The following is a 55788-nucleotide window of genomic DNA, read 5'->3' on the forward strand; positions in this document are numbered from 1 at the left end:
CACTGATCGGTGACGCTCAGGCGAGCAACTGATCGATCCACTGCACCTGCTGCACGATCTCCTGCATTTTCTGCTCGGGCACGGCCTGCCGCGCTTGTTCGAGGCTGGCCAATGTCTTGCGTTTCTCGCGCAATATACGTTGCCACTTCGCAAGGAATTCCGGGCGACGCGCCTGCATTTGCAACGGGCCGAAGTACAGCTGCTCGGCGGTATAGGTCATCGCCTCGGTGCGTTCGGCGACGATGATTTCGTAGTAGAAGCGGTTTTCCCGCAGCAACTCTTCATGGAGGATCTGGTAGCCGTTGTCCATCAACCATTGGCGCAGCGGCTGCTCGCCGCCGTTGGGTTGCAGGATCAGGCGTTCGCGGCCGTTCAGGTGCGCCTTGCCGCTGTCGAGGATGTCGCGGATGGTCTCGCCACCCATGCCGCACAGGCTGATGGCGGTGATCGCGTCGGCCGGCTCGATGGCCGTCAAGCCATCGGCCAGGCGCACCGTGATGTGCCGCGCCAGGCCGTTATCGTTCACGGTACGCTGGGCGGCGTGAAAGGGTGTAGCGGCCACTTCCCCCGCCACGGCCGCCGCAATGGCGCCACGACGCATCAAGGCCACCGGCAGGTAGGCGTGGTCCGAGCCGATATCGGCCAGGCGCGCGCCGGCTGGCACGTGGGCCGCCACGCGCTCCAGGCGCATGGACAAGGTGTGTTGATTCAATGAGGGTTCCTTAGGATTGCCCGGAAAATCGATCCCGGCTGTTGGTCAAGTGCAGCACCATGGCCGCCCGTGCGGCGTCCGGGTCCTGGCGCTTGATAGCGTTGTAGATGGCCTCGTGTTCCAGGTTCGCCAACTGCCCCAGTTGGGTAAAGTCCGCGCCGCCGCGCTCGACGGCATTCACCTGGGTGCGCGGAATCATCGCCGTGCCCAGGTGCTGCATGATGTCGGTGAAAAACGTATTGCCGGTGGCTTCGGCGATCAGTTGGTGAAAGCGCTTGTCCTCCTCCACACAGCTGTCGTTGTTGGCCAGGGAGGCTTGGTAGTCGTCCAGCGCCTGGCGCATGTGGGCCAGTTGTGCCTCGCTCCTGCGCAGCGCGGCCAAGGCCACCGCCTGCACTTCCAGGCCCAGGCGTAATTCGAGCATGTTGCGCACGCTGGCGACCGTGTCTACATGCAGGCGCAGCCCCGGCTGCGTGTGCTGCTCCAGCACAAAGGTGCCAATGCCGTGACGCGTCTCCACCAGCCCCGACGCCTGCAACTTGGACAAGGCTTCACGCACCACGGTGCGGCTCACCCCATGCTCAAGCACGATGGTGGATTCGGACGGCAGTTTTTCACCGGGTTTGAGTTGCCCGAGCAGGATGCGCTGGGTCAGCGCCTCGACCACGCCCTGGGCCAGGTTGGTTGAGCGTTTACGCACAGGCGTCGGGCTTTCAATGGGCATGGGCTGCGGGTCCAAGGGGTTGGGCACAAGCGAGCTTATCACTCTGCCTTGAAGCAGCGCCCGTTTACCGCAAAAAACCTTTAACTTGTATGACAACACATCAAAAAATCAAAAATTTTCTGATCACAACCTTGAAGCACTCCACCTGCCTCAGCTTCTCAACATCCAATAAAAACAGCCACATAACCGAAACAGCTGGTCGACAGCTGTCCTTATAAAAACAAATTCACCCATCAACACATTGCGATTCCCAGAAAACCACTTGTATGATGTCTGTCAACAAAACAGCTAAACCCACATAAAAACAATCAGGGGGAAGTTTTCACATGGTGAGCCATTCAAGCCCAGCATCTGCCGTACCCGAAAGTGATTCAGCGCTCGCCCGCGCCGTGAGCAAAGTGAAGGGCCATGTGCTCCCGCTGTTCGTGGTCATGTTCATCCTCAACTACATCGACCGGGTCAATATCGGCTTCGTGCGCACGCACATGGAGCATGACCTGGGTATTGGCGCAGCGGCCTACGGCTTCGGCGCCGGGCTGTTCTTCATTGGCTATGCGCTGTTCGAAGTGCCGTCCAACCTGCTGCTGCAAAAAGTCGGTGCGCGTATCTGGCTGACCCGCATCATGTTCACCTGGGGCATCGTCGCCACGCTGATGGCGTTTATCCAGAACGAAACCCACTTCTACATCCTGCGTTTCTTGCTGGGTGTGGCAGAGGCAGGGTTCTTCCCCGGCGTGATCTATTACTTCACGCGCTGGTTGCCCGGCGTGGAGCGTGGCAAGGCCATCGCGATCTTCCTCAGTGGTTCGGCGGTGGCGTCGTTGATCTCCGGGCCGTTGTCGGGCGCGTTGTTGCAGATCGAAGGCTTTGGTTTGCATGGCTGGCAATGGATGTTCGGCATCGAGGGCCTGGCCTCGGTGGCGCTGGGCTTCTTCGTGTGGTTCTGGCTGGACTCCAAGCCACATGACGCCAAGTGGCTGAGCCGCGAAGAACAGGATGCGCTGGTGGGCGCCATCGATCAGGAGCAACGTGATCGCGAAGCCCTGACCACGGTAAAACCCACCCTCGGCAAGCTGCTCAAGGACCGCCAGATCCTGCTGTTCTGCGCTCTGTATTTTTGCATCCAACTGACGATCTACGCCGCCACCTTCTGGCTGCCCAGCATCATCAAGAAGATGGGCGACCTGAGTGATGTGCAGGTGGGGTTCTTCAACTCGATCCCCTGGCTGATCTCGATCATTGCCATGTACGCCTTTGCGTCGCTGTCGGGCAAGTTCAAGTTCCAGCAGGCCTGGGTCGCGGCGGCCCTGCTGATCGCGGCGGCCGGCATGTTCATGTCCACCACCGGCGGGCCGATTTTCGCTTTCGTGGCGATTTGCTTTGCGGCCATCGGGTTCAAGTCCGCGTCGTCGCTGTTCTGGCCGATCCCCCAAGGCTACCTGGATGTGCGCATCGCCGCCGCGGTGATCGCGCTGATCAATTCCATCGGCAACCTGGGCGGCTTTGTGGCGCCGACTACCTTTGGCTTTCTCGAACAAACCACCGGGTCGATTCAGGGCGGGCTGTATGGCCTGGCCTGCACTTCGGTGCTCGCGGCCATCCTAGTGTTCTTTGCCAAGACCTCACCCTCTGCCGTACCGGCCGTGCCCAGCGGCGCCGCCATCAGCAAACCTCTTTGAACTCAGCCAGGAACGCGCCATGAATACCCCTGTCGTTACTCATTTCCAAGTCATCCCCGTCGCCGGCCACGACAGCATGTTGCTGAACCTCAGCGGCGCCCACGGGCCCTACTTCACGCGCAATATCGTCATCCTCAAGGACAGCAGTGGCAACACGGGCGTGGGCGAAGTACCCGGCGGCGAGCGCATCCGTCAAACCCTGGAGGATGCCCGCAGCCTGGTGATCGGCCAGCCGATTGGCCAGTACCAGCACGTCCTCAACCAGATGCGCAGCACCTTTGCGTCCCGAGACAGCGCGGGCCGCGGCCTGCAAACCTTCGATCTGCGCATCACCATCCACGCCGTCACCGCCATGGAAGCCGCGCTGCTCGACTTGCTGGGCCAGTTTCTTGAAGTGCCGGTGGCCGCCTTGCTTGGCGAAGGCCAGCAACGCGACGCGGTGAAGATGCTCGGCTACCTGTTCTATGTGGGGGATCGCAACGCCACCGACCTGGCCTACCGCAACGAGGCCGACGCCGATGACGAGTGGTTCCGCCTGCGTCATGAAACAGCCCTGACCGCCGACGCGGTGGTGCGCCTGGCCGAAGCGGCCAAGGCCAAATACGGGTTCAACGATTTCAAGCTCAAGGGCGGCGTATTGAGCGGCGACGCAGAAATCGAAGCCGTCACCGCGCTGGCAGAGCGCTTTCCCGATGCGCGCATCACCCTTGACCCCAACGGTGCATGGTCGTTGAAAGAAGCCATCCGCTTGTGCCGCGACCAGCATCATGTGCTGGCCTACGCCGAAGACCCCTGCGGCGCAGAAAACGGCTACTCGGGCCGCGAAGTCATGGCCGAATTCCGCCGCGCCACGGGCCTGAAAACCGCCACCAACATGATCGCCACCGACTGGCGTGAAATGGGCCACGCCATCCAGCTGCAATCAGTGGACATCCCCCTCGCCGATCCACACTTCTGGACCATGCAGGGCTCGGTGCGCGTCGCGCAGATGTGCAACGACTGGGGCCTGACCTGGGGCTCGCATTCCAACAATCACTTCGATATTTCCCTGGCGATGTTCACCCAGGTGGCGGCGGCCGCACCGGGCGAGATCACCGCCATCGATACCCACTGGATCTGGCAGGATGGCCAGCGCCTGACGCGCGAACCGTTGAAGATTGAAGGGGGTTACGTAAAGGTGCCGGCCAAGCCTGGCCTGGGTGTGGATATCGATATGGACGCCGTAGCCAAGGCCCATGAGCTGTACAAAGGCATGGGCCTTGGGGCGCGGGATGACAGTGTGGCGATGCAATTCTTGATTCCGGGTTGGAGCTTTGATAACAAGCGGCCTTGTCTGGTGCGGTAATCGGCTTTAAAAACGCTCAGCGCAATTTGAGCGTGACGCAAAAAATCCGATGCCCAAACAGGCATCGGATTTTAGTCAGATCAGAAGCTCGGCTGTTTGACCTCTGGCACGTCTGCCAGAGGCCCCCTTTGCGCTACTGCCGATTGGCGATCTCCAGATCCGCCGCATCCTGCTCCAGGCCAGAGAGATCAGTGCCATTGATCATCGGCCCATAACGGCGGCTGAATTCCCAGTTGTAGGGCACGTGGTCTTTGCTGATCCCGTTGTCCCAATTCACCGACCAGGTCATCAGGCCCTTGATCGACAATCCTTTGTCGTACAAACGCTTGAATGCATGGGTTACGGCTGTCGGGTTGATCACATAACCGGTGGCAGCCGCATCGACGTTGGCGGGCAGGCCAATGACGAACTTGTCTGCCGGGATTCTGGTAAACCCGCGCGTTCCGCTCACCAGACTTTCGGTGAGGTAAAACAGGAAGTCCTCCTTCATCGCGTCGTTGTTCTGGGCAATCCAGGCGCCATTGCCGTTGTTGACCTCCTGCACCCAGATGCCGTCGCCCCCCTGGTTGTAATACTGCGGGGCGATAAAGTCGTAATAGCCTTCCAGCGCCTGGATGTAACCGACGTATTTGCCGGCGCTGGTGAGGTACGGAAACTCCGGCGCCATGCTGATGATGAAGTGTTTGCCTTGACCTGCGTAGTGGTCCTTGACCAATTTCAAGGCGGCGGGCAGGACAGTCTTGTTGTCGGCGAAATCAATCGCGCTCTGTTCAAGGTCGATATCCAGGCCATCAAAGCCATAGGTTTCTACCAAACGGATAATCTCGTTAGCCAGTGGCTGTTCGTTGCCTTTATGCAGTTCGATGTGTGCATCGGCGCCACCAAGGGAAATCAGCACCGCCCTGCCCTGGCTGTTCAGCACGCCTACCTGACGACGGAACTCGGCGTCGGACAGGTTGTACGGCTTGAAGGTTGGGATACCGTTGCCCTTCATGAAGGCCACGGCCACCACGTTGTAATCCTTTGGCACATCCGCCAGGTTCATATTGGCGAACTGGCCACGCTGGTAGCCATCGCTCGGGCCGGCAGGCCAGTTGTGCCAGAAGCCCATGAGGATCTTTTTGCCGGCAATGCTCGGCATCAGCGAAGCGGCATCGTTGAGCGGCGATTGCAGTGAGGTAAAGTCAATCTTTGACATGTTCTAATCCTTGAGAACGTGTGGGTTTAACGGCGCGGGCTTATTTGAAGTCCACATCGAAGGCTTGATAGAAGGCGTTGCCGGTGTTGGCGACGATCCACATCAACACAATCACATGCTGGCCCTTTTTGTTGGCCGGCAGTTTCACTTCATGATTGACCTTGGCCTTCAGTTCACCTGCATGGCTGTAGTACGGCACCTGGGCATAGAAGTCTTCAGCAAACGGCTGGGTTTCCAGTTGTGCGCGGGTGATGCGCTGTTTCGGATCCCAGCCATCCTTGGTGATCAGCCAGCGATAGCCACGGGTGGTGTGCGCCGCGGTGTATTCCCAGGTGACCTTGAAGGTCTGACCCGGCTCGACATTGAGCAACGGCCAGGTGAAGGCGCGGCCGAGTTTCTTGGCCATTTCCTCATGGGTGAAGTTGACGCAGTCACGGGCATCGGTCTTGCCACCGCTGAGGATGAAGCCGTCGGCGGGTGGAGTGACGCTGTCACTGTCGGTTTGATAAGGCGCCGGGAACGGACCGGCCGTCAGTGCCGGGAAGTTCTTGCCGCCTTCCATTTCATTGACCTGCCAGGTTTCCAGCAGGCCAAGATCCACGGCAACTGCGCCACGGCTGGAAGGGGATGTGACACGACCATGGCGAAGAGGTGTCTGGGTTTGTGGTTTGTTCATGTTGTGACTCCATTCACTTGATTAAGAACTCTCCTTTCTTGAAGGAGAGGATCTCAACCTAACGGAGTTGCTTTTTTTTGCCACAGGCCCATTTTTCACTCATTTTCGTTTCGTGAGCGCGCCGCCCTGAAAATACTGGATATATAACCAGTTCAATGGAGGAAACCTTACGCTGCCAGAGGTCGATTTCCTACAAGATCAGGCGCACATCAACACGCCTTCTCTCGTAAATGGCTTATCCCGTTCGTAACGGATGGGCGCTATGTCGACAAAAAGGGACGTATCTATTTTCAATCAAATAAACCGTCCTGTTTTTGGTTCATCACGTTTTGCCAATGACGACCGTTTTTTTAATTGCGGTCGCGGTAATCGGTTGCACCGTCAATTCCACCCCCAATGCCAGCATCAGCTTCTGGACCGTCTCATAACGCGTCTTTGAGCCGCCTTTCAGGGTTTTATACAGACTCTCCCGATTCACCCCCGCCGCTTCGGCAACCTTGTTCACTCCCTGGGCCTTGGCAACCTCGGCCAGCGCCTTCATAAGGACTTGCGGGTCATGGCACGCCATACTTTGCGCAAGATAGGCACTGATGGTTTGCGGGCTATCAAGGAAACGTGAAGCCTCATAGGCGCTGGTGCCGGATGTATCCAGCTCGAGGATCGGCATGTCCTCTGGTTTGAATGTCGACTTACTCATGTCATTGACCTCTCAGGGCATTGAGAATCTCTTTCGCCCGCATGTAGCCTACTGGCTACATTCTGCATAAGCCAATATTTTTTCTGATGCCAGCGGGAGCGGCAGGAACAGTCTCAACAAACATCCAATGTGGGAGGGGGCTTGCTCCCGATTGCGATGTATCTGCCACTGAAAGGTTGGCTGACCTACCGCTATCGGGCGCAAGTCGAATCGTCGCACAGCGCCTCCCACATTTTGACCTGCGCCTGGCGTCAGAAGGCCAACGAAGCGCCGTCTTCTGGAATATCCACACGCCCCTCGATGCCGTGCTGCTTGACGTAGCTGCGCAACGCCTCGCGGGTCAGGGACATGTGATTAATGGCGTCCATATGGACGGCCACGATTTTCGCGTTTTTCGCCACCTGTGCAGCGCGCAGCACGTCTTCCTCGCCCATGATGATCGAGCCTTCATACCCCGTCATCATGGCTTTCCCGGCATTAAGCACGATCACCTCGGGGTTGAATTTCTCGATGGCTTGGTCGACCTCTTTACGCCATACCGTGTCACCCGCCAGGTACAGGGTCTTGTAGCCGGGTGCTTGAAAAACCACGCCCATGGCTTCGCCTAACGGCTTTGCCAGCGCCGGCACGGCATACATCTCATCGGTGCCATGCTGGCCGCCGGTCTTGGTGATTTTAACGCCACCAAATTCCGCTTCGTCGGTCAACACACGCACATTCTTGAAACCCTGGGAACGGATCAACTGCGCGTCTTCTTCATGCTGGGCAAACAACGGGATGTCTTTGGGCAGCGCTTTTTGTGCCGCGTCGTCCCAGTGATCAAGGTGCGTGTGGGTGACGATCACAGCATCGACACCGGCAATGACCTGTGCCGGCGACTCGGTCAAATCCACCAGTGGGTTGCGCAGCTCGCTACGGTAGGTATGTTCAAACCCTGGATAGGTGCCCTTTTTGGCCAGCATCGGGTCAATCAGGAAGGTGGTACCGCCATAGGTGATCTTCACCGTCGCGTTACGCACTTGCTGAAGGTCCACTTTATGGGCGGCGTCAGGGGTGGCCGAGCCTGCCAGTGCGGGTGTGGCAGCCGCACCGCAAGCGATGCTGAAAACCAGGGGGAGCGTTGTAAGTTTCATGAATTGAGCCCTGTTGATGGATCGAGGCGTTTATTCTTGCCGAACCCCGCGAGGGCCAACAGTGGCCTGAATGACAGATAACGATATAATCGGGCCATTCGACTCCACACCAGAGGTGGCCTGATGCTCCCTATCCGCGTAGCCGTTCTCGCCTTCGATGGCGTAAGCCTGTTCCATCTTTCCGTGCCGGGGATGGTGCTGGGAACCGCCCAATCCACACCCGATGAGCCCTATTACCAGATCAATTACTGCGCAGAAGTGCCTGGCATGGTCAGCAGTGACCAGGGCCTGGGCCTTTCGGTAAGCAGTGGCCTGGAACTGATGCACACCGCCGATGTGATCATCATCCCCGCCTGGGGCGATCAATCGGTCGTGGCCTCCCCCACGCTCATCAACGCGCTACAGGTGGCCAATGCACAGGGCAAGCTGATCGTCGGCTTGTGCCTGGGCGCATTCGTGCTGGGCGATGCTGGCCTGCTGGACGAAAAGGAAGCCACCACCCACTGGGCCGCCCGCGACGAGTTTGCGCGACGCTTTCCCAGCGCGCGATTCAGGCCGGAGGTTCTTTACGTGTGTGCCGACAACATCATCACCTCCGCGGGCACCGTCGCGGCCATCGACTGCTGCCTGCACTTGATACGCCAGCGACTCGGCGCCGATGTGGCGAACCGCACTGCAAAAATGCTGGTGACCCCGCCACATCGCCAGGGTGGCCAGGCCCAATACGTTGAACACCCCGTGCCGCAACTCTTAAGCGAGACACACCTGTCGGAGGTGCTGGCATGGGCGCGCACCCATCTGGCCAGCGACCTGTCGCTCGATGTGCTGGCCGACCGGGCGAAGATGAGCCGGCGCACCTTTACCCGCCGCTTCAAGGAAGCCACCGGCACCACCGTGTCCAAATGGCTGAACGCTGAGCGCGTGGCCAGGGCGCAGGCGCTGCTGGAAACCACGGAACTGCCGGTTGAATGCATTGCAGGCGAAGTGGGGTTTGGCACCGCGCTGTCATTGAGGCAGCATTTTGCCGCGCAACTGGGCACGTCGCCTTCGGAGTATCGGAAGATGTTTTGCCTGGGGATGGGCGAGTCGGCGGCTTTCCTCGGGGTGACGCAGATCGGTGGCAGCCCATTGTAAGATGTGGCCTGAGCCCACTGCCCTACCCTCAACAGCGCGGCTCTATCTTCCCTCCCCGACATCGGAAGCGCTCTGCATGAAGCTACCTGAGATCAGTACATTCATTGCTCAATGGCCCTCCCTTGGCCTGACGCAGCCTGCCGCCTGGCGGGTGTCTCAAGACTGCGAAAACCAGGTTCTGGCCTTACTGTCACGCCTGGGCACGGGCTACCGACGCCACGGAAATTGTGCCATCCACGAAAGCGCCATTGTCGAAGAAGGCGCTGTGCTGAAGGGGCCAATCATCATCGGTGAAGGCTCATTCGTAGCAGCGGGAGCGTACCTGCGTGGGGGCGTTTATTTGGGCAGCCATTGCATTGTGGGCCCAAGCTGCGAACTGAAAAGCACCTTCATGCTTGCCGCGAGCAAGCTGGCGCACTTCAACTTTGTCGGCGACTCGTTGATAGGCGAAGGCGTCAATATTGAAGCCGGGGCGATCATCGCCAATTACCGTAACGAACTGGATGGGGCGGCTATCAAGATTCGCTATGCAGACACTGTGATCGAGACTGGTGTGAACAAATTCGGCGCCTTGATAGGCGACGGCTGCAAAATTGGCGCGAATGCAGTGATTGCTCCAGGCGCGTTACTAAAGCCAAACAGCCATGTTCCGCGTTTGGGGTTGATTGACCAGTTCGCCTACGAGTAGCGACACCCGGTAGACATGTCCTACAGCGCGCTGCACCACCTTGCTCCGTTGCCTACAGTTGCGTCAGAATCCGCCGGCTTGTGCGCTTGGATGGGCGTCTCTAAGGTGGCTCGGTCGCTGACAACTCAGTGATCGGGTTTAGTAGCCCGAGTGACAACATAAAGTGCATGAGCCTCATCGAGCAGATGTTCTTGTCTGTGCTTGATGGTGGCTGTGCGCAGGGCGCCCTCGGGCGCGCCGGCTTTGTGTGTTTCCCCGGTCTACTAACCTGCGTACAGCCGCCACCCTTTCGTTTAGTAGCGATGAGGTGCTGGCCCTAAAACAGGTACAACACACATGTATAAAGTCACGTCCAACCCTCCAAACGATCCAGACCTCAAGCTTGATCAGGCGACCCATCGCGCAATTGATCAACCCCTCGAACCATCTCCCCCACCCTCGACACCGCTGTTCAGCGTTGCCGACGACGCCAGCAACGAAACGCTCATCGCCAATAGCTATGAAACCTTTTCCTCGGTGACCGCCTTGCTGCTTGACCTCTCTGATGAACTGACAGGCAAACAGCGCGATGTCGCGTTGGCGATTCATCAGTTAAGTGAGTTGGGAGTGCTGTTGGTCGATAAGTTGATGGCGCGCGAGGCTGCTCTAGCGGCTGGCTAAACCGTCAATACCGCCGAAAACGCCGAGCCGTCGCGCCCCACGACAACTCGGCGTTTTTTTTGCCAAGGCAGGGGTTGACCTTAAAGCGAGGTTTAAGGTGAGCATGCACCAATCGGCAGGATTACTGGACTCTGGATCATGCTCAAAACCCTTATTTCCTTTGCGTTGGTCGTGATAGGTGGCGCGCTTATGACATTTGCACAGGCTGAACCCGGCCCTTCCACGGCCACTGCGAACAATCGCCAGATACTGGTGATCATGACCAACCACGCCAGCTACCCCTCAAGGACCGATACCACGGGGCTGTGGCTGACCGAGCTGACGCATTTCACCGAGGTTGTGGAAGCCGCAGGCTTCACGACGGTGTTTGCCAGCCCCAAAGGGGGTGTTGTGCCTCTGGACGAGCGCAGCCTCGGTTGGCTGTACATGGACAAGGCTGCCCGTGAACATCTGCAATCACCCACCTTGCGGGCCAGGCTGCAAAACACGCGGCCCATTGCCGATGTCGATCCGTCGCAATTTCGCGCGATCTATTTCACCGGCGGCCACGGTGTCATGTGGGACTTTCCAGGCAACCCCGACCTGCAGCGCGTCGCCCAAACCATTTACAACCAGGGCGGCATCGTCTCGGCCGTGTGCCACGGTGTGGCTGGCCTGCTGGATCTGAAGGATGAACAGGGCAAGGCGATCATCAAGGGTAAAAACATCACCGGCTTCTCCAATCGCGAAGAGCTGCTGTCGGGCATGAAGCGTGAGGTGCCGTTCTTGCTTGAAGACCGGCTGCGCAGTCAAGGGGCGCGTTACCGCAAGGGCTGGGTGCCGTTCACCTCATTTGTCATCACCGATGGCCGCCTGATCACAGGCCAGAACCCGCAATCGCCCAAGGCCGTCGCACACGCCGTGATAACCGAGCTATCCAAAGACCGATAGCGCCTGCCCCCCCCTGGAGAAGACCGATTGAACATCCAAAGCGCCGTTTTAACCGGATTGCTGCTCACCCCTTTTGCCAACCTTGCGTTGGCGGGAACGCCCGAGATGCCCAGCCCGAACGACACAACCCACATCGATATCGCCGGCCAGCAGGTACCCGTCGTCAAGGGCGGCTTGTACGACCGCTTTCGCTCCAATCCGCCGTTGTCGGTGATTGCGGCTGAAGTGCCTGGGGTTGATTTAAGCTGGTTCAAGGGGCTGGAAAAGCACAAGGTCGACATCGGTTTTGAATCCTACTCGCCCAATTTTTACTACCAGAACAGTCGGGTAACAGCGGTCTATACGGCCGACATCGATAAGCTTAGGGCGTTGATGCCGCCGCAGGTGCTGGCAGCCGTGCAGCCCTTGCAAGTCTGGCCGGGTCGCGGACTGATCGCGTTTACTGCGTACACCTATGAGCATTGCGATAACGACGCCTATAACGAAGTCGCCGTGTCGATCATCACTAACAAACCTGGCAAAGCCAACCTGGGCCCCTTCACGCTGGTGGGCCAGTCGATGTCGCAGGATTTCTGGGGCTATGTGCTCAAGCTGCCGGTCAATACCGAGCTGGCGCGGGTGCGCGGGGTGGTCGGTTACAACCTGCCGAAATGGCTGACCGGCATTGATCGCAAAGAGGACGGGCACGCGGTGGTGTATGACATTACCGATAGCCAGACCGGCAAACTGGACGTGTCGTTCAAGGCCAGAAAGCTTGAGAAACTGTCCCGTGATGTGGATCTGGTCACCAGCAGTTTCACCAATCTCGATCACCACGGCCAACTGGCCTACGGGTACGCGGTTTCCCGCCAGCTCAGCCACGCCTCCAGCCGTGACGCAGGCTCAGCCACCCTCACGCTGGGCGATGGCAGCCTGTCCAATTACCTGCGCGACCTCAAGCTGGGGAAAATGGTGAAGTACGAATACGTACCCGAGTTTCAGGGCGCGCTCTATGCGCCAAAGCCACTCGCCAGCCTGGTTGGCGAACGCTGAAGCTTTTGCGCCGGTCAGGCCCTCGGGGCCCGGCGGGCGCTTTTTCTTGTGGATGAGGCTGGAGCCACCCCTTCCTCGCGCAGACGGTTAATCAGCATCTGCGCATTCTCCGCACAGGCCATGCCCTCGGGCTTGCCTTCGATGCCCTTGATGACGTTCAGCAACTGAGCCTTGTTCTGGGCCAGCCTTTGTTGCAGAACCTCGATTTCCTCGACCTTGTGCTTGAGCCCGCTGAGCAGTTCGTCATGCTGCCAGCCACCGGCGCTCCTGGGCATTAACTGCCGAATTTCTTCCAGAGAGAAACCGGCGGCCTGGGCCCCCTTGATGATTTCCAACACCGCCTCGGTGCCGGGTGCATAGTCCCGATAGCCATTGGATTTACGCTCAACCGATTGGATCAGGCCGCTCGCCTCGTAAAAGCGGATGCGTGAGGCCGCCAGCCCGCTGATTTTTGCCAACTCGCCTATTCTCATGTCCCACCCACAAAAAACCATTGACCTTAAAGTTGACTTTAAACCTAAAGTCATTGGGCGGCCAAGGCGGCGATTCGTAGACGGCGCGCTTGCCAGACACGAATGGGCCGCAGTGGGTTAATCCGGCGCCATGATCGCGATTCGATCAGGCCATCATTTCATTTGGGAGAGGCGAACATGGGCTACGTCACCACGCGGGACGGTGTTGAAATTTTCTACAAGGACTGGGGACCACGCGATGCCCAGGTCATTTTCTTCCATCATGGCTGGCCACTGAGCGCAGATGATTGGGACGCGCAGATGCTGTTTTTCCTGGGCGAAGGTTACCGTGTCGTTGCCCACGACCGACGTGGCCATGGGCGTTCCAGCCAGGTCTGGGACGGGCACGATATGGACCACTATGCCGACGACGTCGCGGCCGTGGTCGAGCACCTGGGCGTACAAACCGCGGTGCATGTCGGTCACTCCACCGGCGGCGGTGAAGTGGTTCATTACATCGCCCGCCACGGTGAAGACCGAGTCTCGAAGGCCGCCATCATCAGCGCCGTGCCACCGCTGATGGTCCAGACCCCGAGCAACCCAGGCGGCCTGCCCAAGTCTGTGTTCGACGACTTGCAGGCGCAACTGAAAGCCAACCGGGCACAGTTCTATCATGACGTTCCGGCGGGCCCTTTCTACGGCTATAACCGCCCAGGCGCCAAGCCGTCCGAGGGCATCATCCTGAACTGGTGGCGGCAAGGCATGATGGGCTGTGCCAAGGCGCACTATGACGGGATCGTGGCGTTTTCCCAGACCGATTTCACCGAAGACTTGAAACGCATCCAGATCCCCGTTCTGGTCATGCACGGCGACGACGACCAGATCGTCCCCCATGAAAATGCCGGGGTGCTGTCCGCCAAACTGCTGAAAAACAGCACGCTGAAGATCTACCCGGGCTTCCCGCACGGTATGCCGACGACCCACGCCGATAGGATTAATGCGGATTTGCTGGCGTTCATAAGGAGCTGATCAACGGGGGGCGGGTGACTGCCCCCTCCTTAGCTTTTTGGATTTTTCATCAATTCAAATAAATACCCAGGCCAGCGCCATGGTGTAGTGGAGCGGTCGGGGGGGGGCTGCAAGGGTGTCTACCAGAGAGCGCGTCTTCAAAGGGTCGGCTGCGGCCTCCCCGACAACGCTGCGCGGCGGCCTGCCGTCGACTGAAAGAGCCGCCCGATGCGGCTTTCCGGTGGCCGGGTCCGTTGTGTAACCCGCAGCCTTACCTTTTTCGGTGATAGTCCAGATGCCATCCGTGTTGATAAGCACGGGCTCTTCGAATGTGAGTGTTACCTCTTCAGCCACTGTGACCACCATATTGTCGTTGATACTTATCGGTGTGTAAGTCTCGAACTCCCTGCCCAACGAAGCTTGCGTGGCACCTGCACTGGAAAACTTCAGCACCATCTGCTCAAGGAATGCAATGCTGCCCATATTGCTCAGCGCGCCGAAGTCCGGGTTCAGGACATGGCGTAAAAACCCCTGTTCGAGGCGGGTAGAGTCAATGGCCGAGCCGTTCAGAATGCGTGATGCCGTAGCTACATCATGCTCCTTGAAGTTGAACGTCACCCGACGGCCCTCCTGATTGTAGCCATTGTTACCGCTCAAGAGCTGGCGACCATTGTCGTGATGGCGGTAATTGCCCAGGTCATAGGCCAGCATGTCGACATATGCCAAGTTGGCTCCTTGCTCCTGCGCATAGGCGTACATCTCTGACAACAGGCTACGATCATCACGAGTCAGGAAGTCGTAACTGCTCTGGGCCATATTGCTAAAGGTCAGGGTGCCTTCGGCCACCGCAGGTTCATGTCCCAGGAAGAGCCGAGAAATCATGAGTTCACGCCCGATAGCGGAACCTGAAGAGGCGCTGACCCGCTGTTCATTCAGGCGAAGCTCCTGCCAGGCTGCGCGCCGTTCGTTGACGGTGAACGCACCGCTTTCGTCGCGAGCAATCAGCGTCAATTGATCGACCGAAAGGCCTCTGAAAGGGTTACTGGCCAAACCGTTGGCGAAGGCGGTGGCTTGCTTGGCGCGCTCAAGCAATTCCAGAACGTGAGTATCGGGAACCTCAGCATCATGCTGAGCCTTGTCAGCGAAGTATCGTTCGTCGCTGATCGCATCGAGCGGGTTGGAGCGGTTGTTGCCTGGGTCTGCCTGGCGAAGACGGACGTCACGGCTGGCAGCGTCACTCAATTGCCTCGCCAGGATCGATAAGGTGTTGACAGCATCGGCTTCAACTTCAACAACGGCGGGCGCGCCGATAGGGTCTCGAAGAGGCAACACCGAGGCTGAGCTCAAGTCACGGACAACAGTACTCCCCAGGCGGTTATTGGCTAACGACGCATCAACGCTGATAGTTACCATAAATAGCCTCGCGATCGATTAACAACGCTTTTGAGCTGCAAGTAAGCCCCGCAGGCTGATAGAGAGCGGGGCTTGCAACTTAGTCCCTATACCGAACTGTCACCGTGTCGCTGCCAGCGGGATAACCCAGTCGTGCACCGCCACCCAAAACATGATGCTTGATGGTTAGGCCCGCACCTTGGCCGAAGGGCTGCTCATTGAAGTCGGTCGACGTTCCGGAAGAGCCAGGCCAAATCGGCACGCACGTTCGCTGGGCGGTGTTATAAGGTCGCGAATAGCACAACTCAACGCTTTCTTTTATGTTTTCGGGGTAGGAGGTTGTATTCCAATCAATCCCCAACAACTGCTTGGGAACGCCAAAGGATCCGGCTGGAAAATCGGTGGGGGACAAGCTAAAAATGGCCAATCCAGTCCCACCGATAGAAATGACGTTGATAACAGTGGGCGTGACCGTTTTACTGATCATTTTTTCTTCGGCATTAACTGCACCGTAGGGGAAAAAAGTCATTCCGATCAGCAAAAAGACTAAATAACTACGGCCAGACAGGTCATACCTCGGCTTCGAATCAAGTGATGCACTTATAATCTCCATAACCTTCACCCTTTAAGTCAAAGATCAGTGTCGACACTTTAAGTAGGATTCACGCTCCAACACTGCATGACTTACAGCGTCAAGTAAGCCAGCCACTTCCTAAAAACTTGAAGTCCCCATCTGTAATACCAAGCAGTAGGACTTTGTCAGCCACTTCGTAGTCCCGCCGCCCCTCTACCTGAACCGGCCGTTTCAGGTCATGCTGCGTCCCCCCCTTTCAAGGACGAAAAAAAGCATGAAAGCTAATCTCGCCGCTCTGATCCTGATGATGTGCCTGACCGCTCCCGCATTCGCCAACGACAACCCCGTCGGTTTCCAAACCACCACCCTGCCCGACACCCTTAACAACCGCCCGTTGGAAATGGCCGTGTGGTATCCCGCCACCACCACTGCCAACCCCAAGCTGATCGCCGACAACGTGGTGTTCATCGGCGTGCTGGCCGTTCCCGATGCGGCGCCGACGCCCGGCAAGCATCCGTTGGTGGTGCTCTCCCACGGGTACGGTGGCAATTGGGGCAAACAGGCGTGGCTGGCCAGTGCGTTGGCGCAGCAGGGTTATATCGTGGCGGCGGTCAACCACCCGGGCACTACCAGCCAGGATCGCAGCGCCCAGGCCGCTGCGCAGTTATGGCAACGGCCCAGGGATTTGAGCCGGGCCATCGATGCGCTGCTGGCGCAGCCCGAGCCATTCGGTGCAGTGGATAGCGGCCGGATAGCGGTGGTGGGGCATTCCCTGGGGGGCTGGACGGTGATGGAAACGGCCGGTGCGCGTTTTGACCCGGCGCTGTTTGCCCGGGACTGCAGCGCCCATCCGACGCTGGTCGCGTGTACCGCTTACCGCGAAATGAACCCTGAAGGCACGCCGAACGGGAAGGAGCAATTGGCCGCAGACTTGAGCGACAAACGCGTCAGCGCCGTGGTGTCTTTGGACCTGGGCCTGTCGCGCGGGTTTACCGATGCAAGCCTGGCGGCGCTGCCGGTGCCCGCACTGGTGATCGCCGCCGGTGTGCCGTCAGCGGATCTGCCGGCGCAGATGGAGTCGTCCGACATGGCCAGGCGGCTGCCAAACGCCTCCACGCAGTACATGCAGATCAGCGATGCCAATCACTTCAGCTTTATGTTGCAATGCAAACCGGGCGCAGCGGCGGTGCTCGACGCGGATGTGCCCGGTGACAGCATCATTTGTCAGGATGGACCTGGCGCACGGCCACGACCCGTGATCCAGCAGCAGATAATCACGCTGATCAGCCAGTTCCTCGCACGCTGATCAGGGTTTGATGTAGGAGCGAGCTTGCTCGCGAAAAACGTCAACGATAACGCGCGCTTCCAGGTAAACCGTGGCGCGCTGAAGTTCTTCGCGAGCAAGCTCGCGCCTACAGAACAGCGGCTCACATAAGTATGAATACAAGCAAAGACACCTTCGCCTATCAAGCGGTGTACCGCTACCTCATCGAACTGATCGAGGCCTGCCCGGCTGACGGCGAACGCAAATTGCCGTCCCTGCGCCAATTGGCCCTGCGCCTGGGCGTGTCGGTGTCGACCACCAAGTACGCGTATGCATTGCTTGAGGAGCAAGGGCGGATCCAGGCCAGGCCCAAGCTCGGCTTTTTCATCGCCCCGAACTCGGCCCCCGCCATCAGCCCAAGCTCATCCCCCCTGCTCGACCAGGTATTCGCCAACGCGCGCCAACCCGGCATGCTGGCCCTGAGCAGTGATGCCCCGGCGATGCTGTTGTCGCTGGAGCAGCCCTTGTTGATGATGGAGCGCGAACTGGCCCGGCAATATCCGCGCTCGTTGACGCCGCTGTACCTACCGTTTGGCGAGCCCGAGTTGCGCACAGCCTTGGCCGAACGCTATAGCCGCTCTACTGACCATTACTGGCAAGCCGACCAGGTGTATATCGGCTCGGACCTGCACAGTGTATTGGAGGTCTCGCTCAATGCCCTGGACCTGGTGGGTACGCTCGCACTGGTGGAGTCGCCGTGTTCGTGGGCGATTCTGCGGCAATTGCAGGCGGCGAAAGTCCGTGTGATCGAAATGCCCCTCGGCGCAGATGGCCGTTTTGACCTGGACGCCCTGAACGCGCTGCTCAAGCGTGAGCCGATCCGCCTGGCGGTGCTGTCATCGACGGTGAATATGCCCCAAGGCGGTGTGATGCCCACGCAAGATAAACAGCAGATCTGCCAGTGGTTGGCCGAGCGCAATATCTGGCTGTTCGAAAACGACACCTACGGCGAGCTGTATTTCGGCCCGCCACCGGCGCGTTATCGCGACTATGCCGACCCGCACAGACTGCTGGTGTTTTCGACCTTCGACAAAATCATCGGCTCGGAAGCGCCCTACGGCTATGTGCTGTGTCGCGGGCATGCCTCAGCGTTGCAGCAGCTGTTCCTGGAGCGCAGCTTTCGCCTCTCGCCGATCCGTCAGAAAGCCATCGCCAGGCTGTTTGCGTCCAAGCGTATCGACCCCCACCTGAAGGCGTTGCGGGCACGGTTGCTGGAGCGCATGACGCAGCTCAAAACCCTGCTATTAACCCACGGCAATAGCCAGTGGCAGGTGGTCGAACCCCACGGTGGCGCTAGCTTCTGGCTCGAGGCCGCCCGCCCGGTGGAAATGCGCCAGGTGTTTGCGGACCTGCTGGGCCAACGCATCGTCATCGCGCCCGGCGAACTGTTCAGCCAACAAGGCGCCTGGCCACATCACCTGCGCCTTTGCTACACACTCGACTGGAGCAAGGACATTGCCCAGGCCGTCAAACAGCTGGCCCAGGCGCTGCGTCAAAGCCCGTAGCAATGCCGCGCTTCGGGGAACCGGCCATGGCGTACATCGTCGGCGTAACGCTCGCACGCATCGCGAATCACCGCACCGACATCCGCATATTGCTTGACGAAGCGCGGCATCGAGCCGCCGCCCAGGCCCAGCACATCCTCGGTGACCAACACCTGGCCGTCACACGCAGGCGATGCGCCAATGCCAATGGTGGGTTGGCTCGAGTCCAGGGTGATCTGCCGGGCCACGCCTTCGGCCACCCCTTCGAGCAGCAGGCTGAAGGCCCCCGCTTCCAGGTTGGCGCGAGCATCTGCGGCAATCACCGCAGCGGTTTCAGCGGTCAGGCCCTGGGCCTTGAACCCGCCCATGACGTTGACGAATTGCGGCATCAGCCCCACGTGGGCCATCACCGGCACGCCTCGGGCAACCAGGAATTCCACGGTGCCCGCCAGTGCCTGATTGGCCTCCAGCTTGACCGCATCGCAACCGGTGCGCGACAGCACCTGAGCGCAGTTGCGAAAGGCCTGCTCATACGACTCCTGGTAACTGCCAAACGGCATGTCGGCGATGACACAGGCCAAGCGCGTACTGTCGACCACCGCCCGGGTGTGGCCGATGATTTCTTCCAGTTGCATGCTCAAGGTCGAGGCCCGGCCGTAGCCGACCATGGCGGTGGAGTCACCGACCAGGATGAAGTCGACAATCGGATCGATCAGCTTGGCGATAGCGCTGGTGTAGGCGGTCAGGGAGACGATTTTCTGATGCCCCTTCATGGCGACCAATTGAGGGACAGTCATGCGTTTGGTGCGGGTGTGAATGCTCATCGGGGCTTTTTCCGTTTGCGCTGGATACTCGACCCGATTATTGGCGAAACGAAGGATGATTCAATGCACAGATCAGCGCTAAAAAGCGACCCAGGGCCCGGTCATATGTGTTGAAACTGGTATCATCCGCGCCTTTCCCTCTCAGGCACCGCGACATGAACCGCCAGAAAAAACTCCAGCAGCTGTTCAAGGCCAAAGCCAAAAAGGCCAGTGCCAAGCTGGCGCCAAAAAGCAAAGACAGATACATCAGCAAGGCCGACCGTTTGAAGCTGGAAACCGAAGCTGGCCAGGATCCGGTTACATCCCCCGAGACGCCTGCTGAGTAAGACGCATGGCTGAAGGGGTTGCCGCTTCATATTTGCCCCAGATCCGCCGCAGATGACGCGCCGAACCAAAGCCTGCGCGTTCGGCGACGGTTTCAATATCCAGGGCCGACTCGGCCAGCAGTTCACGGGCTACGGCCAGGCGCAGGCGATGCAGGTAATCCAGGGGGCTGATCTGTACGTGCTCCTGGAACAGGCGCGCCAGGTGCCGGCTGCTGGTGCAGGCCAGGCTTGCCATGCGGGTGAGTGTCCAGGCTTCGCAGGGGGCGGCGGTGATGGCATCTTGCACGCGATGGACCGCCGGGTGCAGGTGATTGCGCCCGCTCACCCAAGGCGATAGCTGCGGGTCGCTGCCGCTGCGGCGCAGGTACACCACCATGTCTCGCGCCACCGCGCACGCCAAGCGTGGCCCGGCCAGTTCGGCAACCAGGTGCAACATCAGGTCGATACCCGCTGTGACACCGGCGCTGCAACTGACCAGGCCATCGGTGACGTACAGGCGGTTTTCCAGAACCCGGGCCTTGGGGGCGAGGGCCTGCAAGGTGGCGCACAGAGAATGGTGCGTGGTGCATTGGCGCCCATCGAGCAGCCCGGCCCTGGCGGCACTCAACGCGCCGGCGCACACGCATACCAGGCGCTCGGCCGAGGGCACGAAGACGTTTTGCAACCACTGGATGAGCTGATGGCTGGCCGATTCGAAGGCCTTTTGGTGGGCTTTCGACACGTTCATCGTGGAACCCACCAATACCACCAGCGTACCGGGGGCCAGGGTCGGCGGCAGTGGCGCCAGCCCCGTCAGCGGCAAGCCGATGGAGGTGTGCAGCGTTGCCACCGGGCTGACGTACTGCAAGTCGAAATCCACCGCCGCCGGGTCATCGACTTGCGCGGCCAGGCGCAGCACTTCGGCAGGCCCGGCCAGGTCGAGCATCAGCACGTTTGGCAATAGCACGAACAGCACCGGTACGCTCACCGCTTCACTCCGCCAGTGCCTGGGCGACCGTCACGATGCGGGCGAAGCGGTCATCGAGGACCAACTCCGTGCGTTCGCGAATCTGGGCCGGCGTATAGACCCGGCCGCTGCGCGTGTGGGTCATCGGGAAGGTCAACGTCGCCTCGCTGACAAAATCCACCTTGAAGCCGCTGTCCGCAGCCTGCCGCGTGGTGGTCTCGCAGCATTGCTCGGTGCGGATGCCGCTGATGATCAGCGTGGTCACGCCCATTTCCACCAACCGAGCGGCCAGTGGCGTACCGGCCAAAGCACTGTGGTAGCGCTTATGGATCACCAGTTGCGGTTCGATCGACAGCTCGCTCAATGCCCTGACGTTGCCCGACTGCATGGAGAAATGCCCCTGGTCTTCAACATGGAAGACTTGTATCACCGGGATGCCGCGTTGAACACAGCCGTCGATGAGCGCCTGCTGTTTTTCCAGGTAGTCGGGCAGGTCATTTTCGGACCAGTAGGTTGAATGGCGGAAGGAATGTTGCGCGTCGATCACGATCAGGGCTTTATGGGTCATGGACAATCCTTGTGGCTTGCATCAGCGGGTAAACGATGCACGCCATGGTAAGGACAACCCACAGCGCACGACAGACGCAAGGCAGACCACTTCAGGACGGATTCGGACATGTCACCGGGCACGCCATGGCACAACGGCTGCCGGGTTCGAAGCCATGGGCGTATTCATCCGCCAGGATCGTTTCCAGACGCGGATCAAGGTGAGGCGCAAAGCCCAGGCGCCGGTAGAACGGAGCATTCCAGGGTACATGCACGAAGGTGGTCAGTGTCACCGCACGCAGTTGCTGGGCGCGGGCATGGTTCATCGCCGTTTCCACCAGCCTGCGCCCCCAGCCCCGGCCTTGCAGCGGCTGGGCCACCGACACTTCATGGATATGCAGGTCGTCGCCAAAGCGTTCTGCGCTGAGGAAGCCTTGAGGGTGGTCGTGATCATCAACCACCACCCAACAGGTCGATAGCGCGATCCACTGCCGATGGCGCTCGACACTGATCGACGCGGCATCCGCCAGCCAAGCCAGCCCTTCGATTGCGCGAAACGCCTGGGCCGCGCACTGCTCGATGGCCGGCAACAAACCGGCATCTTGCGTGCGCGCCAGGCGAATGCGGGCGGACTGCTCAGCAGCCACTCAAGGCCACCTGGGGCCGTTCGCCCGCAAAGAAGAAGGGCCGCAAACGCACGCCCACGCCGTTGCCGATAAAGGCCGCCACCAGCCACACCCAGCCATGCAGGCTGCCCGAGGCGATGCCACTGAAGTACGCGCCGATGTTGCAGCCATAGGCCAGGCGCGAACCGTAGCCGAGCAGCAGGCCGCCGATCACGGCGGCGACCAACGAGCGTGCCGGAATGTTCAAGCTGGGCGCGAAACGCCCGGCCAGGCCTGCGGCCAGCAGCGCACCGAGAACAATGCCGATGTCCATGACGCTGGTGATGTCTTCCCACACCGGTGCAGCCAGGGCCTTGGCATTGCCCGGCATTTGCCAGAATGCCCAGCTGGCAACGTCCACGCCCAGCCCGCTCGCTACCTTGGCGCCCCACAGCGCGAACGCCGAGGTGATGCCCCACGGCCGCCCGGCCAGGGCCAGGGTGGCGTAGTTGAGCAGCGCCAGGCCAATCGCGCCCCATACCAGCGGCCAGGGCCCACGCAGAAAGCGGCGTAGCCCTTGATGCTCGCTCTGCACGCCTTGTTCAAGCTGGCCGTGACGGCGCTTTTCCAGGCGCACGGTCACCATTGCAATCAGCGCGAACACCGCCAGGCTCAGGACCAGCGCCGGCAGCACACCGAAACTCTTGACGATGGAAACCGCCGGGAACGACGGCAACGCAAACCACCAGTCGACGTGGTGGGTGGCGATCAACGAGCCACAGATAAAGAACAGCAGTGTCACCAACATCCGCGCATTACCGCCACCCACGGTGAACAAGGTGCCCGACGCACAGCCGCCGCCCAGTTGCATGCCGATCCCGAAGATAAACGCCCCGAACACCACCGACACACCGGCCGGCGCCACCAGCCCGGTCACCGGCTGGCCGAACAAGGTGCCCGCCCCGAGCGCCGGGAAAAACAGCACCACCGCCACCGCCAGCATCACCATCTGCGCACGCAAGCCAGCGCCGCGCCGATCATTGATAAACACACGCCAGGCCGAGGTAAAACCGAAGGCTGCGTGATACAGCGTCAGGCCCAGCGCGGCGCCGACCACCAGCAGCAACACCTGGCGTGCGCCGACCATGTTTTGCAGGAACAGCGCACCCGCCACCAGGATGATAAAGGCGATCAGTGGCGCGACGGGCTTGCGCACGGGCGTCAGGGAAAGAGACGTGCTCATGGGGTTCTCGATTGGTTGGAAGGAGGCAAGTATAGCCTCAGACGGAATTTGATCAGGTGGGCTATTACCGAAAGGATCATCGTTTGAACCACCGCTATCGCGGCCTCGCTAAAGCTCGACAGCTCCCACAGGGGATTGAAGCAGGACTGACTAACCCAGGCTGATCGACTTCCACGCCGCTTCAGCCAGCAGTTCGCGGTATTCAAATGGACTCTTTTTGACCTTCGCCGACAACCACGCACGCGAGTAACTTTCCGCCGCGCCGATGATCAGCGAGGGAATCAGTTCTGCTGGCAAGTGGCTGAAATACTCCTTGCGCCCTTCCCCGCTCATCCATTCCTTCAACTGCTGGTTGCGCTGTTTGTTGCGCGCAAGCAGCTCGTCCTTGAATGGGCCGCTGGAGACGGCAAAGCGGCTTTGGAACACAAAACGCGCCCAATCCGGCTGTTCGGTCACCCATTCAACGTAGCTGTACACCAAACCGACAACGCCTGCGTGGGCCGTGTTCGCCGCTTGCAGATAGTGGTCACGCAGGCTGGCCTGGTCTTGCAGCGCGGCGAAGAACAGCGCAGCGACCAGCCCCTCTTTATTGCCGAAGTGGTGATAGATAGCGCCCACGCTGGTGTCGCAGCGCGCGCGAATGGTTTCGATAGAGGTCGCCTCGATGCCCACCTCGTTAAAACACGCCAGTGCTTCACGAAGGATGATGCGCTTGAGGTCGCTGCGCCTGCCGGGGAAGGTGCGCTCGATGAGATCGATGGAGTGCATGAGGGAACGCCAAATCAAAGCAGTTTATAGGCTGAGCGCCCGGCAGAGAAAGCTCAGGTTGACAGCCATGGATTTTACAGAATATTGTTCCGTTACAGAATATTATTCTGCAATTAACCCTTGAGGATATTCCGATGAGCCAAGCCCTGAGCATGTTCAATAGCGTAGGCCCCGCCGCATTCAGCAACCTGGCCTGCCAGATGGCGCCCTACTTCAGCACAATCAACCCCGAGATTGCGGAACTGAAACCCAACCACGCCGTGGTTACGGTGCCATTTCGCAAGGAGATCACCAACCACCTCGCCTCGGTGCATGCCATCGCGCTGTGCAACGCCGCCGAACTGGCCGGCGGCATGATGACCGACGCGTCGATCCCCGCTGGCGCACGCTGGATTCCCAAGGGCATGAGCGTGGAATACCTGGCCAAGGCGAAAACCGACATCCGCGCCGTGGCCGATGGCAGCGCGATCGATTGGCAAACCGCCGGAGACAAGATCGTGCCGGTGGAGATCTTCGATGCGGACGGCGTCAAGGTTTTCACCGCTCACATCACTATGAATGTGAAACTTGCTTAGGCATTGAGCAACTCAGTGCCCCACCACCGCAGGCCCAGCGGCAGACCGCCGTCCCGATTTAAAGCCATGGGCCTGCGCCGACCAGGCAATCACTAGAGCGACGATCACCAACACCAGCATCGCCCAAGGAAACGCGGCCACGCCCCAGCGGTCCAGCAACACCCCGCCGAGCACGCCACTGCCGGCAATCGCACTGTTCCAAGCCACTACGTTCAGCGACAGCGCCACATCCGCACCGTCACCCGCAGCATCGGCCAGGGCGGTTTGCAGCAAGGTGGCGGCACCGCCGAAGCTCAGGCCCCATACCGCTACGCCAAGGTAGACCACTTGCGGCCGGCTACCCAGCAGGCCGAACGCCACGCAGATCGCCGCGAATGTTGCCAGGCTGACCAGCACGGTCTTGCGCAGTAACGGCTCGACCAGCTTGGCCGTTAACCAAATGCCCACCAATGCGGCAACACCGAACACCAGCAGCACAAGGTCTACCCGATCCGCCAGACCGGCGCGCGCCACGAACGGGGCGATGTAGGTGTACAGAATGTTGTGCGCCAGCATCCAGCTGATCACTACCGCCAGCACCGGGCGCACGCCGGGTGTAGTCAGCACGTTGCCAAGGGACAGGCGTTGGTGCGCGGGCTGCGGCGGGTAATCCGGCACCTTCACAAGTACCCACACGATCAGCCCCAGCGTCAGCGCCGACATCAGGCCGAACGTGGTACGCCACCCCAGCAGGCCACCGAGCCAGGTGCCCAGAGGCACACCCAGAGACAGCGCAATCGGCGTACCCACCATTGCCAACGCCAGCGCCCTGCCCTGTTGATGAGGCGCGACCATACGCCGGGCGTAACCCGCCAGCAGGCTCCAGGCCAGCCCCGCCGCCACACCGGCAAAAAAGCGCGCCACCAGGGTTACCCCATAGTGGGACGACAGCGCGGTAATCGAGTTGAACAGCAGAAAGCCAACGATGGTCAGCAGCAGCACATTCCGCCGGCGCCAGCCACGGGTGGCGATGGTCATGGGGATCACCGCCAGTACCGAGCCCAGGGCGTAGGCGGTCACCATCTGCCCGGCCATGGACGGTGAAATCCCAAGGCCATCGCTGATCAACGGCAAGAGCCCGGCGGGTAGGGTTTCGGTGACGATGCAAATGAAACCGGTCATGGCCAGGGCAAGCAAAGCGCCGATGGGCAGGCGTTCGGAAGATGCAGATAGGCTGGATGAGGGTGTCACGGGATGCTCCTTGGGTTATTTAAATACCGATCGGTATAAATGTTGCGCAGCACACCGCTGCATTGTCAACGACTTATGTATCGACTAGTATTTATATCGTTATTCCCAGAGAGTTCTCGCCATGGCACAAATGGGCCGCCCCCGTAACTTTGACCGCGAACACGCCGTGGAGCAGGCCATGCACCTGTTCTGGCAACACGGCTATGACGCCACGTCCCTCGCCCAACTCAAGGCCGGCCTGGGCGGCGGTATTTCCGCACCGAGTTTCTATGCAGCGTTCGGCTCCAAGGAAGCACTGTTCGATGAATGCGTGCAACGCTACCTGGCGACCTACGCCCAGGTCACCGAATGCCTGTGGGATGAAAACCTGCCGCCGCGCCTGGCGGTCGAAACCGCACTGCGCCAGTCGGCACGCATGCAGTGCGACAACGCCCACCCCAAGGGTTGCATGGTGACACTGGGGGTGATGAGCGCACCGAGCCCGGAGCATGCGCGAGTGGTGGACGCCTTGACCCAGTCACGGGCCCGCACAAGGGCCGGCATTGTCGCGTGTGTGCAACGGGCGATGCAGGCCGGTCAGTTACCGGACACGCTGGACGCGGGGGCGATGGCAACCGTGTTTGATTGCTTCTTGCAGGGCGTGTCGATCCAGGCACGGGATAACACGCCCCACGAACAGATCGATGCGGCGATCAACCATCTGCTGCTGACCTGGGACATTGCAGCCTCTACGGCTGCGCCCATTCGCCAAAACACGCCAGCCCTGCAGAAACGATAACGGCAAGCACGCAATGTGCGATTAGGGTCTGCACACCGTTGCGGCCGTTGCGAATGCGTGGATTTGCTCGACGATCTGCTGCGAAGCGGTGCGGATGGCCGTGGTGGTATTGCCGGCGATATGCGGCGTGAGTTGCGCGCAGGGAATGCCCACCAACGGCGAGCTGAAGCGGTCTTTTTCCAGGGCGAAGGTATCGATGGCAACCGCCTTGATATGCCCGGAAAACCGGACCATGAAGGCGGCCAGTTGCTGCTCGTCGACGATGCCACCGCGAGCGGTATTGATCAGTATCGAACCCTGGCGCATCCGCTTGAATTCGGCGCTGCCGAACAGGCCGCGGGTCTGCGGGGTGAGCGGCACATGGATCGAAACGATGTGGGCCTCGTCCAGCAACTGTTCCAGGGTTTGCCTGCGTTGCAGCCCGAGGCGGCGCGCCTCCTGCTCGGTAAAGCGCTCGGACCCGGTGGCTATCACCTTGATCCCCAAGGCGCTGGCTTTGCGCGCCACCTGCTGGGCAATGCTGCCCGTGCCCACGAGCCCGAGGGTGAGTTCGGCGTATTCAGCAGCAGGCGCCAAGGTGCCTTTCGACCAGTGGCCTTGGTGGGTTTGCGCGTTGTAGTGGTCCAGGTCGCGAAACAGAAACAGCGCCTGGGCCAACACGTATTCAGCGACAGCGGTCGCGTTGGAACCCGGCGTATGCAGGACCTTCACCCCAGCCTGCTCGCACGCGTGCCGGTCAATATGGTTGAGGCCGGTCCCGGCCTGAGCGATTGCACGCAGCGGCGTGGACAACCCGGATGAGCTGGCGGCGCCAATCAGTTCGCCGCCCAGCGGGATGTTCAAGCGTGTCTTGAACACGCTGTAACCCCCGGCCTGGTTCACCGCGGCGATAAAAGCCCGCTCGTCGTGGCCGTTGATATCGGCATACCCGATGCGGGCGCCGTAGTGCTGCTGGATGCTGTGTTTATCGCTGAAGTAGTAGAGGTTGAGGATGACTGCCAAGCCCAGATCAAGGAAGCGATCGATTTCCTCATAGAGCAGCGGCGGACCGGGCGCATCGAGTATCAGAGTGGTGAATGCCATGGGTTTGATCCTTTTGAAGGCATTGATGACTCGAACAATGCTTGCTTGATTGCCGCTTCGAAGACCGCACCACCCAAGGCGGCCGCCCGCTTGGACCAATAAAGCATGGGCCTGATTTTTCGGCAAAGGACCTATTTGGAATAAAACGAACGGGAAAAAAATCATCGTCCGTCAAAAAAACACGCCCGTGTCTCATGAACATAATCGAGGTTTTTAACTTTTTGATTAATCGGGGCTAAATAAAATCCTTCGAAAACGTTTAACTCAAATGAAAATCTAGGCACGCATGACGTGCGAGAGAAACCTAAAAAAATCTTCATAACCCCCCTTGTACGTCAGCCCAATGAATAGGCGAAGCGCTTGCGAGTCCTATCCATCGGCTTATTCAGGAACATACGCCCCGGTGAAACGGCGCGCCCCTTGCCCAGAAGGATCTCTATGCAAAGCCTCCCGCTCTCTGCGTTACGCCTGTTCGGTGTGCTGGCAGTCATGGTCTGCGTGCTGTTGACGACGCCAGCCCGTGCCGATTACACCGACCTTTCCCTGACCCACGAAAAAAACATCCAGTCCTACGTCGTGAATGCCGACGGCAGCTTTGTACTGGATGTCGAACGAGTTATGCGGATCAATGAAGAGCGCGCGATCACCTCCAACGCCCAGCGTTCGGTCACCTACAATCGCACCCTGGAAACCCTGGATATCGTCGAGGCCTACACCCTCAAACCCGACGGCCGCAAAGTCGTGGTGACACCAGACCGGATCAAGGAGCAGCAGGAGCTAGAGTCTGCCCAGGCGCCGATGTTCCAGGACTCGCGGATCAAGGTGGTGATCTTCCCGGAGCTGCAAGCGGGTGATCGCATGGTGCTGCGGTACCAGCGCCATCGCAATACGCCGTTGTTTGCGGGGCAGTTCGAAGACCTTTTCTCGCCGGACTTTTACCAGAATGAGCGGGTGCGCCTGAGTTACGACATGCCCGCCGAAATGAAGCTGTACGCCGACTCACGGGGTTTCAAAGCGTCCACGCCAGCCAACGCCAACGGGCGAACGGTGTACCGCTGGGACTTGGAACAAACCAAGAAAAATCGCGTGGAAGAAGGCTCCGTTGCCTACACCGACTACGGGCAACTGCTGGCCGTGTCGACGTTTACCGACTACAAGCAGTTTGCCCAGGCCTACGCCGCCAGGGCACAGGTAGAAGTGACCCCGGCCATGACCCAACTGGCCAAGGAACTCACCGCCAACCTCGACAACCCACGCAGCAAGGCCCTGGTGCTGAGTGACTGGGTACGCAACAACATTCGCTATGTGGCCGTGTACGTCGGTGCCGGTGGCGTGGTGCCGCATTCAGCGCAGGCCGTGCTGGATAACCGTTATGGCGATTGCAAAGACCATGTCGCCCTACTTGAAGCGCTGCTCAAGGCCGTCGCCATTGAAAGCTCGCCCGCCCTGATCAACGCCGGCAACGCCTACGAACTGCCCGAGGTACCGACCCTGGGCGTGCTCAACCATGTAATCACTTATGTACCCAGCCTCGACCTGTACCTGGACTCCACCGCGACGCCCATCGCTGCTGGCTACCTGCCTCTGCCCGAACTCGGCAAACCGGTATTGCTGACACAGACCGGTGAGCGTACGCAGACACCGTCCCGCCAGCCTGGCAAAGTGGACACAACCATGGCGTTCAAGGTCAACACCAAAGGCGCTGCCGACTTTACCAATGACTCCACCATCGACGGTTGGGGCGCAGAGCTTAACCGCTTCATGCTCAAGGCCATGCAGCCTGCCGACCGTAATCAGTTGGTGCAACAGGTCCTGAGCATGTTTGGGCAATCCGGTAGCGGAGTGATCGAAACTGACGCTTTGGACAGTACTGCCAATACCTTCAAGTTCACGCTCAAAGGCCACACCAGCAACCTGGTCAACCTGCCTGGCCCGACCGGGGTGCCGACCCTCTCCAGCCTGGCCGGCGGTATCGGCCAGAGCGTGTTTTCCTTGATGGCCGAAAAGGAACGCACTCAGAACTTCTCCTGCCTTTCGAGTGAGATATCAGAAGTAGCGCGCCTGGAGTTCCCCGCCAAGGTGAAGATCCTCGCGGTGCCCAAGGCAGTGTCGGTGAAACACGCAGGCTTCGACTATCGCTCCACCTATGTGAAGAAGGCCAATACGGTGCTGATCACGCGCCAATATGTGTTTAGCAAGCCAGAGATCCTCTGCACCCCAGAGGACTTTGCGGCCATGCAACCGGCGATTGAAGGCATGGTCAACGATTTGAAAAGCCAGGTGATTGTGCAGACGTTGTAACGCCCTGGCCCTGCTTGCGTGTCAGTGGTTATGCACTGGCGCGCGGGAAGCGTGGACTGCGATGCTGAGGCGCAGCTATAAAACCGTTCCTAACCCGGTTGGCGCTTCTGTAAGGCGCTATCAGCTTTTAACGTTCTGACTCGACAGCCCGCACGTTCGTAAAATCAAGCATGACCGTAAACCGCTGCTGCTCACGAATCACCTCAATCTGCCAGCCCAGTTTTGCGCATAACTGGCGCATCAACTGCAGCCCAAGACCATAGCCAAAATCATCCGACTCCTGCTGCGGACCAGTCTCCCTGATGTGGTTGGCGATCATCAGTCGGGGGTATTCGAAGCTGATTTCCACTGTGCCTTCTTCGGCGTATTGCAGCGCATTGCGCAGGAAGTTGCCGATCACGATGCGGCATGCGGTGGGAGGCAATCGGCAAGGTCCGTCCTGGATGTCGACGCTCAACTCGATATCCCGGTTACCGATCAGGTAGCGGTGTTTTTCAATCAACTCGCCCACCAGTTCGCTCAGGTCAACGTCTTCTTCCGGCAGCGGCTCGGGACGCTCGCGGCTCATCCACAGTAATGTCTCGGCGATCAGTTGCATGTTCAGCACAGAACGTTCTATGCGCTGCAACGAGGGTGGTAGCACACCGCCCGATTGCAGGGTCAACAATTCGATAGTGGCCTTGAGCACCGCCAGCGGCGTACGCAGTTCATGGCTGGTGTAGCGCAACAAGCGGCCTTCACGCTGGCTGGCGGCCTGCACCTGCTCAACACTTTTGGCCAGGGCATCGGCCAGCATATTGAACTCCTTGAAGTTGAAACCCGGCCGCTCGCTGGCCAGGGCGTCAGGATTATTCAGGGTGCTGGACCATTGGATCAGACGTCCCAGCGGACGCACCAACCACCACACCAACAGCGCGATGATAATCAGCGCCGGCACGAATACCGCCAGGCTGATGAGCTGGACGCTTTCCAGTACCTGGTCGAAGTAGGCGTCGGACAATGGCGTCTCGACCTCACCCCCTACTTCCTTATCGTGGTCGATGTCATACATGTAGAGGGTTTTGCCGTCGCCCAGAGGTTGTTCGAGAACTATATGGAACGGTGCGTCGTCGTCATCGGAATAGAGATCGCCGAAGATATTCACCGCACCGAAGGACAGGCTCGGCGGGGTATCGAGCAACTCACGCACGTCCTGCTGCAACGCCTCCTTGCCGATGACGCTGGTATAGAAGTAATTGTGCGGCGTCGGCGTGGTCGGGTCCTGTTTGTAGTGCCGGAGAAAATACTGGGCTTCCTCCTCCATCATCGCGCTGGCGGTATAGAACAGGCCGCGCACGGTAAATTCAGGCAGCAGCTTGCTGTAGATCACCAGCACCACAGCAATCAATAACAGAAAGCTGCCACTGATCACCCACTTCAAGCTCAGGCCATTACGCATGAGGTTTTACCTGAATGCCGACACCCGCCAGGGTGTGGATCAATGGCCGGCCAAACGGTTTGTCTACCGCCTTGCGCAGCCGATGCATGTGCACTTTGAGCGTATTGCTATCGGGCGGCTCATCGCCCCAGATTTTGCTTTCCAAACGTTCCCTGGGAACAGGCTCGGGACTGGCGCGCATCAAGTGCTCCAGCAAGGCCCAACAGATGGGTGACAGGTGCAGCTCCTGCCCCGCCCGGCTGACTTTGCGGGTGGTCAGCTCCATGACCAGGTCGTCCACTTGCAGGCGGCTGGTCTGGCCGCTGCGCCGCAGGCTCAAGGCGCGAATCCGCGCCACCAGCTCGGCAAGCTCGAACGGCTTGACCAGATAGTCGTCGGCTCCCGCGGCAAAACTGGCGAGCTTGTCGGGCAACGCATCCAGCGACGTCAGCATCAGGATGGGGGTCTGGATGCCTTGCTGGCGCAACCTTGCACACACCTGCTGGCCGTCCAGGCGCGGCAGCATGATGTCCAGCAGGATGACGTCGTAATGCTGGTTGAGCGCCAGGTTGAGCCCGGCCTGGCCATTGCTGGCGTGATCGCAGACGATGCCGCTGATCTCCAGGTACTCGATGACGGTGATAGCCAGGTCCAGGTTGTCCTCGACCAGCAGCAGATGAATATGCACGGAAAAAACCCCTCGGGCAGGCAGTGCGCAGCGGTGTGAAGGATAGCGGAAGTCGGGCTGTATCCCGCGATGTTTACCTGGCGTTAACCCGGTGCCGCTTAGGCTAAGGCTCTTCTTATCCAGAGCTCGTCACCGTCATGAACCTGTATTCGATGATCAAAGGGGTGCTGTTAGCCGTGATTTTCCTCGCGCTGATGGTGGGCATCCTTCCACAGCAAACTCAGTTGGTACGCATGGGAGGCAGTGGCTGGTTTCTGATTGGCCAGAATGTTGAGCAGACAGGGTCGTGTCATGTCGCCCGTGCGTCGTGATGAGCTGGGCGCCAGCTATGCCAGCCAGTTGGTCGCTTGCGTGGTGCTGGTTATTGGTGTGGCGGTTTCGATGGGTGTCTATATCGCGCGCTTGAATGCGCACCTCGATGAGCAACGCGACCTGTCCTCGGTGTATCTGCCCGACTGCCCTGACGGCCGTGGTGGTTTTATGGTCTATCCCGATGACAGGCGCAGTGGTGACCAGTGTTACAACGTCGATGAAGAGGAGTCGATCGATGTCGATGAGGCGCAGCAGCTATCAGGCTCGAACCTTGCGCAATGGTTCGATTACATCCTGCCTGCGGTTGAACCCGAGCAGGCTTTAGATACCTCGCACACTGCGCATAATGCCGTTCGGTTAAGCGTATATCGCCCTCTGTAGGAGCGAGCTTGCTCGCGAAAAACGTCAACGATAAAGCGTGCTTCCTGAATGAACGCGGCGCCTGTGAGTTTTTCGCGAGCAAGCTCGCTCCTACGGGCCTATGGCTTGCTCAATGCAGTGGCCAGCCGCAGCATGGCGACTTCGATTTCATGGGCGGTCAAGGATGAATACCCCAATAACCAACCTTGTTTCTTCTCCTCGCCGGCATACAGCCGACTGAGGCCGGGCAACTGCACACCTGCGCTGGCAGCTTGGCGGATGGTGTCTTCCTCCGACCAGCCATCGGCCAGCAGACAAGGCATCTGCAGCCCGCCATGGGGGCATAAGGCTGTGGCAATCCCCTTCAGATGTTTGCCGATGGCGGCGAGCATGACGGCACGGCGTGCGGCGTAAAGTTTGCGCATGGTCCGGACATGGGCGTGGTAGTGGCCGTCCTCCATGAAGCGCGCCAGGGTCAGTTGCAGGGTCTGTGGCGTGTGGCCGTCCATGATGCTTCGCGCATAGGTGAAGGCGCTGACCAGCTCGGCAGGCAGCACCATGTAGCCCATCCGCAACCCGGGGTAGAGGGTTTTGCTGAAGGTCCCGAGGTAGATCGTGCGCTGGTAGGGGTCCAGGCCCTGGACGCAGGCGATCGGCGGCCCGTCGTAGTGAAACTCGCTGTCATAGTCGTCCTCGATAATCCACTTGCCCTGCTCGGCCGCCCAGTTGATCAACTCCAACCGACGCTCCAGCGCTAAAGTGGCGCCGGTGGGGTATTGATGCGAAGGCGTCACATAGACGCAATTGGCACCGCTGCGGTCTGCTCGCAACAGGTCGGTGCGGATGCCCAGTGCATCGACGTCAATGGGCACCACCTGGGTCTCGGCCGCTTCAAAGGCCTTCTTGGCGCCGTAGTAACCTGGGTTTTCCAGCAGGATGGGTTTGCCGGCGTCCACTAATAATTGGGCACACAGGTACAAGGCCTGGCGAGTGCTGCTCAATATCAGAATCTGGTTGGGTGAGCATTTGGCGCCGCGTTCGAGGTTCAAGTAGGTGGCGATCGCCTTGCGCAGAGGCTCGACGCCTTGCGGATCGCCATGCAGCAGGACGCTACCCCGGTAATCCTTCATGGCCTGGCGTTGCAGGCGTTCCCATACGGCGGTGGGAAAAGTACGGGTTTCCGGCAGCCCTGTGGCAAAGGCCCTGACCGTCTGTTGGTCGGTCACGCCCCCTGTGTCGAGCATCATCTGGCCGCGCCGGCTCAAGCCCGACCCTGGCGCTGCATCGCTGCGCTGGGTTTCTTGCATTTTCATGCGCCGGCGCGCAGCCCCGCGTAACTCGGTGCCCACCGTCGCGGACACATAGCTGCCCGAACCCTCGCGCCGCACAATGAAGCCATCCCGGTGCAGATGCACATAGGCGTTCTCGACCGTGTCGCGGGCAACCCCGAGTGTCTTGGCCAGCACCCGGGTCGCCGGCAACTTCAGGCCCGCCTCAAGCGCCCCCTCCAGGATCAATGCACGCAAGGCGCGCTGGATCCGCTGATGCAGGTCCAGCCGCTGAAACTCGGCATTGTTGAGCCGTATCTTCAGTGTTTCGAGCTCAAATAATTTCGCCATGCGGTCTGCCCCATATGAATAAATTGGCAGGAATGAGCAGGCCAGTTTATTCGTAGACTCTGCGTATCGCCACTTGCAAGGAGCAACGTAAAGCCATGCCCTCATCAACATCCCACTCATCTGTCCGCCTCAGCGACCTCATCCCCCCGATTGTGGCCGGCTTGATCTCGGTCATCGTCAACTATGGCGGCACCTTCATTCTGGTGTTCCAAGCCGCCAAAGTCGCTGGGCTGAGCCCTGAGTTGACAGCTTCCTGGGTGTGGTCGGTGTCGATCGGCGTGGGGGTTACCGGGCTGTTTCTGAGCTGGGTTTCCCGCACACCCATCATCACCGCCTGGTCGACACCAGCGGCGGCGTTTCTGGTCGTGGCGCTGTCCACTACCCCTTATGCCGAGGCGGTGGGCGCCTACATGATCTCGGGCGCGGCCTTCGTGCTGCTGGGCTTATCCGGCTATTTCGAAAAAGTCATCCGCCTGATCCCGCCTGGCGTGGCCGCCGGGTTGCTCGCCGGTATTCTGTTGCAGTTCGGCATCGGTGCTTTCGGCGGCATGAGCCTTGACCCGATGCTGGTCGGCTTGCTGATTGTTGCCTACCTCGTGCTCAAACGCCTGACCGCACGCTACGCGGTTGTGGGCATTCTGGCTTTGGGGCTGGCCTTCTTGCTGGTTCAGGGGCGGGTCGACTTGTCGGGCCTGGTACTGCAGCTGGCGGCGCCCGTGTTCACTCGGCCTGAGTTCTCGCTCAATGCCTTGCTCAGCGTCGCGCTGCCGCTGTTTTTGATCACCCTGACCGGCCAGTACATGCCCGGCATGCTGGTGCTGCGCAACGATGGGTTCACCACCAGTGCCAACCCGATCGTGACCATCACCGGGCTGGGCTCCTTGCTCATGGCGCCCTTTGGTTCGCACGCGTTCAATATCGCGGCGATCACCGCCGCCATCTGCACCGGCAAGCAAGCCCACGAAGAGCCCTCCAAGCGCTGGATTGCCGGGATTGCCGCAGGCGTCTTTTACATCCTCGTCGGGGTCTTCGGCGTGACCCTCGCCGCGCTGTTCATGGCCTTTCCGGCCACCTTCATCACCACCCTTGCCGGGCTCGCCCTGCTCGGCACTATCGGCGGCAGCCTGGCCGGCGCCATGGCCGATGCCAGCTCCCGCGAAGCCTCGCTGATTACCTTCCTGGCAGCGGCCGCCAACATTACGTTATTCGGCATTGGCGGGGCGTTTTGGGGGCTGCTGATTGGGTTGGCGGCGTACGTCGTGCTTAATGGGCGGTTGCCGCGTCGGGAGCCTGCTGCCCGTGAGAACGCTGCTAGCTGATGCACGTCCAGGTTTTTGATTTCTTCCGGCCCGCTTTGGGTTGACGGGCCAAATCCGAGGCAAAAAAAGCCTGCATCTCTGCGTAATGCCGTTCAGTTAAGCGTATATCGCCCTCTGTAGGAGCGAGCTTGCTCGCGAAAACGTCAACGATAACGCGTGTTTCCTGATGGAACGTGGCGCCTGTGATTTTTTCGCGAGCAAGCTCGCTCCTACAGCTACATAAACAGACGCCCGTTGCGCACGGAAATCCCCAGGCAATCTCTGCAAGATCAAGCTCCAACTGATCGGAGAGGAAATGGCGTGTCCGAAATATAGATCGTCACGACTGCCCTTTCTGTTTGATCGTCCATTCAATCGGCGCCAGTACCTGGAGGTTTGAACCATGAAAGACGAATATGACTTCAACAACGCCAAGTGCGGCGCTGTCGCCAGCAACAAAGGCAAAACCCGTATCACGATCATGCTGGACGATGCAGTGATCGAAGCCGCTCGTGAGCGTGCGCAGAGTGCAGGCACTGGCTATCAGACCGTGATCAACAACCTACTGCGACAGGCGTTGCTTTCCCAAGACACCTATAACCTCGCGGCCACCCCGAAGAAACCAGCCAAAACCTTACAAGTCATCAACAATGGCATCAGCGTTTCAGAGGTCGAAGCGTTGGAACAGCAGTTGATAGCGCTCGCTGGAGAATTGAATCGAATGCTTGTTAATCCACTACCTGCCAAATCAAAAAGCAAACCTGTCTGAAGCGAAGGACTCGAGATGGCTTCTTGGGAATCGCGCCATGCAGGCCAAATCCCAAGCAAAAAAAGCCTGCATCTCTGCAGGCTTTTCCCTATCTGGCACGACCTGGACTCGAATAGAACAATAAACATCTGTTTTACATTGAAACTATGCTGATTTCTAAAATTTGTATCCCTACTATTATCCTAATCAAGCCCGTATTTTGTGCAAATTCTTTCTATATCCATCAGCACGAAAGCAGCAAGCTGCCAAAGGTGGCGTACGCAGGCCATTCTGTGCGGGATCAGAAAAGCACATCCGAGTGACTGCTTTTGGTTGTGGCGGCCTGTCAAAACTTCAAGCCAGTCGGCCAAGCGCTATCTAGTCTTTTTTGCAAGCATCCGGCCTACAAAGCATTCTTATCCCAACGCTTAAGGTGACGATGTCCACCTCTAGGGGGAAATTTACGCGCTAAGAACGTAACGCTGGGGGACGGCTTATGGCCCGATAGCGAGGACCAGGCTCAGAACGCCGCTACCCGGTTGCCGCAGGCGGCTCCAAGTGAGGTATGAAGTCTTGGCTGCACACAAAACACTTTATAAACTCGATTACATTCACAACGAGGTTCGCTACTCATGACAGGTATTCAAAAGATTGCTCAGATTGGTTTCTCATCGCAAGCCAGTACCTATGCCAAGGGGCGCCCGGGCTATCCAATTGAACTACATACATGGCTTAGAGAAGTACTCGGCACCCTTCCGGGATCGACGGTTATCGATTTAGGGGCTGGCACTGGAAAATTCACTCGATTGTTGAAATCCATGGAGATCGATGTTGTTGCAGTCGAACCTGTTGAGGCTATGCGAACCGAGTTTGCCAAGAGCCTACCGGACATCAGGATTCTGGACGGTACGGCCGAATGTATCCCGTTCGGATCTGAAACAGCGCAAGCACTGGTGTGCGCCCAAGCCTTCCATTGGTTTGCAAACGAAAGGGCTCTTGCCGAGATTCATCGAGTGCTCAAACCGAACGGACGACTGGGACTGATCTGGAACGTACGCGATGAGTCGGTGGACTGGGTGGCTGCCATCACTGATATCATTACTCCTTACGAAGGCGATACTCCGCGCTTTCATACCGGGTTCTGGCGGTTACCATTCACGGGGCACCACTTTTCTACCCCCGAACTGACCTGTTTTCGATACACGCATTCAGGTAGTGCCAAGGAAGTCATCATTGACCGGATCCTGTCGGTAAGCTTCATCGCCGCCCTGCCTCCTGCCGAAAAGGCGAAAGTAACCGAGCAGTTGCAGAACCTGATCGAAACTCACCCATTCTTGCGCGGGCGTGAAACTATTGAGTTCCCATATCAAACCCAAGCCTATTTATGCCGTCGTTTGGATTGATTGACAGAGTTGCGCCTGCTAAATCTTTGCCGGAGGCATTACGGGTTGTGGGCGACTAAAGTCGCCCTCATAGGCAAAAAATTTTAGCTTATCGTCAAACTCCAAATCTCTCGCGGATTGGATTCCACTATGTTCTCGCTATTTAGTCGTTCACTTAGTATGGGGTACCGTCCGTGTGCATACCTATTGTTATCCATTATTATTAAATCTCCTTCTTCCATTGCATAGTAGTTGTGCGCATCTAATTGCCTGACAGACTCAATAAAATACTTGAGCTCGGAATAATAGGTCTCAGTATTTTCCAGCGAATCGGAAAATGTACAAAATTTTTCAAGGAGATCCTGTTTCAATCGAACGCCGTAGTCGAACTCGCTCTTTGCATCCGAAAGTGTATATATCAAGGGTGAATTCAGTGTATCTTCTTTGACGTTGTCAGCAGAAAATTTTATATTGGTATTAAGGAGGCGTTTCAAGCATTTGTCGTATTTCTCCGGGCTCAACGAATGAAACTTCTTAAAAAAAGACTCCCATCTGACAATTTTAGACTCACCTCTATTACCTTGTTGGGTATCAACCCAGCCAGAATTAACCATGAGCATTGCAAAATAAGAGGGTCTTGGGTTAAGCCAGGAACGGGCATTGTGAGGCTTCAAGTCGTCACTAATATAACGAACAGAGGTCGCTTCATTAGTATTGGTTTTTTTTACTTTTACCCGGTTTATCACTGGGTCGGGAGCGTCATCGTTAAGCGTGCTTTTTGAAGAATAGTTGATCAGCGGCGTTCCAAATTGTTCCGCCAATGACACGTATGCGCTTGAGGCTAAAGGGAAGCACTTTATATATGCTATGCCGCTGTCTCGTAGACTTTCTTTTGTGCGTTCGATCAGTAGGTGATTGGTTTCGTACCTAATGCAATTAAATTCCTGCTTGGCTGCAATAATCATTCTTAATGTCCTCTCAAGCTGAAACAAAGTTTAGGATGGATATTCCTTCGTTAGTACCATGAGCGAATTACTTAGCTAGGCATAAACTGCTGATGATCAATGAATCACTCGCGCAGGGCAAAATGATCATTAGGCCCCATGAACTTTGGAGACTTCCAAGTGGCATTCCGTAGATTTTTTTCGATCTGAGACTCTACGCCCATTAACATTGAAAATAGAGCCATTCGAATAGGGACGCCATTGTCGGTTTGACGAAAAATTGCGAGCCGGGGATCACCGTCTAAATCTGTGCTCAAATCATAAGCTTCCTCCCTGCTATCCCTGGGTAACGGGTGCATTACAATTGCGTTAGATTTGCAGTGAGCCTCAATAAAAGATTTATTAACCTGGAAATCAGGTGAATAGCCTTCGACCTCTTCAGAGGTAAAACGCTCTTTCTGAATCCGGGTGGCATAAATTATATCAATTCCTTTTAACTCTTCACCAAGAGTTGTTCGCTGCTCAATTACATTCCCACTATGTTCCACCACGTCGAGAATATAACTTGGCATTTGCAATGAAGTTGGAGATATAAGTGTAAATTTGATTCCTTTGTATAATGACAACAATTGGATAAGTGAGTGAACTGTGCGTCCATACTTCAAGTCTCCCACCATTGCGATGTGAGATCCGTTAATGCTTTTCCCAACTCTGGAGAACTCGTTGATTATGGTATACAAATCAAGAAGTGCCTGGCTCGGGTGTTCCCCAGGTCCGTCGCCACCGTTAATGAGGGGTAAGTTTGTGGCAGCAGCAAATTCAGAAACTGCACCTTTTTCGGGATGACGTACAACGATTGCATCTACGTAACCGCTGATTACCCTGCTAGTATCTGAAATTGACTCTCCCTTCGCCATTGACGAAAAAGTGAATCCCGTTGTATCGCATACAGCACCCCCCAGTCGAGAAAATGCAGCGCCAAAACTTATGCGCGTTCTCGTGCTGGCTTCGAAAAACAAGTTAGCTAAAACAGCGCCTTCAAGAATCCTGCACACTTTTACACGTGATGCCACAGGCCTGAGCATGTCCGCGTAGTGAAAAAGCTCAGCAATACTGTCCAATGTAAGCTGTCCTACAGACAACAATTGAGGGTTAGCGTTGTACGAAATTGAATACGACATTTGTTAACGTCCACATTTATATTTGCGTAGTTTTATGGGGTGAGCAAATCCAGCAGTTATTCCGAGGGTATAAAATTTACCATGGAAAACTTAATGTTTTTAAATTTGTATAGTTCTTGAACGCTTCTCGCACACCTTCTTTATGGCCAAGGCCGGAATCTTTAATGCCGCCAAATGGCGTTAGTTCAATTCTAAAACCAGGTACCTCCCAGACATTAACTGAACCAACATTCAACTCTTTGGAGAACTGAGTAATCCAATCCAGCCTATTGCTGCAAATCCCAGCAGATAATCCATAAGAGGTCGAGTTACTGATAAATATTGCTTCATCGATTGAGTTGAAAGTCAAAATCGGGGTGACCGGTCCAAAGGTCTCGCGCATGACCACTTCCATCTTGGGCGTAACATTGTCCAGAACAGTCGGGGAATACAGCGCTCCGCAACGATTATTCCCTAGTAACAGTCGGGCCCCTCCCAACATGGCGCCATTGACCCTCTCTTGAATATGTTGCGCAGCGGCCTCATTAATAACCGTTCCAACTTTAACGGTAGGAGAGAACGGATCACCGAACTCCCACTGTCTGGTCTTTTCAACTACAAGCTCCGTAAATTTTTTGACAACGCTTTTTTGTACCAGCAGCCGTTTTACTGCTGTGCACCTTTGACCCGAATTAGCATAGGAACCTCTAACAGCAAGATCTGAGGCCAAGTCCAAGTCAGCGTCCTCCATTACAATCAAAGGATCATTCCCACCCAACTCAAGAATGGTACGTCGATAACCCGCGGCTGCCAGGAGTCTCTTACCTGTCTCTACTCCACCGGTGAAAGAGACTAACTTAACGCTAGGTGAATTAAGAACGATAGACGTGATTCGATCTGGATCCCCCACAATAATTTGCAACATCGGCTCTGGCAGTCCTGCGTCGTAAAGAAGTTGAGCAAAAAACAGAGCAGATAGTGGAACTTTTTCTGACGGTTTTAAAATAACTCTATTGTTGGCTGCAATGGCTGGGGCAACTTTGTGAGCCACTTGGTTGATCGGGTGATTGAATGGGGTTATTGCAAAAATTATTCCATCCAATGGTTCTCTCATTGTCAATAGCTTACGAGATTTTCCATGATCGGTTACATCACATGAATAAACCTCGCCGTCATCTCGCAAAGCCTCAATGGCTGAAAAAGTCAGTACATCAATAACTCGGCCTATTTCATAGATAGAATCTTGTTTCGATAAGCCGCTTTCACTGGAAATCAAATCGGATGCAGAGTCTATTTTTTCGGACAGTGCATGAGCCGCATGACGCAGTATTTTTGAGCGATCGGAACGAGACAGTTCAGATTTGTATTCAGAACAAATTGACAATGCACGATCTATATCATACTTTGTAGCCTGTGCTAACTCGCCCACTTCACTCCCGTTAAAGGGATTTCTGATAGTGATAACCTGAGGTTGCATGTCATATACTCCCTGGCATTCATAGTGATGCTATAGCATCAACGCTATAGCACTAAATACAAAAAATACATTTATGATCAGTGTGAAGCTTGACTCGGAAATGCTTGAGATAATTTTTTTGCCGAGGTAAGTTCCCAATAGCGAAACAATCAGTAATGGCAACGAATCGAAGAGTACATTCCTGCTGATAACTCCTCCCTGTACATAGATAAAAATCTTGGGGATGTTCAATAGAAACGAGGTCGCCGCATACGTTGCAACATAGGTCTCTTTAGTCAAACCTGCGGAGCTAAATAACGGCCCCTTTACTGCGTTTCCACTCCCTACGACTCCTGAGCTAAAGCCATATAAAAAGCTAAAGATGGGGATTTGGTAGGGCTTGAGTTGCGCTGGTGTCACCTCTTTAGCCCTAAACTTAAGCAAGTCCTTTACGACATATGCAAGTATTGCAAGCCCCAGTATCTTCTGAAAAAAACTGATATTTATATAGAGAAGCAAAACACTTCCTGCGATAGTTCCCGGAAATCCATAAATCAGAAGTTTCTTTGAGATGCTCCAGTCGATGAATCGCCAAAAAAAACCAAGCTTTACTATGTTTTGAAACGTGAAGTAAAGTGACGCCATTGCAACGCTTTCTTTTGCAGTAAAAAAGAAAGTGAATATAGGAATTAGTACAAAGCTACCAACACCGAAGGCCGTTGATAAAACAGAGGAAATCAACACCAAGAGGTAAAGCGCTATCATCTTATAAACTATAATCATCGCTACCCTTTGCTAGTTAGTCTTGAAATCTAAAGCGGATTAATCCTGGCCATCACCTTTTCTACGGTAGCATCGGAGTCTTCATCTGAAAGAGGGTCATAAGCTTCCAGTCCGAATTGAAAAAGACGCTCTTTAGTTCCTATCGGATTGCGACCTTTTGGCAGCGTTAAGTAGACTGGTTTCGAGTAATTCATTTTTTTATACAGCTCAAGTGAACCAATTATACCTAGCACGTCGCCTGAAACTTGTACAACTCCAACTACCCGATCCATAATGCTTTGATCTTCAAATATGGCTGGTATATTGGCCTCAATGATATCGCCTCCAAGCTCAGCTAATATGATGTCAGCACCAACAGACGCAGTATTCAAAACGTCTGATATCGCTGATATGGCTTTTTCTTTGTCGGTATAGGTAGAAGACAAACCAACGCTCGGAAAATCTAGGCAAAAGTCCGCTCCTGCGTCCTGCATGGCCAAAATATCTCTCAGTCGTCCCGTTCCAGTAAGCTTCGTGGCAGATACTCGAAGTCCTTTTCTTTTTAGTGCCTTAATCAAATTGGTTGTCGCCGTTGTCTTGCCTACTTCGGCTGAGGTTCCACATATAAATAAAATTGGAGTGTCGGTTGGGTGGTTCTCGCTATATGGGCTACCACGTAAATCTCCAATATTTAAGTTGCCATGGACTCCAGGAATCCCAAGAAAACCTTCGACTTGCACTTTTAAGAATTGTTTGACTGTTCGTAAGGGGGAAACGGCTTTCCCGTAACCTAGAATTCCGCCAACTGCAAGTAGATCAAGGGTGATTGGGTCATCCGGAGAAATAGTAATTTTGTCATCAATGCCGCCGTATTCTGAAGTGCTGGATTTTCTATTGCCTAACACGCCAAAGAATAGGTCTCCTTTATAGAGGGTGACATCTCGACCATTATTGTTTTCGATGTAATTTACCGCGCCGACGCTACTAATAACTTTCCCTAGAACGATGTCGCCTTCTATGCCTTCACCGGACGTTATTAAACTTGCTTGCTGCAATACATGGGCAGGTAGATGCCTAATGTTAGACGCGATGGATTTGACGGTGACGTCCCCAAGCTTTACATTGCCAGCAATTTTATTCAATCCTAACTCTTTCAACTCGCTCATAAATAGCTCTCTCATAGAAGTAGCGCAGCAGAATTCAAAGTCCACCCAGAAAATTCATGTATTGCACTTTGTTTTCTTTTGGTGTGTCCACAGGCCTCCCTAGATTTTGACGAGATCCCGTTCTGCAACGAACTTCAATAAACGCGCTTCCTTGTGTTTCGATCGCATCAATCAAGCTCATGACTAACTCATGTCTGGATACCACAGTTTTAGACGTTATATACCCGCAGCTTTTGGCAATGTCGGCCATACTTCGAGTGGCCGCCATAGTCGGTTGTCCGCCGACGGAGTCATGCGCTCCATTATTAATTAGTACGTGAATGATGTTCGACATGGCTGAATTAAGTAGTCCCCCCATGTGCATGATTGCTGCGCCATCTCCATCCAGGCACGCAACTTTTATCAAAGGCTTACTTATGGATATCCCCATCGCAATTTGTGATGCATGCCCCATCCCACCCACGGTTAAAAAATCTTTTTCATGGGATTGACCCAGACTGGTCCTGAGTTCATATAGTTCTCTTGACAACATACCAGTAGTACTCACTATCGGCATTGCCTCGGGAAGAATATCCACGCAACAAGCCACTGCCTCCTCTCGAGACATCAGCTCCGGGAGAGATGAGTTCGTGTGTTCCTTCTTATCACCTCCGAAAGTTCCCTTGCGCACCACAATGGCGACAGGGCAGCCATTATTTACTGAGATCTCCAAGAGCGAGTCCAACTCGATGGAGATATCATCAGCATCTGATTCTGATATCACTAAGTAAGGGATGCCGAGTACGTCCAATTGAGGCAGAGTGATTTTTCCCTGCTTTACATGCTGAGGCTCATCATGCTTTTGGGTTCCTGTAGCATCAATTTCCCCGCGCCACCCGATAATCATCAGTATCGGAATTCCGTATACCTCCGGAGCAGCAAGCGAACAGAAAGGATTGATAAGGTTTCCAATACCGGAGTTCTGCAAATAGACCAACGGGACCTTGCCGGTGGCGAGATGATGTCCAATCGCTACACCTAATGCTGTCCCTTCATTGCAAGCGGTGACATGGTCGATATCTAAATTTGAATTTTGAATGGCGGAACAAAAATTTTTCAGCAGTGAATCAGGGACGCCCGTATAAAACTCAATATCTTTACTGAACAAAAGTGTAAGAAAATCCTTTGCAACAATCATAAAAACGTCCTATGAGCTTAATCAGCAAAACTTGCACGTTCTAACGTCTAATATCATCGTGTTCCAGGTATAAGAGATAGAATCTCTTGAATATCAAGACATCTATCCTCAACCTCCAGTGTTCTACCATATTTTAATATTTGATTGGCCACCGACAACATTGCAGGATAAGCTGCTCGGAGCATATGATTTGCGTAAATGACGACATTAAAACCATTATCGACGAGAGTATCAAATTTTATGTCATTGAAACTTGTAGGTACGCAGACCAGTGGAACAGATGGATAGTGTGTTCTAAATCGTTTTGCGAATTCGATAATTTCACTGGGGTCTTTCTTTCTGCTATGAATCATTACACCGTCTGCGCCAGACTCTACATAAAGCAATGCACGTTTGAGCGCATCATCGAGCCCTGCGTCCAATATAAGACTTTCGATACGAGCGATAAGCATAAAATCTGATGATAACTGAGCGTTTTTTCCCAATCTGATCTTTTCGGCAAACTCTATTGGATCCGCCTGGGTCTGCTTCACATCATTTCCGAATAGTGAGTTTTTCTTTAATCCGGTTTTATCTTCAATGATTACTGCGGATACCCCCATACGTTCGGCCGTTGCGATGTGATAGGGTAAATGCTCGGCTTTTCCACCGGTGTCACCATCAAGTATTAAGGGCTTGGTCGTCACCTCAAAAATATCAGAAACTCCATTCAGTCTACTTTTAAGATCCAGTAATTCAGTATCAGGTTTTCCCCGCACTGTAGAGTCAGTTAAGGAGCTTGACCAGAACGCATCAAATTCAACAGTAACATTGCCGTTGGTGTAGCTAGCTTTTTCAACTAACATCGCCGAAAGAGGGCTATGTGCTTCAATAACTCTTATTCCTTTTTTTTTCGAGAGGAGCTTTCTTAAAGATTGACCGCGCAATTCCGAGGTAACAGATTTCATAGGCAATTCCATTTGTGGCACCTTTTTTTGACGGAAAGATAGCAACTATCAACGAACTCTATACTCGTATTAGTATTTTTGGATTCGATCTGAATGCCGATATAACGATGCATCATCAAACTGAAACATTACAATATGGCTGCTTATAATTATTGGCTATAGAATTATTTATAAACCTGCATAAAAATTATTTTTCTATAAAAATCAATCATAAGGAGTGCGTCACTAATTTGTTATATACACCCAAAAGGGCAAAGATGAAAAATAAGTTACATTCGACAATGAAGCTATTTAATTTTCTTTACCGCAATGATGAGCTACAGCTCGCCGCTGACATTCAGCGCAAAGCGATAAAGAGTTTGGAAGCGACTTTGAGGGTGCATTGCGAGCAGAAGTACGTGGCATCAGATTCTTGAGGCGAAGGCGCCCATCAGCAGCATGAAGCAACAAGCTTCCAAGCTGATTTATCGGATCATTCGAATGGTTCGGTGAGAGATTAGGGATGAAGGTCTTGGAAATGACCTGATCGGCACGCGTCTCGTTATTGGCGATCAGTTGGTAGGTCCCGTCCGGCGCCTCATGCGTTAGCGTATAGAACGAGGACAGTGACGGCTGGGTATCGAGATCGATGAGTAAGGTACGAAGACCCGCGTCGGCGCAGAACGCGCCTAGATTGGCGCCAACCGTGGTTTTCCCCGGCCCGCCTTTGGTTGAAACGACTGCAGCGACTTTCATTGACCTTACCTCTGAATCGATGGATTAGAGACGGCTTCATGCAAATCACGCTGTGCGCTTTGGTTTGCTGGGTCAAATCCCAAGCAAAAAAAAGCCTGTATCTCTACAGGCTTTTCTCTATCTGGCTCCACGACCTGGACTCGATCCAGGGACCCAATGATTAACAGTCATTTGCTACCTGTTAGCCTCAACGGTGCCACGACAAACGTGGTGGAGGCATAGAAACGCTGTGTAGCGCGAGCGCATGAACGCACCACGCCATGAAAGTTAGTCGCGTTGGATTAGCTTGTCAAAGCAGGGTAATTCATTGGGCTGCAGGAAAAGGAGACGGTAATCGCTCATACGCCGTACCGCTTGTTACCGCCAGAGGTAATGCAGTATCGACCCCCCCTAGGCCCTATACACACGTTTCCAGAGGAACAGGGGCACGAGGAGCCGTAAGCTGGAGTCTGTTGGCGAGCAGGCTGTACTGGCTGAGTCACTGGTTTGGGTTTCGAAACGAAGTAGCAGCCCGACCCGCTGCACAGGCTTTTTGACGAAAGCCACTTAGGTGATTGACCATCAATACTGATGCGTGCCCAATCGTTGCGCGTCTCGAAAACCTGGACCTTTTCCCCGCGCTTCAGCTTTGAGACAACCTTACCGCTTGGTTGATTCCGGACATTGAGATTATCAGCGCTTACAAAGTGCTCAGTCGCAGAGACAGCGGCCGGCGCTGAGGGTGAGGCTGGAGAAGTCGACTCAAACGTACTCGGTGCGCTCAGAACGCCTGACTGTGCGGGGGCTGGAGGCGTGTCCTTCTTCCCCACTGCCCACAAGACGGCAAAAACAAGCAGGAGCGGGACAAACCATGACCGGGACTTCTTGCGCATATCCATTGCTCTCATTCGGCACGTATTACAACGGGTGTCTTCCTGACCCACCTGACGCATCACCTATTGCGAGCTTAGCCAATCTTCCGTTTTTTGCAGCCCGCCAGATAAGCCTCCGGCTAGCTAAGCGATATTTTTCACTCGAGCTCCCCTTCAAAAAAACAGCATAAATCTGCCCATTAAATTGCATTGATATTAAAAATCACCATGAACTCGTTGAAACCCTACCAACTGGATGGTAGCTTTATTGCATACTTTAAATCCCTGCAACCAACGACATCCCTGTGAGAATCCCATGCAAGACTGGAAGCAAACCCGAAAAGACATCAACACTCGTTTGGTAGAGCTGAATGGCTTGTCACCTGAAACCATGAAAGGTATGGCTGCTCTCGGTGCAGCCGGAAGCAAAACCAATCATCTGGACGCCAAGACTCGCGAGCTCATCTCCCTCGCAGTGGCCGTGACGACTCGCTGCGATGGCTGCATTGCATTTCACGCCGCTGAAGCAAAGAAGCTCGGTGTGACCAGTGAAGAGGTCGCCGAAGCACTGGGTGTAGCTATCAACATGAATGCCGGTGCCGCGCTGGTCTACAGCACCCACGTACTCGACGCGTTCGATAAGTCCTAATTCAAACGCCGATGTTCTTCCCCTTCAACGACGTCGAGATTAATTATGAATAAGCTGTTCACACCTTACGATCTGGCCGGTACTCCGCTGAAAAACCGTGTTGTCATGGCCCCCATGACTCGCACCCGAACCTTGAACAACATTCCGAATGAATCCAACGCGCTTTACTACGCGCAACGAGCTTCCGCCGGCTTGCTGATCACCGAAGGCCTGCCTATTTCCGATGAGGCTCGCGGCTATCTGTACACCCCTGGCATTTACGAAGATGTGCACTTACCAGGCTGGCGCAAAGTGACTGACGCGGTGCACGCCAAAGGCGGGAAGATTTTCGCGCAGCTCTGGCACGTAGGCCGTATGTCCCACACCTCGGTACACGGCATGGTGCCAGTCTCTTCGGGCACGGTGCCTGCGGTAGATACCACGGTGTATGCCTGGATCGAGCCCGGCAAATCTGGCCCTGTACAGCCCAGCTCTCCACGTGCGCTGGAAACTGAAGAAGTGAAACGCGTCATCGCTGACTTCGTGAAGTCCGCACGGATGGCCATGGACGCCGGCTTTGACGGTATCGAAATCATGGCAGCCAACGGCTTCCTGTTCGACCAATTCCTGAGCAGCGCCCTGAACACTCGTACTGATCAGTACGGTGGCTCTATTGCGAACCGTCAACGCTTCCTGCTGGAGACGATTGATGCGATTGCTGCTGAAATCGGCGGATCGAAGATCGGTGTTCGCTTCTCTCCGTTTGGTCGACTGTATGACTTCGGTGTGTACGAAGGCGAAGAAGAAACCTGGATGAGTATGGCGGCTGCCCTCAACGAAAGAGAGCTGGCATTTGTTCACCTGAACTACCAACCGACCATCCTCGCCGCGCAAACGCCACCAGGTTTCGGCGCTGCATTCCGTGAAGCGTACAAGGGCACCTTGATGGCTGCGGGCGGCTTCACCAAAGAGATCGCAGAGTCTGAGTTGGCCAAAGGCGAGCTAGATCTGATTGCCTTTGGCAACGCCTACATTGCCAACCCTGATCTGGTAGAGCGCATGCAGAACAATTGGCCATTGGCCGAGGGCGATCGCGCGACCTACTACGGCGTAAGCGGTTCGATTGATAAGGGCTACACCGACTATCCGGAATACGCAGCGGCCAAAGCCTGATATTCCTTCACAAACATTTAGGAGAACACCATGCCACTCGTAACTATCAAAGGGATTGAAGGCGTTTTTTCCGACGAGCAAAAAGCTGAAGTGATTCGCAAAGTGACTGACGCTATGGTGTCGGTTGAAGGCGAAAACATGCGCGCTCTCACGTGGGTCATCTTCGAAGAGGTAAAAAGTGGAGACTGGGGTATTGGTGGCAAACCTGTGACCGCCCAAGAAGTATTGAAGCTGCAAGCCGGCGAGTAAGGCTTCACCTTCAGATCAGGTAACTGACTTGTCTTACAGGTCGAGGAGGATGCTTGATTAACTAACGTCCTCCAGCTCAGTGATAATTGCTTTTTTCAAGGCTGAAACTGATTTAGACCCAGCGAAGACCTTCAACAATCGGCCTTCGTGGAACACTGCCAAGGACGGCACTGATCGAATGCCATACATCTGCGCAATCGTCGGCGATACCGCAATATCAATCTTCCCAAACACTGCGAGAGCATGGAGCTTTTCCTCCAAATCGACGAAGACTGGCTTCATCTCTTTACAAGGTTTGCACCAGGATGCTGAGAACAGTAAGACACTGCTGCCTTTGGCTACAAAGCGGGCAAATTGGGGAGCGCTCAATTCAACGATACGGCTCATTTGGATCTCACATGTTGTGTTAAGGAAAAGGGGGCACCTTCTGAGTACCCCCGTTCCGTTGTCCATCAAATTTCGCAGCCATCGATGCCGCAGACTTGGCCCACCAATGAGCTCTCCTCGACTCTCGCTTTAGCAACCATTTGATCCAGCGCTTCAAGAAAGGCCGCTTCTGGCTGAGCGCCTGACACCGAGAACGTGTTGTTGAAGACAAAAAGTGGCACGCCGGAACCCAGTTGGGTTGCGAAATGCTCGTCCTCTACCATCTCAACGCGCAGCTCCACGGATGACCACGCCAACTGAATTGATTCATCGGGCACACCTGCCTCCTTCGCAATCGCCTCCAAATTGGCGCGATCAAAAAGCGACTTGCCGTGACTGGTACTTTGCTCGTACAGCGCCTCAACAAGGCGCTTTTTCACTGTCGTGTCTTCAACTGCTTTCACCAGGATATGAGCATCCGCTGTGTCACCAAACATCATGGTGTCGAAGCGATAATCCAGCCCGTCAGCCTGGCCATATTTACTGACCGTACTCATCATCGCCTCTGCGGAGTCTGGGTTGCCGAGTTTACGTTTCAGTGCCGCGATCATCGGTTCAGGGGCGTGATTTGCAGCCAGTCGATAGGCCCGAATATTGACCTGTACATCGTCCTTCTGCGGGAAGTTTTCGAGTGTTTTTTCAAAACGACGCTTGGCAATCCAGCACCAGGGACACACATAATCAGACCAGATATCGACTACATATTTTTTCGAAGGGGTTTGCATATTTTATCCTGCACGGAGAAGTGAAGATTGCATTGCGGCCATTTCAAGCAAATGGTTAAAACCAGCAACGGGTCGGCTGAGCGACCCAGTGTCCAATCAATGAGGCTTGCTCCCTCCAACATGCTCAGAGGAAAGTGATGGTGAATGCTGGCTTTTCTGATTCCGACTTTCGCTGCGAGATCCGCATAACTGAACGCTGAGTAACCCTTTGAGCGCATCTGGGTTTGCGCGTAGCTCAGCAGCGCGGCTTTTGTCGTGATGGACATTTGAAACTCCTACAACCAGCACCTTTGTCACCGGAGCAGCGCGCTGGAGAGCGCCCCAAGGCGCTACACGCAGAGCTTGCCTCGGTGTTTAGGCACGCACCGCCATCACCCCTGCATCAACGTCCCAGATAGCACCAGTCACCCAGGAGGTCTTATCGGAGAGTAAGAAGAGGATGGTGTTGGCGACGTCTTCAGGAACACCGATTCGACCCAGTGGGTGGAAGTCGTTCAGCGACTTCATCGCATCCGGGATCGCGTCCTTGTCCATGAAACCTTCATAGATCGAGGTGTGAACGATGCCAGGCGAAACGGCATTGACTCGGATACCTGAGTGAGCCAATTCAATTGCCAGGTTTCGGGTGACTGCGTGCAGGCCCGCCTTGGCCATCGAATAAGCGGTCGCTGGAGAGCCGGCCAGCGCGGCCTGCGCGCCAATCGAACCGACGTTGACAATGGAGCCTTCGCGCTTGGCAGCAAGCATATTCTTGACCACGGCCTGCGTGATAAAGAATGTGGCGCGGTTCAGATCCAGGTACATGTCGTAGTCAGCCTCATCGTGCTCGATGAAAGGCTTCGGAATGAATATGCCTGCAGAGTTCACCATGAAGCCGATGTCACTGTGGTTGGCATTGATTTCGCTGCGTACATGATTCATCCCTTCCTCGGTCATGAGGTTGGCAACGATCACTGATACGCTCCCCAGCGGACTCAGCTCGGCGCGCACAGCATCGGCTTTATCTTGTTTACTGCCGGTGAGAACCACGCTGCCACCTGCCTTTAAAAACTGGCGCGCTGTTTCCAGGCCCATGCCGCTCGTGCCGCCAACAACCAACAGTTTTTTACCAGCAAAAAAAAAGCTCATTACAGACTCCGGTATTAGAGTAGTGAGAGGTCGCCAGCGGCAAGGTGCCGCGCTGACCTGTGGCCAGGACGGTTAGCCTTCGATGACTTCGAGCTTAGGGAGCATGCGGATGGCTTTAGAGAAGTTTGCGTAGTTGACCGAAGTCTTGAGCACTACGTTGTGCAGCTCCTCTACACGCTCACGGGAGGCATCGGTGTGCAGGCGAATGACGACACTCACCTCGTCGTAGCCAGGGTTAACGCTTTCGTCGATGCCCAGGAAACCGCGCAGGTCGAGGGTGCCGTCAGTCTCGATTTCCAGGCTGTGAATCTTGATGCCCATCATCGCGGCATTGGCGGCATAGCCGACCGACATGCAGGCGTTGAGAGCAGCCATCAGCAGCTCCTGAGGGTTGGGCGCGGTGTTTTCGCCAAGCAATTCATTCGGCTCATCGGCTGCAATTTCAAAATCGCGGGAATAGGTTTCACCAGCCAGGCCGTAACGGCTGACCTTAGCTACGGAGCGCGTCTGGCCCTTCCACTCGGTCTTAACATTGAAGCTCGCGTGGCGCTTGCTCGCATCCCCAGCAACACCTTCGGCGAAATTCTGCAGTGCGGCTACATCGATACCATTCAGATTGCTGTTCATGTGGACGTTCCTCTTTAGAAAAACCGGACGATTAGACCGGAAGAGAAACAAGCCTACCAAGTAGTAGGTTGGATTTCAAGAGAGGTAACGATACCCATAGCTTTGAAAAGCTAGCCTGCATATAGGAGTTGGGAATATTGATGACAACACAGCGGGAGTCGTAACCGACAGAATCAGGGCTGTTTATGCCCCAGGCCACCTGCTGGGATGAGATGGAGGTTCGTTTCAAGAGGTCACTTTGAACGCAGCCAAGAGCGCGGTCGCCGCTAAGCATGAGCGGTACTGTACAATTCGCGATCACGAAAAAGCGCCGCCTACAAGCAAACCTTCCCGTCATTGGATGCAAATCTACCGCACACCAGATAATACCGAGTGTTCTATCTGGTAGTTTTAGTCTGCGCTAATTAAAACAGCGTAGATTGGCTCGCGACCCCGAATCAGATAATTCAAGGCCGCCTGCTCTTGGCAGGCGATCAAGTCGAGAGGCTATTGGAATATGGACCAAAGATACAGCGATGAAAGATGCCCCCTGGAAAGAGAATGCAGCGGTAGAGTCTATAAACGTGCTTGCTAACGTCTTCAGTGACGAAGGGTAGATAAAATCAAATCAAATCCCGAAGATTTTTCGTAATCATCGCTCATCGCCCAAGAAACAAAGCTCGCACCTTCTAAAGTGTTCAATATGACCCTTGAAACCCTGATTACATCCAGGTCGGCTTTAAGCTCTCCTCGATTTTGACCCTGCTTAATATTTGCTTGGAGCCAAGTGAGATGGATCTCAAAGAAATCCTTTGTCATTTCTTTGAGGCTTTCAGGCAGGGCCAGAAGCTCTGCGGCCAAGGCTCCACAGAGTGGAAGCATTCCGTTCAGGCTGCTGTGAGCGAACATCAAGGCGAACGCATTCAGCCGGTCGACAACACTGACGTGTTCATCATTGATAGCGTCCAGCTGCTTTTTAAACCGGAACAGGTAGCTCTCGACGATGGCAATTGCCAAGCCTTCCTTGGTGGGGAAGTGATGGTGAATACTCGCCTTTTTAATGCCGATGTCGTCCGCAAGGTCGGCATAGCTGAAGGCCGCATAGCCTTTCGTGCGCAGCAGAACTTCGGCGCTGGTCAAAAGGTCTGAACGTGTACTCATGATGCTGCATCCGAATTTATCATCCTGGCATCATAAATTAGTCACACCTCATAAGACAGCGTTCGCCGAACGCTGAACTGAGCTACCGATGTGATTGCCGATTTCGAGTGCATGCCCTAAGCCGCATGAACTTCCTCGAATAGCCAATCTCGAAACGCTCTCAACCTTTGCCTCGCGCATGATGCTCTGCAGGTAGTTTTGTACCCTTAAAGCAATGTCTATCGTTCCGCGCTTCTTAATCGCGTCCAGGGGCCGCATAAGGTCGTGGGTATCAAGGTCGACAATGGCGCGGGCGCCGATCAGCGGGAAGAGGTGAGTTTTGAGGCGACTCATCACTGTCTTGGAATAGTCCGGTGCCCACTTGGCTGACATTTCCGTGTGCCAGCCGAGGGCAACGCTTTCAAAGGTGCGGCCTTTGATCAGAGCGTCGGTCTTGGCTTGGTTCTTGGCTCCTTAGGGCCAATGCCATCCACCAGCATTCGCTTGACCTCCAAGCGCTTGCGGCGCGCATCTGCGAGGCCAACGATGGGGTAGTTGCCGAACGAGGTCGGTCCTTCCCGACCATCAGGTTTGACGTATCTAAACTCTGCCCTTAAAACGGCTGGTACCCACCGGAATCCGACAGAACGCCAAAAACGCAAAAACCCGCCAGAAGGCGGGTTTTCGGGGGTTTCAGAGATTTTGAAAGCTTTCTCTGGAACCTTGTCTGGCTCCACGACCTGGACTCGAACCAGGGACCCAATGATTAACAGTCATTTGCTCTACCAACTGAGCTATCGCGGAATGCGCCGTATGTTACTGATTAAAAAGAAGAAGTCAAGCGTCCTCAGAAATTTTCCGCAAATCGCCCCCCTGCTCGCTTGAATACGACGGTTCCCTGGCCAGATCCAACCAAGCCCGCGCTGCCGGTGGCAGATGAGCGCTGGCGCGCCAGGCCAGGGCGATGTGCCAATCGGTATGGGGCTCGTCCAGGGGGATCAAGGCGATGCCGGGATGTTGGTGTTTGTACGCCAGCATCCTAGGCAGGAAGGCGATGCCCAGCCCGGCGGTGACCAGGTCGACGATAAAGTCTATTTGCCCGCTGCGGGCGGTGACTTTGGGCGTCACGCCTTTGCGTTCGCAGGCGCTGAGGATCTTGGCATTGAGGGCAAAGCCGGCCTCGAACAGGATGAAGGGTGAGTCGGCCAGGTCGGTGAAATCGATGCGCTCGCGCTGGGCCAGTGGGTGGCCCATGGGCAACACGGCGATCAACGGCTCGTTGCGCACCGGTTGGTAGTCAAAACCTTCATCAACCGGCAACAGCAAGGCGGCCAGGTCCACCTCCCCCGCTTCCAGGCATTCGCGCAGTCTTTTACTGCCGTACTCGGTCAGTTCGATGTCGATGCCCGGGTAACGGCTGCGGTAAGTGGCGAACATCGCCGCAAACAACACGCCGCACCCTACCGGCGGCAGGCCGATGCGCAGCACGCCGCGCTTGAGGCCGCGCAGGTCGTTGATTTCGGCCATCAAGTCGGTGCGTTCGGCGAGCATCACCAAGGCGCGGCGGTAGGCAATTTCGCCAGCGGCGGTGAGTTCATTCCTGTGGCCGAGACGATTGAGCAACGGCATGCCCAGTTCGTCCTCAAGGGTCTTGACCGCTTTGCTGACGGTGGACTGGGTCAGGGCAACCACTTCGGCCGCCTGGGAGAACCCGCCCTGGCGCACCACTTCGACAAACGCACGCAAGGTTCGCAGGTTCATCAGTATTCCTTTGGCGACTGGATGACAGTGATAAAAGTTGTTTTCATCATGGCATAACTTTGCTTAGGGTGTAGCACTTTGCCCAGGGGAGACACCGTTGATGATCATCTCGTCCGCTTCCGACTACCGCGCTGCGGCCAAACGCAAGTTGCCGCGCTTTCTGTTCGATTACATCGACGGCGGCGCCTACGCCGAGCATACGCTGCGCGCCAACAGTTCGGACCTGGCCGAGATCAGCCTGCGCCAACGCATCCTGCGCAATGTCGACAACCTGAGCCTGAGCACCAACCTGTTCGGCACGGAACTGGCGATGCCGGTCATCCTTAGCCCGGTCGGCCTGACCGGCATGTATGCGCGACGCGGTGAAGTGCAAGCAGCCAAGGCGGCGGCCAACAAAAACATCCCCTTCTGCCTGTCGACGGTGTCGGTGTGTTCGATTGAGGAAGTGGCCTCGCAAAGCCCGCAGTCGATCTGGTTCCAGCTGTATGTGCTCAAGGATCGCGGCTTCATGCGCAATGCGCTGGAGCGGGCGCAGGCCGCCGGGGTGACCACCTTGGTGTTCACCGTTGACATGCCGACACCGGGCGCACGCTACCGTGACGCTCACTCGGGCATGTCCGGCCCCTACGCAGCGCAGCGGCGCATGTTGCAGGCGGTGACCAAGCCGCAGTGGGCCTTCGATGTGGGCTTGATGGGCCGCCCCCACGACCTGGGCAATATCTCCAGATACCTGGGCAAACCCACCCACCTGGAAGACTACATTGGCTGGCTGGCCAACAACTTCGACCCGTCGATCAGTTGGAAAGACCTGGAGTGGATCCGCGAGTTCTGGAAAGGCCCGATGATCATCAAGGGCATCCTCG

General features: G+C 56.1%; 57 protein-coding genes, 1 tRNA gene and 3 pseudogenes (1 of these 61 cut by a window edge). 23 read left to right on the top strand and 38 right to left on the bottom strand.

Annotated features, from left to right (window positions below; genetic code table 11):
- Positions 1-16 precede the first annotated feature (16 nt).
- Together BUE92_RS25640 and BUE92_RS25645 are read right to left on the bottom strand one after the other, a co-directional pair.
- On the bottom strand, positions 17-712 hold the full coding sequence (locus BUE92_RS25640; RefSeq protein ID WP_073526970.1) for a tRNA (adenine(22)-N(1))-methyltransferase: 696 nt from the start codon (positions 710-712) through the stop codon (positions 17-19).
- Positions 713-722: 10 nt separating this feature from the next.
- Positions 723-1436, bottom strand: a complete 714-nt coding sequence (locus tag BUE92_RS25645; RefSeq protein WP_073526971.1) for a FadR/GntR family transcriptional regulator — start codon at positions 1434-1436, stop codon at positions 723-725.
- Between the two features lie 329 nt (positions 1437-1765).
- Between BUE92_RS25645 and BUE92_RS25650 the strand changes: the two genes are divergently transcribed.
- Both BUE92_RS25650 and gudD read left to right on the top strand, forming a co-directional pair.
- A complete protein-coding gene (locus BUE92_RS25650) occupies positions 1766-3115 on the top strand; it encodes an MFS transporter (protein WP_073527224.1) in 1350 nt (449 codons plus the stop codon).
- 19 nt (positions 3116-3134) lie between these two features.
- Positions 3135-4460: a glucarate dehydratase gene (gudD, locus tag BUE92_RS25655; RefSeq protein ID WP_073526972.1), complete on the top strand. Its 1326-nt coding sequence runs from the start codon at positions 3135-3137 to the stop codon at positions 4458-4460.
- A 196-nt stretch (positions 4461-4656) separates the two neighbouring features.
- Here gudD and BUE92_RS25660 read toward each other — a convergent pair.
- The 4 genes and pseudogenes from BUE92_RS25660 to BUE92_RS25675 all read right to left on the bottom strand — a co-directional run.
- Positions 4657-5658, bottom strand: a pseudogene (locus BUE92_RS25660) (chitinase); the annotation flags it as partial.
- Positions 5659-5698: 40 nt separating this feature from the next.
- Complete coding sequence (locus tag BUE92_RS25665; protein WP_073526974.1) at positions 5699-6334, bottom strand: lytic polysaccharide monooxygenase auxiliary activity family 9 protein; 636 nt, start codon at positions 6332-6334, stop codon at positions 5699-5701.
- 322 nt (positions 6335-6656) lie between these two features.
- Positions 6657-7031 carry an addiction module antidote protein gene (locus BUE92_RS25670; protein ID WP_073526975.1) on the bottom strand — a complete coding sequence of 125 codons (375 nt, stop codon included), beginning with the start codon at positions 7029-7031 and terminating at the stop codon, positions 6657-6659.
- Between the two features lie 251 nt (positions 7032-7282).
- Positions 7283-8164, bottom strand: coding sequence for an MBL fold metallo-hydrolase (locus BUE92_RS25675; RefSeq protein ID WP_073526976.1), 882 nt, complete (start codon positions 8162-8164; stop codon positions 7283-7285).
- 123 nt (positions 8165-8287) lie between these two features.
- On the opposite strand from BUE92_RS25675, the gene BUE92_RS25680 reads away from it, so the two are divergent.
- The 5 genes from BUE92_RS25680 (at position 8288) to BUE92_RS25700 (ending at position 12608) form a co-directional block, all read left to right on the top strand.
- Positions 8288-9298, top strand: a complete 1011-nt coding sequence (locus BUE92_RS25680) for a GlxA family transcriptional regulator (RefSeq protein WP_073526977.1) — start codon at positions 8288-8290, stop codon at positions 9296-9298.
- Between the two features lie 76 nt (positions 9299-9374).
- Positions 9375-9986: a transferase gene (locus tag BUE92_RS25685; RefSeq protein ID WP_073526978.1), complete on the top strand. Its 612-nt coding sequence runs from the start codon at positions 9375-9377 to the stop codon at positions 9984-9986.
- 336 nt (positions 9987-10322) lie between these two features.
- Complete coding sequence (locus BUE92_RS25690) at positions 10323-10646, top strand: DUF6124 family protein (protein WP_073526979.1); 324 nt, start codon at positions 10323-10325, stop codon at positions 10644-10646.
- Between the two features lie 189 nt (positions 10647-10835).
- Complete coding sequence (locus BUE92_RS25695; protein WP_073527226.1) at positions 10836-11576, top strand: type 1 glutamine amidotransferase domain-containing protein; 741 nt, start codon at positions 10836-10838, stop codon at positions 11574-11576.
- 105 nt (positions 11577-11681) lie between these two features.
- Positions 11682-12608, top strand: coding sequence for an acetoacetate decarboxylase family protein (locus BUE92_RS25700; protein ID WP_073527225.1), 927 nt, complete (start codon positions 11682-11684; stop codon positions 12606-12608).
- Positions 12609-12622: 14 nt separating this feature from the next.
- On the opposite strand, the gene BUE92_RS25705 is transcribed toward BUE92_RS25700, so the two are convergent.
- Entirely contained in the window at positions 12623-13081 is a 459-nt protein-coding gene (locus BUE92_RS25705) for a MerR family transcriptional regulator (protein WP_073527227.1), read from the bottom strand.
- Positions 13082-13258: 177 nt separating this feature from the next.
- Between BUE92_RS25705 and BUE92_RS25710 the strand changes: the two genes are divergently transcribed.
- The gene (locus BUE92_RS25710) at positions 13259-14089 is read left to right on the top strand and encodes an alpha/beta fold hydrolase (protein WP_073526980.1); all 831 of its coding nucleotides are present in this window, start codon (positions 13259-13261) and stop codon (positions 14087-14089) included.
- Between the two features lie 54 nt (positions 14090-14143).
- Here BUE92_RS25710 and BUE92_RS25715 read toward each other — a convergent pair whose 3' ends face one another.
- Positions 14144-15481: a hypothetical protein gene (locus tag BUE92_RS25715; protein ID WP_143170032.1), complete on the bottom strand. Its 1338-nt coding sequence runs from the start codon at positions 15479-15481 to the stop codon at positions 14144-14146.
- 79 nt (positions 15482-15560) lie between these two features.
- Complete coding sequence (locus BUE92_RS25720; RefSeq protein ID WP_073526982.1) at positions 15561-16073, bottom strand: hypothetical protein; 513 nt, start codon at positions 16071-16073, stop codon at positions 15561-15563.
- A 235-nt stretch (positions 16074-16308) separates the two neighbouring features.
- On the opposite strand from BUE92_RS25720, the gene BUE92_RS25725 reads away from it, so the two are divergent.
- Positions 16309-17340 (top strand): alpha/beta hydrolase family protein, encoded by a 1032-nt coding sequence (locus BUE92_RS25725; protein ID WP_073526983.1) that lies wholly within the window; start codon positions 16309-16311, stop codon positions 17338-17340.
- A 131-nt stretch (positions 17341-17471) separates the two neighbouring features.
- Positions 17472-18863 carry an aminotransferase-like domain-containing protein gene (locus BUE92_RS25730; protein ID WP_073526984.1) on the top strand — a complete coding sequence of 464 codons (1392 nt, stop codon included), beginning with the start codon at positions 17472-17474 and terminating at the stop codon, positions 18861-18863.
- On the opposite strand, the gene panB is transcribed toward BUE92_RS25730, so the two are convergent.
- Positions 18851-19666 (bottom strand): 3-methyl-2-oxobutanoate hydroxymethyltransferase, encoded by an 816-nt coding sequence (gene panB / locus BUE92_RS25735; protein WP_073526985.1) that lies wholly within the window; start codon positions 19664-19666, stop codon positions 18851-18853. The two genes, BUE92_RS25730 and panB, sit on opposite strands and share 13 nt — an antisense overlap.
- A 155-nt stretch (positions 19667-19821) precedes the next feature.
- Between panB and BUE92_RS25740 the strand changes: the two genes are divergently transcribed.
- Positions 19822-19992: a DUF2986 domain-containing protein gene (locus BUE92_RS25740; RefSeq protein WP_073526986.1), complete on the top strand. Its 171-nt coding sequence runs from the start codon at positions 19822-19824 to the stop codon at positions 19990-19992.
- On the opposite strand, the gene BUE92_RS25745 is transcribed toward BUE92_RS25740, so the two are convergent.
- The 5 genes from BUE92_RS25745 to BUE92_RS25765 all read right to left on the bottom strand — a co-directional run bounded on the left by BUE92_RS25745 (position 19964) and on the right by BUE92_RS25765 (position 24100).
- Positions 19964-20959: a GlxA family transcriptional regulator gene (locus BUE92_RS25745; protein WP_073526987.1), complete on the bottom strand. Its 996-nt coding sequence runs from the start codon at positions 20957-20959 to the stop codon at positions 19964-19966. The two genes, BUE92_RS25740 and BUE92_RS25745, sit on opposite strands and share 29 nt — an antisense overlap.
- Positions 20960-20963: 4 nt before the next feature.
- The gene (locus BUE92_RS25750) at positions 20964-21506 is read right to left on the bottom strand and encodes a cysteine hydrolase family protein (protein WP_073526988.1); all 543 of its coding nucleotides are present in this window, start codon (positions 21504-21506) and stop codon (positions 20964-20966) included.
- 91 nt (positions 21507-21597) lie between these two features.
- Positions 21598-22131 (bottom strand): GNAT family N-acetyltransferase, encoded by a 534-nt coding sequence (locus BUE92_RS25755; protein WP_073526989.1) that lies wholly within the window; start codon positions 22129-22131, stop codon positions 21598-21600.
- On the bottom strand, positions 22121-23332 hold the full coding sequence (locus tag BUE92_RS25760) for a YeeE/YedE family protein (protein ID WP_073526990.1): 1212 nt from the start codon (positions 23330-23332) through the stop codon (positions 22121-22123). The genes BUE92_RS25755 and BUE92_RS25760 overlap by 11 nt, the downstream gene beginning before the upstream one ends.
- Before the next feature lie 150 nt (positions 23333-23482).
- Positions 23483-24100, bottom strand: a complete 618-nt coding sequence (locus BUE92_RS25765; protein ID WP_073526991.1) for a TetR/AcrR family transcriptional regulator — start codon at positions 24098-24100, stop codon at positions 23483-23485.
- A gap of 134 nt (positions 24101-24234) precedes the next feature.
- On the opposite strand from BUE92_RS25765, the gene BUE92_RS25770 reads away from it, so the two are divergent.
- The gene (locus tag BUE92_RS25770) at positions 24235-24675 is read left to right on the top strand and encodes a hotdog fold domain-containing protein (protein ID WP_073526992.1); all 441 of its coding nucleotides are present in this window, start codon (positions 24235-24237) and stop codon (positions 24673-24675) included.
- Positions 24676-24687: 12 nt separating this feature from the next.
- Here BUE92_RS25770 and BUE92_RS25775 read toward each other — a convergent pair whose 3' ends face one another.
- Positions 24688-25905 carry an MFS transporter gene (locus tag BUE92_RS25775; protein WP_073526993.1) on the bottom strand — a complete coding sequence of 406 codons (1218 nt, stop codon included), beginning with the start codon at positions 25903-25905 and terminating at the stop codon, positions 24688-24690.
- Between the two features lie 121 nt (positions 25906-26026).
- On the opposite strand from BUE92_RS25775, the gene BUE92_RS25780 reads away from it, so the two are divergent.
- Positions 26027-26683: a TetR/AcrR family transcriptional regulator gene (locus BUE92_RS25780; protein ID WP_073526994.1), complete on the top strand. Its 657-nt coding sequence runs from the start codon at positions 26027-26029 to the stop codon at positions 26681-26683.
- A 21-nt stretch (positions 26684-26704) separates the two neighbouring features.
- Here BUE92_RS25780 and BUE92_RS25785 read toward each other — a convergent pair whose 3' ends face one another.
- Complete coding sequence (locus BUE92_RS25785; RefSeq protein ID WP_073526995.1) at positions 26705-27766, bottom strand: NAD(P)-dependent oxidoreductase; 1062 nt, start codon at positions 27764-27766, stop codon at positions 26705-26707.
- Between the two features lie 438 nt (positions 27767-28204).
- Between BUE92_RS25785 and BUE92_RS25790 the strand changes: the two genes are divergently transcribed.
- Entirely contained in the window at positions 28205-30067 is a 1863-nt protein-coding gene (locus BUE92_RS25790; protein ID WP_073526996.1) for a DUF3857 domain-containing transglutaminase family protein, read from the top strand.
- A gap of 127 nt (positions 30068-30194) precedes the next feature.
- On the opposite strand, the gene BUE92_RS25795 is transcribed toward BUE92_RS25790, so the two are convergent.
- Both BUE92_RS25795 and BUE92_RS25800 read right to left on the bottom strand, forming a co-directional pair.
- The gene (locus BUE92_RS25795) at positions 30195-31505 is read right to left on the bottom strand and encodes a sensor histidine kinase (RefSeq protein WP_073526997.1); all 1311 of its coding nucleotides are present in this window, start codon (positions 31503-31505) and stop codon (positions 30195-30197) included.
- Positions 31498-32172, bottom strand: coding sequence for a response regulator transcription factor (locus tag BUE92_RS25800; protein WP_073526998.1), 675 nt, complete (start codon positions 32170-32172; stop codon positions 31498-31500). The genes BUE92_RS25795 and BUE92_RS25800 overlap by 8 nt, the downstream gene beginning before the upstream one ends.
- A gap of 137 nt (positions 32173-32309) precedes the next feature.
- Between BUE92_RS25800 and BUE92_RS28580 the strand changes: the two genes are divergently transcribed.
- On the top strand, positions 32310-32483 hold the full coding sequence (locus BUE92_RS28580; protein WP_014719228.1) for a hypothetical protein: 174 nt from the start codon (positions 32310-32312) through the stop codon (positions 32481-32483).
- The gene (locus BUE92_RS25805; protein ID WP_256674010.1) at positions 32464-32865 is read left to right on the top strand and encodes a hypothetical protein; all 402 of its coding nucleotides are present in this window, start codon (positions 32464-32466) and stop codon (positions 32863-32865) included. Before BUE92_RS28580 ends, BUE92_RS25805 begins: the two co-directional genes overlap by 20 nt.
- Positions 32866-32963: 98 nt before the next feature.
- Here the strand turns inward: BUE92_RS25805 and pdxR are convergent, their stop codons facing one another.
- Positions 32964-34463 carry a MocR-like pyridoxine biosynthesis transcription factor PdxR gene (gene pdxR / locus BUE92_RS25810; RefSeq protein WP_073526999.1) on the bottom strand — a complete coding sequence of 500 codons (1500 nt, stop codon included), beginning with the start codon at positions 34461-34463 and terminating at the stop codon, positions 32964-32966.
- A 95-nt stretch (positions 34464-34558) separates the two neighbouring features.
- On the opposite strand from pdxR, the gene BUE92_RS25815 reads away from it, so the two are divergent.
- The 3 genes from BUE92_RS25815 (at position 34559) to BUE92_RS25825 (ending at position 37912) form a co-directional block, all read left to right on the top strand.
- Positions 34559-35782, top strand: a complete 1224-nt coding sequence (locus BUE92_RS25815) for a benzoate/H(+) symporter BenE family transporter (RefSeq protein ID WP_073527000.1) — start codon at positions 34559-34561, stop codon at positions 35780-35782.
- A 382-nt stretch (positions 35783-36164) separates the two neighbouring features.
- Positions 36165-36530: a BrnA antitoxin family protein gene (locus BUE92_RS25820; protein ID WP_073527001.1), complete on the top strand. Its 366-nt coding sequence runs from the start codon at positions 36165-36167 to the stop codon at positions 36528-36530.
- A gap of 611 nt (positions 36531-37141) precedes the next feature.
- Entirely contained in the window at positions 37142-37912 is a 771-nt protein-coding gene (locus BUE92_RS25825) for a class I SAM-dependent methyltransferase (protein ID WP_073527002.1), read from the top strand.
- Between the two features lie 83 nt (positions 37913-37995).
- Here BUE92_RS25825 and BUE92_RS25830 read toward each other — a convergent pair whose 3' ends face one another.
- The 9 genes and pseudogenes from BUE92_RS25830 to BUE92_RS25875 form a co-directional block, all read right to left on the bottom strand.
- Positions 37996-38856: a TauD/TfdA family dioxygenase gene (locus tag BUE92_RS25830; RefSeq protein ID WP_073527003.1), complete on the bottom strand. Its 861-nt coding sequence runs from the start codon at positions 38854-38856 to the stop codon at positions 37996-37998.
- A gap of 104 nt (positions 38857-38960) precedes the next feature.
- Positions 38961-40016, bottom strand: a complete 1056-nt coding sequence (locus BUE92_RS25835; RefSeq protein ID WP_073527004.1) for an aspartate carbamoyltransferase — start codon at positions 40014-40016, stop codon at positions 38961-38963.
- A gap of 76 nt (positions 40017-40092) precedes the next feature.
- Complete coding sequence (gene phnY, locus BUE92_RS25840; RefSeq protein WP_073527005.1) at positions 40093-41472, bottom strand: phosphonoacetaldehyde dehydrogenase; 1380 nt, start codon at positions 41470-41472, stop codon at positions 40093-40095.
- Between the two features lie 30 nt (positions 41473-41502).
- A complete protein-coding gene (locus BUE92_RS25845) occupies positions 41503-42234 on the bottom strand; it encodes a sulfite exporter TauE/SafE family protein (protein WP_073527006.1) in 732 nt (243 codons plus the stop codon).
- A gap of 29 nt (positions 42235-42263) precedes the next feature.
- A complete protein-coding gene (locus BUE92_RS25850) occupies positions 42264-43379 on the bottom strand; it encodes a nucleotide-binding protein (protein ID WP_073527007.1) in 1116 nt (371 codons plus the stop codon).
- A gap of 34 nt (positions 43380-43413) precedes the next feature.
- On the bottom strand, positions 43414-44556 hold the full coding sequence (gene aepY / locus BUE92_RS25855; RefSeq protein ID WP_073527008.1) for a phosphonopyruvate decarboxylase: 1143 nt from the start codon (positions 44554-44556) through the stop codon (positions 43414-43416).
- A gap of 53 nt (positions 44557-44609) precedes the next feature.
- Positions 44610-45515 (bottom strand): phosphoenolpyruvate mutase, encoded by a 906-nt coding sequence (aepX, locus tag BUE92_RS25860; RefSeq protein ID WP_081372218.1) that lies wholly within the window; start codon positions 45513-45515, stop codon positions 44610-44612.
- A 387-nt stretch (positions 45516-45902) separates the two neighbouring features.
- Positions 45903-46238 (bottom strand): annotated as a pseudogene (locus BUE92_RS25865) (ParA family protein); the annotation flags it as partial.
- 338 nt (positions 46239-46576) lie between these two features.
- A complete protein-coding gene (locus BUE92_RS25875) occupies positions 46577-47170 on the bottom strand; it encodes an SH3 domain-containing protein (RefSeq protein WP_371915196.1) in 594 nt (197 codons plus the stop codon).
- Positions 47171-47405: 235 nt separating this feature from the next.
- Between BUE92_RS25875 and BUE92_RS25880 the strand changes: the two genes are divergently transcribed.
- From BUE92_RS25880 to BUE92_RS25890, 3 genes are read left to right on the top strand one after another with little or no spacing between them, the layout of a single operon-like run.
- Positions 47406-47738, top strand: a complete 333-nt coding sequence (locus tag BUE92_RS25880) for a carboxymuconolactone decarboxylase family protein (RefSeq protein WP_007252395.1) — start codon at positions 47406-47408, stop codon at positions 47736-47738.
- Positions 47739-47783: 45 nt separating this feature from the next.
- Complete coding sequence (locus BUE92_RS25885) at positions 47784-48890, top strand: alkene reductase (protein ID WP_073527009.1); 1107 nt, start codon at positions 47784-47786, stop codon at positions 48888-48890.
- A gap of 30 nt (positions 48891-48920) precedes the next feature.
- A complete protein-coding gene (locus BUE92_RS25890; RefSeq protein WP_073527010.1) occupies positions 48921-49139 on the top strand; it encodes a tautomerase family protein in 219 nt (72 codons plus the stop codon).
- Between the two features lie 57 nt (positions 49140-49196).
- On the opposite strand, the gene BUE92_RS25895 is transcribed toward BUE92_RS25890, so the two are convergent.
- From BUE92_RS25895 to BUE92_RS25945, 9 genes and pseudogenes are all read right to left on the bottom strand, one after another.
- Entirely contained in the window at positions 49197-49526 is a 330-nt protein-coding gene (locus BUE92_RS25895; RefSeq protein ID WP_073527230.1) for a thioredoxin family protein, read from the bottom strand.
- Between the two features lie 65 nt (positions 49527-49591).
- Positions 49592-50290, bottom strand: coding sequence for a DsbA family oxidoreductase (locus tag BUE92_RS25900; protein WP_073527011.1), 699 nt, complete (start codon positions 50288-50290; stop codon positions 49592-49594).
- Positions 50263-50556 carry a TetR/AcrR family transcriptional regulator gene (locus BUE92_RS29365; RefSeq protein WP_371915197.1) on the bottom strand — a complete coding sequence of 98 codons (294 nt, stop codon included), beginning with the start codon at positions 50554-50556 and terminating at the stop codon, positions 50263-50265. The genes BUE92_RS25900 and BUE92_RS29365 overlap by 28 nt, the downstream gene beginning before the upstream one ends.
- Before the next feature lie 88 nt (positions 50557-50644).
- Complete coding sequence (locus tag BUE92_RS25910; RefSeq protein WP_073527012.1) at positions 50645-51418, bottom strand: SDR family NAD(P)-dependent oxidoreductase; 774 nt, start codon at positions 51416-51418, stop codon at positions 50645-50647.
- A gap of 72 nt (positions 51419-51490) precedes the next feature.
- Positions 51491-52045 carry an OsmC family protein gene (locus BUE92_RS25915; protein WP_073527013.1) on the bottom strand — a complete coding sequence of 185 codons (555 nt, stop codon included), beginning with the start codon at positions 52043-52045 and terminating at the stop codon, positions 51491-51493.
- A gap of 579 nt (positions 52046-52624) precedes the next feature.
- A complete protein-coding gene (locus BUE92_RS25925) occupies positions 52625-53185 on the bottom strand; it encodes a TetR/AcrR family transcriptional regulator (protein ID WP_073527014.1) in 561 nt (186 codons plus the stop codon).
- 165 nt (positions 53186-53350) lie between these two features.
- Positions 53351-53766 (bottom strand): annotated as a pseudogene (locus BUE92_RS28330) (tyrosine-type recombinase/integrase); the annotation flags it as partial.
- A gap of 126 nt (positions 53767-53892) precedes the next feature.
- Positions 53893-53968: transfer RNA gene (locus BUE92_RS25940), tRNA-Asn, on the bottom strand.
- Between the two features lie 33 nt (positions 53969-54001).
- Entirely contained in the window at positions 54002-54925 is a 924-nt protein-coding gene (locus BUE92_RS25945) for a LysR family transcriptional regulator (protein ID WP_073527017.1), read from the bottom strand.
- Positions 54926-55025: 100 nt separating this feature from the next.
- On the opposite strand from BUE92_RS25945, the gene lldD reads away from it, so the two are divergent.
- Positions 55026-55788, top strand: partial view of an FMN-dependent L-lactate dehydrogenase LldD gene (lldD, locus tag BUE92_RS25950; protein ID WP_073527018.1) — the 5' portion only. The gene runs 368 nt beyond the window's last position; 763 of the gene's 1131 nt are visible here — the first part of the coding sequence; the start codon lies at positions 55026-55028; the stop codon falls past the right edge of the window.

Source organism: Pseudomonas fluorescens, assembly GCF_001902145.1.
Lineage (GTDB): Bacteria > Pseudomonadota > Gammaproteobacteria > Pseudomonadales > Pseudomonadaceae > Aquipseudomonas > Aquipseudomonas fluorescens_BV.

Excerpts from the sequence above, each read along its gene's own strand:
- BUE92_RS25645 (WP_073526971.1), bottom strand. The coding sequence starts at position 1,436 with ATGCCCATTGAAAGCCCGACGCCTGTGCGTAAACGCTCAACCAACCTG.
- gudD (WP_073526972.1), top strand. The coding sequence starts at position 3,135 with ATGAATACCCCTGTCGTTACTCATTTCCAAGTCATCCCCGTCGCCGGC.
- BUE92_RS25665 (WP_073526974.1), bottom strand. The coding sequence starts at position 6,334 with ATGAACAAACCACAAACCCAGACACCTCTTCGCCATGGTCGTGTCACA.
- BUE92_RS25670 (WP_073526975.1), bottom strand. The coding sequence starts at position 7,031 with ATGAGTAAGTCGACATTCAAACCAGAGGACATGCCGATCCTCGAGCTG.
- BUE92_RS25675 (WP_073526976.1), bottom strand. The coding sequence starts at position 8,164 with ATGAAACTTACAACGCTCCCCCTGGTTTTCAGCATCGCTTGCGGTGCG.
- BUE92_RS25680 (WP_073526977.1), top strand. The coding sequence starts at position 8,288 with ATGCTCCCTATCCGCGTAGCCGTTCTCGCCTTCGATGGCGTAAGCCTG.
- BUE92_RS25685 (WP_073526978.1), top strand. The coding sequence starts at position 9,375 with ATGAAGCTACCTGAGATCAGTACATTCATTGCTCAATGGCCCTCCCTT.
- BUE92_RS25690 (WP_073526979.1), top strand. The coding sequence starts at position 10,323 with ATGTATAAAGTCACGTCCAACCCTCCAAACGATCCAGACCTCAAGCTT.
- BUE92_RS25695 (WP_073527226.1), top strand. The coding sequence starts at position 10,836 with ATGACATTTGCACAGGCTGAACCCGGCCCTTCCACGGCCACTGCGAAC.
- BUE92_RS25700 (WP_073527225.1), top strand. The coding sequence starts at position 11,682 with ATGCCCAGCCCGAACGACACAACCCACATCGATATCGCCGGCCAGCAG.
- BUE92_RS25705 (WP_073527227.1), bottom strand. The coding sequence starts at position 13,081 with ATGAGAATAGGCGAGTTGGCAAAAATCAGCGGGCTGGCGGCCTCACGC.
- BUE92_RS25710 (WP_073526980.1), top strand. The coding sequence starts at position 13,259 with ATGGGCTACGTCACCACGCGGGACGGTGTTGAAATTTTCTACAAGGAC.
- BUE92_RS25715 (WP_143170032.1), bottom strand. The coding sequence starts at position 15,481 with ATGGTAACTATCAGCGTTGATGCGTCGTTAGCCAATAACCGCCTGGGG.
- BUE92_RS25720 (WP_073526982.1), bottom strand. The coding sequence starts at position 16,073 with ATGGAGATTATAAGTGCATCACTTGATTCGAAGCCGAGGTATGACCTG.
- BUE92_RS25725 (WP_073526983.1), top strand. The coding sequence starts at position 16,309 with ATGAAAGCTAATCTCGCCGCTCTGATCCTGATGATGTGCCTGACCGCT.
- BUE92_RS25730 (WP_073526984.1), top strand. The coding sequence starts at position 17,472 with ATGAATACAAGCAAAGACACCTTCGCCTATCAAGCGGTGTACCGCTAC.
- panB (WP_073526985.1), bottom strand. The coding sequence starts at position 19,666 with ATGAGCATTCACACCCGCACCAAACGCATGACTGTCCCTCAATTGGTC.
- BUE92_RS25740 (WP_073526986.1), top strand. The coding sequence starts at position 19,822 with ATGAACCGCCAGAAAAAACTCCAGCAGCTGTTCAAGGCCAAAGCCAAA.
- BUE92_RS25750 (WP_073526988.1), bottom strand. The coding sequence starts at position 21,506 with ATGACCCATAAAGCCCTGATCGTGATCGACGCGCAACATTCCTTCCGC.
- BUE92_RS25760 (WP_073526990.1), bottom strand. The coding sequence starts at position 23,332 with ATGAGCACGTCTCTTTCCCTGACGCCCGTGCGCAAGCCCGTCGCGCCA.
- BUE92_RS25765 (WP_073526991.1), bottom strand. The coding sequence starts at position 24,100 with ATGCACTCCATCGATCTCATCGAGCGCACCTTCCCCGGCAGGCGCAGC.
- BUE92_RS25770 (WP_073526992.1), top strand. The coding sequence starts at position 24,235 with ATGAGCCAAGCCCTGAGCATGTTCAATAGCGTAGGCCCCGCCGCATTC.
- BUE92_RS25780 (WP_073526994.1), top strand. The coding sequence starts at position 26,027 with ATGGCACAAATGGGCCGCCCCCGTAACTTTGACCGCGAACACGCCGTG.
- BUE92_RS25785 (WP_073526995.1), bottom strand. The coding sequence starts at position 27,766 with ATGGCATTCACCACTCTGATACTCGATGCGCCCGGTCCGCCGCTGCTC.
- BUE92_RS25790 (WP_073526996.1), top strand. The coding sequence starts at position 28,205 with ATGCAAAGCCTCCCGCTCTCTGCGTTACGCCTGTTCGGTGTGCTGGCA.
- BUE92_RS25795 (WP_073526997.1), bottom strand. The coding sequence starts at position 31,505 with ATGCGTAATGGCCTGAGCTTGAAGTGGGTGATCAGTGGCAGCTTTCTG.
- BUE92_RS28580 (WP_014719228.1), top strand. The coding sequence starts at position 32,310 with ATGAACCTGTATTCGATGATCAAAGGGGTGCTGTTAGCCGTGATTTTC.
- BUE92_RS25805 (WP_256674010.1), top strand. The coding sequence starts at position 32,464 with ATGTCGCCCGTGCGTCGTGATGAGCTGGGCGCCAGCTATGCCAGCCAG.
- pdxR (WP_073526999.1), bottom strand. The coding sequence starts at position 34,463 with ATGGCGAAATTATTTGAGCTCGAAACACTGAAGATACGGCTCAACAAT.
- BUE92_RS25815 (WP_073527000.1), top strand. The coding sequence starts at position 34,559 with ATGCCCTCATCAACATCCCACTCATCTGTCCGCCTCAGCGACCTCATC.
- BUE92_RS25820 (WP_073527001.1), top strand. The coding sequence starts at position 36,165 with ATGAAAGACGAATATGACTTCAACAACGCCAAGTGCGGCGCTGTCGCC.
- BUE92_RS25825 (WP_073527002.1), top strand. The coding sequence starts at position 37,142 with ATGACAGGTATTCAAAAGATTGCTCAGATTGGTTTCTCATCGCAAGCC.
- BUE92_RS25830 (WP_073527003.1), bottom strand. The coding sequence starts at position 38,856 with ATGATTATTGCAGCCAAGCAGGAATTTAATTGCATTAGGTACGAAACC.
- BUE92_RS25835 (WP_073527004.1), bottom strand. The coding sequence starts at position 40,016 with ATGTCGTATTCAATTTCGTACAACGCTAACCCTCAATTGTTGTCTGTA.
- phnY (WP_073527005.1), bottom strand. The coding sequence starts at position 41,472 with ATGCAACCTCAGGTTATCACTATCAGAAATCCCTTTAACGGGAGTGAA.
- BUE92_RS25845 (WP_073527006.1), bottom strand. The coding sequence starts at position 42,234 with ATGATTATAGTTTATAAGATGATAGCGCTTTACCTCTTGGTGTTGATT.
- BUE92_RS25850 (WP_073527007.1), bottom strand. The coding sequence starts at position 43,379 with ATGAGCGAGTTGAAAGAGTTAGGATTGAATAAAATTGCTGGCAATGTA.
- aepY (WP_073527008.1), bottom strand. The coding sequence starts at position 44,556 with ATGATTGTTGCAAAGGATTTTCTTACACTTTTGTTCAGTAAAGATATT.
- aepX (WP_081372218.1), bottom strand. The coding sequence starts at position 45,515 with ATGGAATTGCCTATGAAATCTGTTACCTCGGAATTGCGCGGTCAATCT.
- BUE92_RS25875 (WP_371915196.1), bottom strand. The coding sequence starts at position 47,170 with ATGCGTCAGGTGGGTCAGGAAGACACCCGTTGTAATACGTGCCGAATG.
- BUE92_RS25880 (WP_007252395.1), top strand. The coding sequence starts at position 47,406 with ATGCAAGACTGGAAGCAAACCCGAAAAGACATCAACACTCGTTTGGTA.
- BUE92_RS25885 (WP_073527009.1), top strand. The coding sequence starts at position 47,784 with ATGAATAAGCTGTTCACACCTTACGATCTGGCCGGTACTCCGCTGAAA.
- BUE92_RS25890 (WP_073527010.1), top strand. The coding sequence starts at position 48,921 with ATGCCACTCGTAACTATCAAAGGGATTGAAGGCGTTTTTTCCGACGAG.
- BUE92_RS25895 (WP_073527230.1), bottom strand. The coding sequence starts at position 49,526 with ATGAGCCGTATCGTTGAATTGAGCGCTCCCCAATTTGCCCGCTTTGTA.
- BUE92_RS25900 (WP_073527011.1), bottom strand. The coding sequence starts at position 50,290 with ATGCAAACCCCTTCGAAAAAATATGTAGTCGATATCTGGTCTGATTAT.
- BUE92_RS29365 (WP_371915197.1), bottom strand. The coding sequence starts at position 50,556 with ATGTCCATCACGACAAAAGCCGCGCTGCTGAGCTACGCGCAAACCCAG.
- BUE92_RS25910 (WP_073527012.1), bottom strand. The coding sequence starts at position 51,418 with ATGAGCTTTTTTTTTGCTGGTAAAAAACTGTTGGTTGTTGGCGGCACG.
- BUE92_RS25915 (WP_073527013.1), bottom strand. The coding sequence starts at position 52,045 with ATGAACAGCAATCTGAATGGTATCGATGTAGCCGCACTGCAGAATTTC.
- BUE92_RS25925 (WP_073527014.1), bottom strand. The coding sequence starts at position 53,185 with ATGAGTACACGTTCAGACCTTTTGACCAGCGCCGAAGTTCTGCTGCGC.
- BUE92_RS25945 (WP_073527017.1), bottom strand. The coding sequence starts at position 54,925 with ATGAACCTGCGAACCTTGCGTGCGTTTGTCGAAGTGGTGCGCCAGGGC.